Source organism: Tissierella pigra (genome assembly GCF_009695605.1).
Taxonomy (GTDB): Bacteria; Bacillota; Clostridia; order Tissierellales; family Tissierellaceae; genus Tissierella; species Tissierella pigra.
The window spans coordinates 1-55038 of record NZ_VUNQ01000021.1; the positions used below are offsets into that span (position 1 = coordinate 1).

82 protein-coding genes (1 of these 82 only partly in view) are annotated in these 55038 nt (G+C 32.8%); 38 read left to right on the forward strand and 44 right to left on the reverse strand.

Going from position 1 to position 55038, the window contains the following annotated elements; translation table 11 throughout:
* Positions 1-177 precede the first annotated feature (177 nt).
* Together istB and istA are read right to left on the reverse strand one after the other, a co-directional pair.
* A complete protein-coding gene (gene istB / locus FYJ83_RS10520; protein ID WP_154440362.1) occupies positions 178-939 on the reverse strand; it encodes an IS21-like element helper ATPase IstB in 762 nt (253 codons plus the stop codon).
* A complete protein-coding gene (gene istA, locus FYJ83_RS10525) occupies positions 936-2516 on the reverse strand; it encodes an IS21 family transposase (protein ID WP_154440364.1) in 1581 nt (526 codons plus the stop codon). Before istA ends, istB begins: the two co-directional genes overlap by 4 nt.
* Before the next feature lie 112 nt (positions 2517-2628).
* On the opposite strand from istA, the gene FYJ83_RS10530 reads away from it, so the two are divergent.
* The 38 genes from FYJ83_RS10530 (at position 2629) to FYJ83_RS10715 (ending at position 22357) form a co-directional block, all read left to right on the forward strand.
* Positions 2629-2841, forward strand: a complete 213-nt coding sequence (locus FYJ83_RS10530) for a hypothetical protein (RefSeq protein WP_154440366.1) — start codon at positions 2629-2631, stop codon at positions 2839-2841.
* A gap of 11 nt (positions 2842-2852) precedes the next feature.
* Complete coding sequence (locus FYJ83_RS10535; protein WP_154440367.1) at positions 2853-2996, forward strand: hypothetical protein; 144 nt, start codon at positions 2853-2855, stop codon at positions 2994-2996.
* Between the two features lie 303 nt (positions 2997-3299).
* The gene (locus FYJ83_RS10540; RefSeq protein WP_154440369.1) at positions 3300-3455 is read left to right on the forward strand and encodes a hypothetical protein; all 156 of its coding nucleotides are present in this window, start codon (positions 3300-3302) and stop codon (positions 3453-3455) included.
* 1 nt (position 3456) lies between these two features.
* The gene (locus FYJ83_RS10545; protein WP_154440371.1) at positions 3457-3651 is read left to right on the forward strand and encodes a hypothetical protein; all 195 of its coding nucleotides are present in this window, start codon (positions 3457-3459) and stop codon (positions 3649-3651) included.
* Positions 3648-4253, forward strand: a complete 606-nt coding sequence (locus FYJ83_RS20455) for a 3D domain-containing protein (protein WP_154440373.1) — start codon at positions 3648-3650, stop codon at positions 4251-4253. Before FYJ83_RS10545 ends, FYJ83_RS20455 begins: the two co-directional genes overlap by 4 nt.
* The gene (locus FYJ83_RS10555) at positions 4253-5188 is read left to right on the forward strand and encodes a Lin1244/Lin1753 domain-containing protein (RefSeq protein WP_154440375.1); all 936 of its coding nucleotides are present in this window, start codon (positions 4253-4255) and stop codon (positions 5186-5188) included. The genes FYJ83_RS20455 and FYJ83_RS10555 overlap by 1 nt, the downstream gene beginning before the upstream one ends.
* Positions 5157-5915: an ATP-binding protein gene (locus FYJ83_RS10560; protein ID WP_195837981.1), complete on the forward strand. Its 759-nt coding sequence runs from the start codon at positions 5157-5159 to the stop codon at positions 5913-5915. Before FYJ83_RS10555 ends, FYJ83_RS10560 begins: the two co-directional genes overlap by 32 nt.
* Positions 5916-5926: 11 nt before the next feature.
* Positions 5927-6190: a sporulation transcriptional regulator SpoIIID gene (locus FYJ83_RS10565; protein ID WP_326828336.1), complete on the forward strand. Its 264-nt coding sequence runs from the start codon at positions 5927-5929 to the stop codon at positions 6188-6190.
* A gap of 10 nt (positions 6191-6200) precedes the next feature.
* The gene (locus tag FYJ83_RS10570) at positions 6201-6560 is read left to right on the forward strand and encodes a beta barrel domain-containing protein (RefSeq protein WP_154440378.1); all 360 of its coding nucleotides are present in this window, start codon (positions 6201-6203) and stop codon (positions 6558-6560) included.
* A complete protein-coding gene (locus FYJ83_RS10575) occupies positions 6560-7069 on the forward strand; it encodes a hypothetical protein (protein WP_154440380.1) in 510 nt (169 codons plus the stop codon). The genes FYJ83_RS10570 and FYJ83_RS10575 overlap by 1 nt, the downstream gene beginning before the upstream one ends.
* On the forward strand, positions 7062-7685 hold the full coding sequence (locus FYJ83_RS10580) for a hypothetical protein (RefSeq protein WP_195837982.1): 624 nt from the start codon (positions 7062-7064) through the stop codon (positions 7683-7685). Before FYJ83_RS10575 ends, FYJ83_RS10580 begins: the two co-directional genes overlap by 8 nt.
* Before the next feature lie 12 nt (positions 7686-7697).
* Complete coding sequence (locus FYJ83_RS10585) at positions 7698-7979, forward strand: hypothetical protein (protein ID WP_154440384.1); 282 nt, start codon at positions 7698-7700, stop codon at positions 7977-7979.
* A complete protein-coding gene (locus tag FYJ83_RS10590; protein ID WP_154440385.1) occupies positions 7972-8403 on the forward strand; it encodes a single-stranded DNA-binding protein in 432 nt (143 codons plus the stop codon). The genes FYJ83_RS10585 and FYJ83_RS10590 overlap by 8 nt, the downstream gene beginning before the upstream one ends.
* 16 nt (positions 8404-8419) lie before the next feature.
* The gene (locus FYJ83_RS10595; RefSeq protein WP_154440387.1) at positions 8420-8860 is read left to right on the forward strand and encodes a hypothetical protein; all 441 of its coding nucleotides are present in this window, start codon (positions 8420-8422) and stop codon (positions 8858-8860) included.
* The gene (locus FYJ83_RS10600; protein ID WP_154440389.1) at positions 8857-9033 is read left to right on the forward strand and encodes a hypothetical protein; all 177 of its coding nucleotides are present in this window, start codon (positions 8857-8859) and stop codon (positions 9031-9033) included. The genes FYJ83_RS10595 and FYJ83_RS10600 overlap by 4 nt, the downstream gene beginning before the upstream one ends.
* A complete protein-coding gene (locus FYJ83_RS10605; protein ID WP_154440391.1) occupies positions 9030-9245 on the forward strand; it encodes a hypothetical protein in 216 nt (71 codons plus the stop codon). The genes FYJ83_RS10600 and FYJ83_RS10605 overlap by 4 nt, the downstream gene beginning before the upstream one ends.
* Positions 9246-9263: 18 nt before the next feature.
* On the forward strand, positions 9264-10493 hold the full coding sequence (locus FYJ83_RS10610; RefSeq protein ID WP_154440393.1) for a sigma-70 family RNA polymerase sigma factor: 1230 nt from the start codon (positions 9264-9266) through the stop codon (positions 10491-10493).
* A gap of 77 nt (positions 10494-10570) precedes the next feature.
* On the forward strand, positions 10571-10828 hold the full coding sequence (locus FYJ83_RS10615) for a hypothetical protein (RefSeq protein ID WP_154440395.1): 258 nt from the start codon (positions 10571-10573) through the stop codon (positions 10826-10828).
* A 1-nt stretch (position 10829) separates the two neighbouring features.
* Positions 10830-11153, forward strand: a complete 324-nt coding sequence (locus tag FYJ83_RS10620) for a nucleoside triphosphate pyrophosphohydrolase family protein (RefSeq protein ID WP_154440397.1) — start codon at positions 10830-10832, stop codon at positions 11151-11153.
* A 26-nt stretch (positions 11154-11179) separates the two neighbouring features.
* Positions 11180-11728: a hypothetical protein gene (locus FYJ83_RS10625; protein ID WP_154440399.1), complete on the forward strand. Its 549-nt coding sequence runs from the start codon at positions 11180-11182 to the stop codon at positions 11726-11728.
* Positions 11729-12103 carry a hypothetical protein gene (locus tag FYJ83_RS10630; RefSeq protein WP_154440401.1) on the forward strand — a complete coding sequence of 125 codons (375 nt, stop codon included), beginning with the start codon at positions 11729-11731 and terminating at the stop codon, positions 12101-12103. It begins immediately after the preceding gene.
* Between the two features lie 12 nt (positions 12104-12115).
* A complete protein-coding gene (locus FYJ83_RS10635) occupies positions 12116-12796 on the forward strand; it encodes a hypothetical protein (RefSeq protein ID WP_229768566.1) in 681 nt (226 codons plus the stop codon).
* Positions 12796-13251: a YopX family protein gene (locus FYJ83_RS10640; protein WP_154440403.1), complete on the forward strand. Its 456-nt coding sequence runs from the start codon at positions 12796-12798 to the stop codon at positions 13249-13251. The genes FYJ83_RS10635 and FYJ83_RS10640 overlap by 1 nt, the downstream gene beginning before the upstream one ends.
* Positions 13248-13448 carry a hypothetical protein gene (locus FYJ83_RS10645; protein ID WP_154440405.1) on the forward strand — a complete coding sequence of 67 codons (201 nt, stop codon included), beginning with the start codon at positions 13248-13250 and terminating at the stop codon, positions 13446-13448. Before FYJ83_RS10640 ends, FYJ83_RS10645 begins: the two co-directional genes overlap by 4 nt.
* Before the next feature lie 20 nt (positions 13449-13468).
* Positions 13469-14851 (forward strand): helicase-related protein, encoded by a 1383-nt coding sequence (locus tag FYJ83_RS10650; protein WP_154440407.1) that lies wholly within the window; start codon positions 13469-13471, stop codon positions 14849-14851.
* On the forward strand, positions 14852-15745 hold the full coding sequence (locus tag FYJ83_RS10655) for a DNA-methyltransferase (protein ID WP_154440409.1): 894 nt from the start codon (positions 14852-14854) through the stop codon (positions 15743-15745). It abuts the gene before it with no gap.
* A 120-nt stretch (positions 15746-15865) separates the two neighbouring features.
* Entirely contained in the window at positions 15866-16714 is an 849-nt protein-coding gene (locus tag FYJ83_RS10660; RefSeq protein ID WP_154440411.1) for a phosphoadenosine phosphosulfate reductase family protein, read from the forward strand.
* A 5-nt stretch (positions 16715-16719) separates the two neighbouring features.
* Complete coding sequence (locus tag FYJ83_RS10665) at positions 16720-18252, forward strand: DNA cytosine methyltransferase (RefSeq protein ID WP_154440413.1); 1533 nt, start codon at positions 16720-16722, stop codon at positions 18250-18252.
* 250 nt (positions 18253-18502) lie between these two features.
* Complete coding sequence (locus FYJ83_RS10670) at positions 18503-19093, forward strand: hypothetical protein (RefSeq protein WP_154440415.1); 591 nt, start codon at positions 18503-18505, stop codon at positions 19091-19093.
* A gap of 2 nt (positions 19094-19095) precedes the next feature.
* On the forward strand, positions 19096-19299 hold the full coding sequence (locus FYJ83_RS10675; RefSeq protein WP_154440416.1) for a hypothetical protein: 204 nt from the start codon (positions 19096-19098) through the stop codon (positions 19297-19299).
* Positions 19300-19322: 23 nt separating this feature from the next.
* Positions 19323-19514: a hypothetical protein gene (locus FYJ83_RS10680; protein ID WP_154440418.1), complete on the forward strand. Its 192-nt coding sequence runs from the start codon at positions 19323-19325 to the stop codon at positions 19512-19514.
* Between the two features lie 42 nt (positions 19515-19556).
* On the forward strand, positions 19557-19850 hold the full coding sequence (locus FYJ83_RS10685; protein WP_154440420.1) for a hypothetical protein: 294 nt from the start codon (positions 19557-19559) through the stop codon (positions 19848-19850).
* A 3-nt stretch (positions 19851-19853) separates the two neighbouring features.
* Entirely contained in the window at positions 19854-20294 is a 441-nt protein-coding gene (locus FYJ83_RS10690; RefSeq protein WP_154440422.1) for a DUF551 domain-containing protein, read from the forward strand.
* Positions 20294-20677 carry a hypothetical protein gene (locus FYJ83_RS10695; RefSeq protein WP_154440424.1) on the forward strand — a complete coding sequence of 128 codons (384 nt, stop codon included), beginning with the start codon at positions 20294-20296 and terminating at the stop codon, positions 20675-20677. The genes FYJ83_RS10690 and FYJ83_RS10695 overlap by 1 nt, the downstream gene beginning before the upstream one ends.
* 119 nt (positions 20678-20796) lie before the next feature.
* Complete coding sequence (locus FYJ83_RS10700) at positions 20797-20979, forward strand: hypothetical protein (protein ID WP_154440426.1); 183 nt, start codon at positions 20797-20799, stop codon at positions 20977-20979.
* 56 nt (positions 20980-21035) lie between these two features.
* Entirely contained in the window at positions 21036-21242 is a 207-nt protein-coding gene (locus FYJ83_RS10705; protein WP_154440428.1) for a hypothetical protein, read from the forward strand.
* A gap of 113 nt (positions 21243-21355) precedes the next feature.
* Positions 21356-21988: a hypothetical protein gene (locus tag FYJ83_RS10710; protein ID WP_154440430.1), complete on the forward strand. Its 633-nt coding sequence runs from the start codon at positions 21356-21358 to the stop codon at positions 21986-21988.
* Positions 21989-22153: 165 nt separating this feature from the next.
* Positions 22154-22357, forward strand: a complete 204-nt coding sequence (locus FYJ83_RS10715; protein ID WP_154440432.1) for a hypothetical protein — start codon at positions 22154-22156, stop codon at positions 22355-22357.
* Between the two features lie 279 nt (positions 22358-22636).
* On the opposite strand, the gene FYJ83_RS10720 is transcribed toward FYJ83_RS10715, so the two are convergent.
* From FYJ83_RS10720 to FYJ83_RS10915, 42 genes are all read right to left on the reverse strand, one after another.
* Positions 22637-22903, reverse strand: a complete 267-nt coding sequence (locus tag FYJ83_RS10720; RefSeq protein WP_154440434.1) for a phage holin family protein — start codon at positions 22901-22903, stop codon at positions 22637-22639.
* Between the two features lie 17 nt (positions 22904-22920).
* A complete protein-coding gene (locus FYJ83_RS10725) occupies positions 22921-23610 on the reverse strand; it encodes a peptidoglycan recognition protein family protein (protein ID WP_195837983.1) in 690 nt (229 codons plus the stop codon).
* Positions 23594-24139, reverse strand: a complete 546-nt coding sequence (locus tag FYJ83_RS10730) for a hypothetical protein (RefSeq protein WP_154440438.1) — start codon at positions 24137-24139, stop codon at positions 23594-23596. Before FYJ83_RS10730 ends, FYJ83_RS10725 begins: the two co-directional genes overlap by 17 nt.
* 41 nt (positions 24140-24180) lie before the next feature.
* Positions 24181-24324, reverse strand: coding sequence for a hypothetical protein (locus FYJ83_RS19680; RefSeq protein WP_195837986.1), 144 nt, complete (start codon positions 24322-24324; stop codon positions 24181-24183).
* A 41-nt stretch (positions 24325-24365) separates the two neighbouring features.
* Positions 24366-24737, reverse strand: a complete 372-nt coding sequence (locus FYJ83_RS10735; protein WP_154440440.1) for a bZIP transcription factor — start codon at positions 24735-24737, stop codon at positions 24366-24368.
* Positions 24738-24874: 137 nt separating this feature from the next.
* Positions 24875-25888, reverse strand: a complete 1014-nt coding sequence (locus tag FYJ83_RS10740) for a hypothetical protein (RefSeq protein ID WP_154440442.1) — start codon at positions 25886-25888, stop codon at positions 24875-24877.
* 52 nt (positions 25889-25940) lie between these two features.
* The gene (locus FYJ83_RS10745) at positions 25941-28205 is read right to left on the reverse strand and encodes a hypothetical protein (RefSeq protein WP_154440444.1); all 2265 of its coding nucleotides are present in this window, start codon (positions 28203-28205) and stop codon (positions 25941-25943) included.
* A 14-nt stretch (positions 28206-28219) separates the two neighbouring features.
* A complete protein-coding gene (locus FYJ83_RS10750; RefSeq protein WP_154440446.1) occupies positions 28220-29149 on the reverse strand; it encodes a hypothetical protein in 930 nt (309 codons plus the stop codon).
* A gap of 6 nt (positions 29150-29155) precedes the next feature.
* Positions 29156-30352 carry a DUF5048 domain-containing protein gene (locus FYJ83_RS10755; protein WP_154440448.1) on the reverse strand — a complete coding sequence of 399 codons (1197 nt, stop codon included), beginning with the start codon at positions 30350-30352 and terminating at the stop codon, positions 29156-29158.
* Complete coding sequence (locus tag FYJ83_RS10760) at positions 30342-31259, reverse strand: hypothetical protein (protein ID WP_154440450.1); 918 nt, start codon at positions 31257-31259, stop codon at positions 30342-30344. Before FYJ83_RS10760 ends, FYJ83_RS10755 begins: the two co-directional genes overlap by 11 nt.
* Entirely contained in the window at positions 31246-32295 is a 1050-nt protein-coding gene (locus tag FYJ83_RS10765) for a hypothetical protein (RefSeq protein WP_154440451.1), read from the reverse strand. Before FYJ83_RS10765 ends, FYJ83_RS10760 begins: the two co-directional genes overlap by 14 nt.
* A gap of 13 nt (positions 32296-32308) precedes the next feature.
* Positions 32309-32572 carry a hypothetical protein gene (locus FYJ83_RS10770; RefSeq protein WP_154440452.1) on the reverse strand — a complete coding sequence of 88 codons (264 nt, stop codon included), beginning with the start codon at positions 32570-32572 and terminating at the stop codon, positions 32309-32311.
* Between the two features lie 52 nt (positions 32573-32624).
* Positions 32625-38333: a phage tail tape measure protein gene (locus FYJ83_RS10775; RefSeq protein WP_154440454.1), complete on the reverse strand. Its 5709-nt coding sequence runs from the start codon at positions 38331-38333 to the stop codon at positions 32625-32627.
* Positions 38334-38357: 24 nt separating this feature from the next.
* On the reverse strand, positions 38358-38756 hold the full coding sequence (locus tag FYJ83_RS10780; RefSeq protein ID WP_154440455.1) for a hypothetical protein: 399 nt from the start codon (positions 38754-38756) through the stop codon (positions 38358-38360).
* A 2-nt stretch (positions 38757-38758) separates the two neighbouring features.
* A complete protein-coding gene (locus tag FYJ83_RS10785) occupies positions 38759-39082 on the reverse strand; it encodes a hypothetical protein (protein ID WP_154440456.1) in 324 nt (107 codons plus the stop codon).
* A gap of 25 nt (positions 39083-39107) precedes the next feature.
* Positions 39108-39884, reverse strand: coding sequence for a hypothetical protein (locus FYJ83_RS10790; RefSeq protein WP_154440458.1), 777 nt, complete (start codon positions 39882-39884; stop codon positions 39108-39110).
* Between the two features lie 14 nt (positions 39885-39898).
* Positions 39899-40318: a hypothetical protein gene (locus tag FYJ83_RS10795; RefSeq protein ID WP_154440460.1), complete on the reverse strand. Its 420-nt coding sequence runs from the start codon at positions 40316-40318 to the stop codon at positions 39899-39901.
* A gap of 50 nt (positions 40319-40368) precedes the next feature.
* Positions 40369-40557 carry a hypothetical protein gene (locus FYJ83_RS10800; protein WP_154440462.1) on the reverse strand — a complete coding sequence of 63 codons (189 nt, stop codon included), beginning with the start codon at positions 40555-40557 and terminating at the stop codon, positions 40369-40371.
* A gap of 12 nt (positions 40558-40569) precedes the next feature.
* Complete coding sequence (locus FYJ83_RS10805) at positions 40570-41049, reverse strand: hypothetical protein (RefSeq protein ID WP_154440464.1); 480 nt, start codon at positions 41047-41049, stop codon at positions 40570-40572.
* Positions 41050-41377: 328 nt separating this feature from the next.
* Entirely contained in the window at positions 41378-41743 is a 366-nt protein-coding gene (locus tag FYJ83_RS10810) for a hypothetical protein (protein ID WP_154440466.1), read from the reverse strand.
* A 1-nt stretch (position 41744) separates the two neighbouring features.
* A complete protein-coding gene (locus tag FYJ83_RS19685) occupies positions 41745-42230 on the reverse strand; it encodes a hypothetical protein (protein ID WP_195837984.1) in 486 nt (161 codons plus the stop codon).
* 24 nt (positions 42231-42254) lie between these two features.
* Positions 42255-42833, reverse strand: a complete 579-nt coding sequence (locus FYJ83_RS10820; protein WP_154440467.1) for a head-tail adaptor protein — start codon at positions 42831-42833, stop codon at positions 42255-42257.
* Positions 42830-43270 (reverse strand): hypothetical protein, encoded by a 441-nt coding sequence (locus FYJ83_RS10825; RefSeq protein WP_154440468.1) that lies wholly within the window; start codon positions 43268-43270, stop codon positions 42830-42832. The genes FYJ83_RS10820 and FYJ83_RS10825 overlap by 4 nt, the downstream gene beginning before the upstream one ends.
* Positions 43271-43288: 18 nt before the next feature.
* Positions 43289-44374: a phage major capsid protein gene (locus FYJ83_RS10830; protein ID WP_154440469.1), complete on the reverse strand. Its 1086-nt coding sequence runs from the start codon at positions 44372-44374 to the stop codon at positions 43289-43291.
* 22 nt (positions 44375-44396) lie between these two features.
* The gene (locus FYJ83_RS10835) at positions 44397-44795 is read right to left on the reverse strand and encodes a hypothetical protein (RefSeq protein WP_154440470.1); all 399 of its coding nucleotides are present in this window, start codon (positions 44793-44795) and stop codon (positions 44397-44399) included.
* A 62-nt stretch (positions 44796-44857) separates the two neighbouring features.
* Positions 44858-45034, reverse strand: coding sequence for a hypothetical protein (locus FYJ83_RS10840; protein ID WP_154440471.1), 177 nt, complete (start codon positions 45032-45034; stop codon positions 44858-44860).
* A gap of 63 nt (positions 45035-45097) precedes the next feature.
* On the reverse strand, positions 45098-46456 hold the full coding sequence (locus FYJ83_RS10845) for a hypothetical protein (protein ID WP_154440472.1): 1359 nt from the start codon (positions 46454-46456) through the stop codon (positions 45098-45100).
* Positions 46449-46616, reverse strand: coding sequence for a hypothetical protein (locus FYJ83_RS10850; RefSeq protein WP_154440473.1), 168 nt, complete (start codon positions 46614-46616; stop codon positions 46449-46451). Before FYJ83_RS10850 ends, FYJ83_RS10845 begins: the two co-directional genes overlap by 8 nt.
* Positions 46588-47967 carry a hypothetical protein gene (locus FYJ83_RS10855; RefSeq protein WP_154440474.1) on the reverse strand — a complete coding sequence of 460 codons (1380 nt, stop codon included), beginning with the start codon at positions 47965-47967 and terminating at the stop codon, positions 46588-46590. The genes FYJ83_RS10850 and FYJ83_RS10855 overlap by 29 nt, the downstream gene beginning before the upstream one ends.
* Positions 47968-47980: 13 nt before the next feature.
* Complete coding sequence (locus FYJ83_RS10860) at positions 47981-48385, reverse strand: hypothetical protein (protein WP_154440475.1); 405 nt, start codon at positions 48383-48385, stop codon at positions 47981-47983.
* A gap of 15 nt (positions 48386-48400) precedes the next feature.
* Positions 48401-48673, reverse strand: coding sequence for a hypothetical protein (locus tag FYJ83_RS10865; RefSeq protein WP_154440477.1), 273 nt, complete (start codon positions 48671-48673; stop codon positions 48401-48403).
* The gene (locus FYJ83_RS10870) at positions 48657-48902 is read right to left on the reverse strand and encodes a hypothetical protein (RefSeq protein ID WP_154440479.1); all 246 of its coding nucleotides are present in this window, start codon (positions 48900-48902) and stop codon (positions 48657-48659) included. The genes FYJ83_RS10865 and FYJ83_RS10870 overlap by 17 nt, the downstream gene beginning before the upstream one ends.
* 371 nt (positions 48903-49273) lie before the next feature.
* The gene (locus tag FYJ83_RS10875; RefSeq protein WP_154440481.1) at positions 49274-52012 is read right to left on the reverse strand and encodes an LAGLIDADG family homing endonuclease; all 2739 of its coding nucleotides are present in this window, start codon (positions 52010-52012) and stop codon (positions 49274-49276) included.
* Between the two features lie 29 nt (positions 52013-52041).
* Positions 52042-52170: a hypothetical protein gene (locus FYJ83_RS20290; RefSeq protein WP_268233520.1), complete on the reverse strand. Its 129-nt coding sequence runs from the start codon at positions 52168-52170 to the stop codon at positions 52042-52044.
* A 1-nt stretch (position 52171) separates the two neighbouring features.
* Positions 52172-52573, reverse strand: coding sequence for a hypothetical protein (locus tag FYJ83_RS10880; protein ID WP_154440483.1), 402 nt, complete (start codon positions 52571-52573; stop codon positions 52172-52174).
* Between the two features lie 175 nt (positions 52574-52748).
* Positions 52749-52949, reverse strand: coding sequence for a hypothetical protein (locus tag FYJ83_RS10885; RefSeq protein WP_154440485.1), 201 nt, complete (start codon positions 52947-52949; stop codon positions 52749-52751).
* Between the two features lie 11 nt (positions 52950-52960).
* Positions 52961-53449, reverse strand: a complete 489-nt coding sequence (locus FYJ83_RS10890) for a dual specificity protein phosphatase family protein (RefSeq protein WP_154440487.1) — start codon at positions 53447-53449, stop codon at positions 52961-52963.
* Positions 53450-53767, reverse strand: coding sequence for a hypothetical protein (locus FYJ83_RS10895; RefSeq protein WP_154440489.1), 318 nt, complete (start codon positions 53765-53767; stop codon positions 53450-53452). It lies immediately after the preceding gene.
* On the reverse strand, positions 53754-54038 hold the full coding sequence (locus FYJ83_RS10900) for a hypothetical protein (protein ID WP_154440490.1): 285 nt from the start codon (positions 54036-54038) through the stop codon (positions 53754-53756). The genes FYJ83_RS10895 and FYJ83_RS10900 overlap by 14 nt, the downstream gene beginning before the upstream one ends.
* A 21-nt stretch (positions 54039-54059) precedes the next feature.
* A complete protein-coding gene (locus tag FYJ83_RS10905) occupies positions 54060-54212 on the reverse strand; it encodes a hypothetical protein (protein ID WP_154440492.1) in 153 nt (50 codons plus the stop codon).
* A gap of 15 nt (positions 54213-54227) precedes the next feature.
* A complete protein-coding gene (locus FYJ83_RS10910; protein ID WP_154440494.1) occupies positions 54228-54875 on the reverse strand; it encodes an ERCC4 domain-containing protein in 648 nt (215 codons plus the stop codon).
* Between the two features lie 9 nt (positions 54876-54884).
* Positions 54885-55038, reverse strand: the 3' portion of a protein-coding gene (locus FYJ83_RS10915) for a hypothetical protein (protein ID WP_154440495.1). The gene runs 362 nt beyond the window's last position; 154 of the gene's 516 nt are visible here — the last part of the coding sequence; its start codon lies off the right edge, out of view — the gene reads right to left on this strand; its stop codon occupies positions 54885-54887.

Sequence of the window (55038 nt, forward strand, 5' to 3'; positions counted from 1 at the left end):
ATATTTCTTAAAATTTCTTTTGGTAATGTTGACATAAAAAATTCTCCTTTCTGGTTTAAATCATATTTTGATTCTTGCCAGAAAAGAGAATTTTATTTCGCAAAAGCACAGATTATTTTACACTACCGAAATTTCCCCCATATTTTACTCCAAAATTCCTCTAGTTGGATAAAAAAATTATTGCTCTTCTAACCAAAGCTGTGTTTCTTTAAATCTATAAGAATTTCCATTCATATTAACTATATATGATTTATGTGTAAGCCTATCTATCATAGCAGCTGTCATTACTGGGTCTTTAAATATTTCATCCCATCTTTCAAATGATAAATTAGTTGTAATTATTGTTGACTTCCTTCCTGCTCTTAATGAGAGATAAGTAAATAATAATTCTGAAGCCTCTTTATCAAAGGAGATATATCCTAATTCATCTGCTATTATTAAATCATACTTTTCAAAACGTTTTTCAAAGGCCCTAAGTGTTTTCTCTGATCTGCTTTCTTTTAATTCATTTACAAGTAAAGGGATTGTTGTAAATAATACCTTGTAACCCTTTGTACAGGCTTTAATACCTATTCCTATAGCCATATGTGTTTTTCCTGTTCCAGGATTACCAGCTAATATTATATTTTGCCCTGTTTTTATAAAGTCTAAGGATGAAAATACCTTTACTTTATCCCTTGCGTCTTGTGGTAAGTCCTCTAGACTTAAATCTTCTAGATATTTTTTATATGGAAATCTTGCTTGTCTAATTCTACTTTTTATCCCATTAGTTTTTCTTAAGTCGTACTCATTTTCAAGTATTGATAAAAGAAAATCTTCATATGTTAAATTTCTTATATTTGCTTCATTAATTTCTTCTTCTACACTTCTATTTATATATGGAAGCTTTAGCTCCTTTGCTAGATTTTTAATATTTTCTTTAGCCATATTCTTTTTCATATTATCAAAGCTCCTTTATCAAATTCTATACTTGAATTGTTTAATAGTTTTCCATAATCACTTAGAATTAGCTTTGATTGCTTTTCTATTTCTGTATTTTTATATTTATTTTCCTCCATGGCTTCATTTTTTCTATAACATAAAAGTTTTATTTTTTCTGTATCTATATTTAAAGGACTTATTTTTTCTAATTCTTTTATAATCTTTTCTATTTTCTCTAAATCTTCTTTTGAAATTAATTCAATTAGGTCTATGAAATCTCTTGGATTTTGTGTATAATATTTATTATAGATGTTTTGAAGCTTGGAATTCATTTGACGCATGGCTGTGCTGTTATGAATTGCCCCAGGCTTCTTTTTTAATGTATTTAAATAATGTTTTATTTCTATATCCCATGTACTTAATCCAAAACTTCTTTTATGTTCTGCTACCTTATTATTTTCATGGTAGATTATTATCTTGTTTGGATATACCTTTGTCATTACAAACTTTCCCACTAGATAGTCTGGTACTGAGTATTTATTTTCATCTATTGTTATTACTGAGTATTTATTTACTCTTAATTCTATTAATCTTGAAATATCATAAGTAGGCATAAGTTTTATTAAGTAGGGGACTTCCTCTATTAATATATCTTTTGCTGTTTTGTTTTCATTATATTTTTGTTCTTTTGAATTTAATTTAATTAATTCTTCTTCCAGATATTTATTGGCCTCCTCTAATGTTTCAAATTTATCTTTTTTACTAAATGCTTTTCTTCTTACATACTCTACTGATCTTTCAACATGTCCCTTTTCATTTCCACGTCTAGCATTACAAAATCTATAGTTAAAGCCATAGTACATAGATAATTTTAAAAGTTCTTCTGTTGGTTCTTTTTCAGTTTTTGTTACAAATCTTTTAACTGCCACTTTCATATTGTCATAAACTATTTCCTTGTGAACACCTCCTATATGGTTAAAAAACCTAACATGAGAGTCTAGAAAACTTTCCATTTTTTGATTTTGATAAAGGTATGCAAACCTGTAATTACCTTTAGCTGTTACCATTACAGCCATTTGTATGTTTTTATCTTCACCATCTATTTCTAATTTAACATGACCCCAGTCAAATTCAACCACATGACCTAATTCATATTCTTGTCTGATGTATGCTTCCTTTTTTTCATTTAACTTATTTCTGATATAGTTACAAACCGTTGAATAACTAATATTATGTCCTTCATCAATTAAACAACTATGTATATCTATATTTTTCTTTTGTTGTTTACCCTTACCCGTACTTCTTTTTTCCCGGTTTTCCTCTAGATAGAAATCTATCTTATCCATTATTACTTCAGTTAACTTTATCTTAGTTCTGTTGCTTGAATCATATTTTGGTGACTCTACTATTTCCTCAGTTAGCATTAATTTATCACCTTCCCCACTCAATAATTTAGATCTACTTTCTTCATATTCCCTAATATATTTTCTAATTGTCTTTCTATCAAATCCTGTATTTCTATGAATTTCCCATTGAGAATTTCCTTTTAAAAATCCGTCTATTATTATTCCTTGTTTATCCATTAAACTTATCATCCCCTAACCCCCTATGAATTGTCATAGGGATATTATATATTTCCTCTAGAGGAATTTTCAATTATTATTTGGGGTACTTTTAGGATATCATAAACATGAAAAAGATGAAAAAATGAATGTTGAAATAAAAATTAGTAAATTTAGTAGATGGGATTGGACTATTACTTCTCAATCTATTAACAATATCAGCTCACTAAGACGACTTGATGAATTTTCTATATTCTTAATGAACCTAGCTCAATCTGGAACAAAAATAATAATTGATACTGATTATGAAAATGATGAAGTGGAAATTGAAGCAGAGCCAGAAGCTAGTTTTAGTTAGGAGGAATACCATTGAAAATATGTGAAAATTGCAAATGGATATATAAAGAGCATTGTAGTAACGGAAGAAGTGATAAATGTTGTGAATCAGTTTCAGAAAATGATACTTGTCTAGAGTGGGAAGGTGAAAAAAATGACCATGAAAGAAGTAACTAGATATCAATGTCGATTCTGTAAAAAAGACTTCAAGACACCAGATAGACACCATTGCAAATTCAATCCAGAGTTAAAGAATTGTTTCACTTGTAAGTATCTAAAGGGCTGGCAAGAATGCGAAGAATATGGAACTGAATGGGGAATGTATCGTGAACCAAATATCCCAGATTGTACCGTAATATCGCTTGATATACAGGATTGGAATATCGAATCAATAAAAAATGCTAATTACAATATGCAATGTAGTAGCTATGAAGAAGGGAAATTTGATTTCACTAAGTACCATGGGGAGGGCGATTAATTATGTTTGGTAGATATGTAACTATAAATTGTCTATATGTGAAAGATTCCATAGTCGTATGGGTTCCTTGTGAGCCAGATACACCTATTCAAAAGTTAAAAAATTGGGCTAGAGAAATGATTAAAAGGGAAATGGAGAGACAGTTAAAGGGGGAGTGATGTGAATTATTATAATAACCAACAGAGGGAAATAATGAGAGAATTTTTCGGAATCGGCATTAAGAGAACCCCAATCTGCAATAAGTGCCAACATCAGAAACTAGGACTTACAACCATATGTGAAAAGTATAAAAGAATTCCTTCCAGTATCCAAGAAGGTGGATATTGTAGCAAGTTTTTAGAGGTAAGGGAGTGATTAAAATAGACAAAGATACTAAGGTTTGGATTCTATTTATCATAATATCAACCATATCCATAGTAGCATTATTGACACTAAGCCAAGAATTTAAACAAGAAATATCTCAATTAGAGATAGAAATAACGGAACTTGAAAATCAAATAGCGTACTTAAATAAATTGAAGAATTATTATGTGGAACTGGTAAGGTTGCAAGAAGAGCTAGAGGAAAACCTTGTTCTCCAAATAGAGTTATTGGAAAATGATTTAATCAAGTTAGAAGGGGAAAACGAGCAACTAAGGACCATAAGGGCCAAATTAACTGCCTATTCTCCACTAGACAATGTAGATGGCCAACAAGCTGAAGGTAATCCAAATAGAACTTCTATAGGTAAACAAGTAAGTCGAGGAATAGTGGCAGCAGACCCAAGAAAGCTTCCTTATGGTACTAGATTAGAAATACCTGATTGGGGAGTTGTAGAGGTTGGGGACACTGGTGGAGCATTAAGAAATGACAATAAAAATATCAGAATAGATTTATTTCATGAAACTTATAACCAGGCTATGAAGTTTGGAGTTAAGGACCTAGAAGTAAAGATTTTAGAATGGGGTGGTGATTAATGGCAAGACCTAAAAAAGAAACAGTAGATTACTTTCCTCACTTTGTTAGTAGCGGTAAAACATTATTTATCTTAGAGCAATCGTATGGAAATGACGGATATGCCTTTTGGTTTAAATTATTAGAACTACTAGGGAATACTGACGGCCATTATTATGACTGTAGCAACGTACCTGCATGGAAGTTTCTACTAGCTAAAACTCGAGTGGAAGAAGAAAAAGCTATAGAAATATTAAATATGTTAGCAGAACTTGAAGCAATAGATAGAGATTTGTGGGAAGAAAAGATAATTTGGAGTGATAATTTTGTAAATAATTTATCTCCAGTTTACAGCAATAGAAAATCTGATTTGCCTGAAAAGCCAGTTATTGCTAGTAGTAATGACAGTACAGACGAGTTTCTACCAGTAGAAACCGAGGACAGCTCAATAACTACAGAGATAACACCACAAAGTAAAGTAAAGGAAAGTAAAGTAAAGGAAAGTAAAGTAAAAGAACATGATGTTGATTTGCAAATTAAAAATTTGCGTCTTAGGTATTCAGAATCTCAAATAAAAATAATAGATGAATATTTTGACATCCTTAGGTGGACTAGAAAAAATGGTAAGATCGCTGACAGTGTAATCGTAAAAATCTATACAGAATGGGAGAAGTTTAAGCCAGATACAGTTATATATGGGTTAAATGTCTATATCAATAATCCCAAATATCACGATAAAAGAGAGAATTACTGTTATGGAATCATGAGAAATGCCAAGGATGAAGAAGTTTATAAAGGGGTGAAAGGAAGTGGAGCAAATAAAGGAAATTCTAAAGGAACATCCAAGGACAGTGGAGGAGCTTCAGAAGAAAGTCTTAGACTTGAAAAACTTGCAAAAGAATCTGGACTTATCGGAGAAGATGGAAGTGTCGAGCCAATCGGAGAAATCGACTTCTAGTTGTCCTTACAATAAATGTGATGGATCTGGAATGTTTTTAATCGATGATGATAATGCAAAAATTTGTCAATGTCAACATGACAAAATCATTGATAGAAAGTTAGAATTTGCAAATATTCCTAAAGAGTTTCAAGCCCTAACAATTAAGAGTTTTGAGATAGACATATACACTAGACCAGATAGCAAAACAATAGCAACAATAGCTAAGAAAGTAGCAGCTAATTTTGTAAAGAACTTTGAAGAATTTCAAGATGAAGGCAAAGGTTTGTATATGTATAGCACAGAAGCTGGAAGTGGCAAAACTCGAATGGCAATAAGTATTGGCAATGCACTTATTAAAGTAAAGCGAGTGCAAGTAAAATATACCAAAACAGTAGATTTGCTAAATGAAATTACAGATACATTTAACAGCAATAGTGAAATGTCTCAAAAGGAATTAATAGATTCAATTAGAAAAGTCGAGGTACTAATTTTAGATGATGTGGGGGTAGAGAACCCTACTCCTTGGGTAAAATCAACGTTTTACTCAATATTGGATTCTAGAATGGACAATAAAAAAGTAACTATATTTACTTCGAATTTATCATTAGATGAATTGAAACATGACAGAAGATTAAAGAGCCGAATTGAGAGAATGGCTACTCCGGTGAAGTTTCCAGAAGAAAGCATAAGAAATAATTTGGCTAGACAGGAGAATGAAAGATTGCAAAGGTTGCTTTTAGAATAGGGGGTGAATCTGTGGGAAGGAATAAAGAATATATGGAGCAGAGAGCAATTGAATCAGCAAATTATCTTGTAAAAAACAATGCAACAATAAGGGAGACGGCTAAACATATGGGAGTATCTAAATCAACGGTTCATAAAGATTTAATAATTAGACTTAAATATATAAACCACTCCTTGTATGAGAAGGTTAGAGAAGTTTTAGATGCCAACTGGGAAGAAAGGTATATTAGAGGTGGGTTAGCTACAAAGGAAAGATATGAAAGCTTGAAAGAATAGGAGGGGTTAGATGAGATTTCCAGTAAAGGAAGGACAGCAAATATTTATTGTAACGCATGATAAGTTTGTGAATAGAGAAGCAAGGACATTTAAAGGAGAAATAACAAAAGTAAATACGATAAGTTTTTATGTTAAGACTTGCAGCAGAGAAAGAGAATTACGTTTTGATAAGAAAACAGGTATAAGTGATGGGATTACTTGCTATTATAAGGCTTATCCTGATAGAGAAACATATGAAAGCCTAGTAAAAAGAATAGAAAGAGAAAGGCAATTACAGTGTGAAATAGGTGCAATGATTAGTGGTTTAGATTTAGATGATTTACTAAAAATAAAAGGATATGTTAATGAAATAATAAAGGGGGTTGAATAATGAATTACATTATAGCAGAGCAGTTCTTAGAGCTACCTAGGAAAATACAAAAAATATTTATTGATTGGTGGGAAATAGAAGAAGGTGACACGATTTATTCTGTAGATGAAGATAAGGATTTTACAGTAGCAAGAGTAGATGAAGAGTTTAGGGGAGAAGGGGATTATTGGTATTACGATTATGATGCAGATGATTTAATGTTATTCAGCAAATCACCAGATGAAGGCGAGTATACAGAGATTCCTCTATTTAAGCTAGACCAACTAATAGGATTTATTAAAACCAAATATAAACACATTGGAGTAAATAATTTTATTCCATTTGAAAAGATTACTAAGACCATTAGGACAGCATCTGATAAAGGAATTTATGAATGGAATGTAAAGATATTTAAAAACATGATGCAATCTGAACCTGATATAGAAGTTTTAAATGAGGATCTATTACAAGCATTTTGGGAAGTGGCAGTAATAGTAGCAGAGGAAATTGGAGAAATGAATGATGACTAATATAACTAAACAAAATAGACATGAAATCTACATGAGAGCATATCTAAAATCATTAACAAAAATACTTCAGGAAGAAAATAGAGTATTGGAACATATTAAAAAAACTGTATTTTATGGAGTGAAATCTATTATTACAAGACCGAGGTCAGATTATATAACTCGAGAAGAAGTAGAGCAAAGGTTTCAGACTATAAACATTATACAGGATTGCATAGGGCTTTTAACATCAAGAGAATTCATGAATATATTTCCTATAGCTAAAGAGTATGACGGCGATAAATGGCAAGTGAAAGATTATTTCTATACCATGAATTACATTAATACGCTAGACCTTGATGCACCAATAGGAACAGGAGAAAAGGCATTAAACTTCTTATGGGAATATTATAATCGAGATATTTTAAGGTTTGTAGTTGAAGGTATGTGTTGTATGAGTGATTTAAGAAAGTTACAAGGGCAACCTTCATTGATGGAAGAATGGGCAACAAAAAATGCAATCAAGACATATACAATGCACACAGATAGTAGAGGGAATCAATTTCTACTAGATAAAAAGATAGGAACTACAGCTAAAGTGTCAAAGCCAAGACCTAAACATTTAAAAGTAATTAAATAGGAGGGATGAATAATGTGTGATTGCATAGAAAAAACAGAACAGAGCTTCAAAGAACATCTAAAGAAGAATGACTCTAAATTTAAAGATATTGAAGATTTAGATGTAGGGTTCGAAAATAAAGCTTGGTTAATTGATAGTGGAAAAATGGCATTAACACTCCCAATAAATATAAATTGGGTTCACGTTACTAAAACAGGAAGAATGATGGCAAAGACAAAGCAACAGAGTTTTACAATGGAATATTGCCCATTTTGTGGAGAAAAACAATCAAAGGAGAGTGTTGTAAATGAATAATGTAGTGCTAATTGGAAGATTAACAAGAGATCCAGAACTAAGATATATACCAGGTAACGGAACAGCAGTTACAAAATTTGGACTTGCAGTAGATAGGGGATTATCAAAGGCTAAGAAAGAAGAAATGGAGTCAAAAGGTCAACCAACAGCTGACTTTATAAATATCACTGTATGGGGAAAACCTGCTGAAAGTGCAGCTAATTTCCTAGTAAAAGGTAGATTAGTAGGTATCCAAGGAAGAATCCAAACTGGCTCCTATGAAAAAGAAGGTCAAAGAGTATATACAACAGAAGTTGTAGCTACTAACGTTGAGTTCTTAGAGTGGGGAGATAAGAATCAGACCTCAAGTTTCAATGATTCTTCTTCAGGTTTTAGTGGTATAGAAGGTTTCCATCCAACTGATGATGAGGATATTCCATTCTAGAAGGGAGTGAACTTATGTGGTATTCAAGTACACCTTATGGACTAAAGAGGAAGAGCAGTTTGTTATAGATAACCATGAAAAAATTTCAAATAGAGAAATAGGAGAAAAGATAGATAAAACCCTAAATCAAGTTAATTCCAAAATACAACACCTAAGGAAAATGGGGTTGATTGGGAAGAGCAAAATGACAAGAGTGATACCAAAAGCAGAGAAAATGGATATGGAAATTGAAGATGGAGGTTTGAATTTATCTCTTGTGAAGCTAGAAATAGGGAAAGAATATGAAGTATTCATGCCAAAGCAAGAGAGTCAGAAATTAGATGATTATTTTAAAGGAGTTTTTATCCAAGATACCACAAGGCATATTACGTTGAAAAATAAACTAGGATACTGTCAAAGTTTTCTAAAAGCAGATATATTGATTGGAATTATTAAAGTTAAGGAAGTGATTAAATGAAAAATCCGTGCTATAAATGCTCAAATAGAGAAATCGGTTGTCATAGCAATTGCAATTGGTATCTTGCATTTAAAGAAAAATCACTAGAATTAAGTAATAATAAAAAAAGTGATAATGAGTATGGAGATTATTTATATCACGCAGTAAAGCGAATGAAGGGGGTTAGAGTGTGATTCAAGATGAGAAAAAGAAAGAAGCTTCAGGAAGAATATCTCTAGCATTAGAAATGATATTCACGGCATTAGGAACTTTAGAAGTTGGACTTGCAATAACTAAAGATAACAAAATAATAATAATTGATTCTCAAACAGGATTATCTAGTACATTTACACCCAAGCAATTCGAAGAAACATATGAGAAATGGGCAAAAGAAAACAATATATAACCAGCAAGGAGGAAAAGCATGGAAGGAGTGGATAGAGAAACTTTCATATTACAAAATATGGGGTTAGTAAGAATGGTAGTAAACAAACATGCTTATAGAATAGTAGATAATCCATTCATGGAAAAAGAGGATTTGGAAAATATTGGAGTCATAGGTTTGATAAAAGCATATGAAAGATTTGACCCAAACTTTGGAACACAGTTTTCAACTTATGCAGTACCTATGATAGAAGGAGAAATTCAAAGATTTATTAGAGATAACTCAGATACAGTTAGATTTACAAGGCAATCCAAAAGTGATTATTATGAAATATTAGGAGCAGATCTTCTGAATGAAAATCCAGAGGTAATAGCAGATATATTGGAAATACCAATAGAAAGAGTAAGAAACGCATTAGATTACTATAGGTGTAAATATATAGATTCACTAGACAGAGAAATATATGATGATGAAGGAAAATCAATTAGCATGACAGATAAAATCGGCACTGAGGTAGATTTTGACTCGAACCTAGAAATTGAGTTGTTCCTAAATAAATTAGATGAACGCACTAGAAAAATAGTGGAGCTTAGATTGCAGGAAAAAACTCAAATGGAAATAGCAGAAATATTAGGTATTAGCCAAGTTCAAGTAAGTAGGATTTTAATGAAATTACAGAAAACATATAAAGGGGGAAATGAAGTGACTAAGAAGAACAATACTATCATTGTCAAAGATACTATAGCAGAATCAATAAAGTTGGTAAAAGAAACAGATCTTACTCCGACTCAAATACAGAAACAAACAGGAGTATCTTATCCAACTGCAAGAAAACTTATAAAAGAGCATAGGGATTGCATTGAGAAAAAAACACCAGATTTTACATTAGCAAAGAAATTAGCAGAGGAAACAGAATTAAATCCAAGTCAAATAAGTAAAAAAACTGGGGTGGCTTATACAACAGCTAGAAAGTATGTAGGCGAATACAGAATAGTCAAAGAGAAAGAAATACCAGTAGAAAAAGTATTTTTAGTAGAGAATGTAATTCCAAACCCAGCGACAGAACATAGACTTGATATTCCAGAAGAAGTTGCACAAAAAGAAATAATAGAAGAACCTGAAATAAATCCAGCAAATGGATTCATGACTATGACACTTAAATTAACAGTAGAAGATGCCAGCAATCAATTAAAGGACATTATAAATGCAATGGAGGTATTAGGATTCGAAGAACTAAATGTTACAATTCAGAGTCAACAGGTAGCTTAATAGATAGAAATTTGATGTACACAGTAGAGAAATGTAGAACTATTGTAATTTCCAAGGAAATTGAAGGAGGGGGAAAGTTGGAAAAGCAATTGCTAAATAGAAAGATTTATAAGTCAATAAAAAAATATGATAGACAAGAAATGGAAGACTTCCTTAGGACAATCTATGAAGAAGGATTCAAGGATGGATTTCAAGAAGGAACAAAGACAGGTCAACAAGTAGATGTTCAGATAGAATTAGTACAGTTTCTAGAACATCTAGATATAAAAGGAATTGGAGAAAAGACCAAAGAGAAGATATTGCAATCATATAAGAAAAGGAAAGGGGAGAGATGATATGGATTTTAATGAATATCAAAACTTAGCACAAAGGACAAGTAACACAAAATGTAAATCAGATAAAATTGAAAACGGTTTAATGGGCTTAAATGGAGAAGCAGGGGAATGTATAGATGTTTTAAAGAAGTTTTATTTTCAAGGACATGAATTGGATAAAGAAAAGCTGATAGATGAATTAGGAGATGTACTTTGGTATATAGCTGAAACTTGTGTTGGGTTAGAACTTACTATAGAAGAAGTAGCAATACACAATATAGAAAAATTAAAAGAAAGATACCCAGAAGGTTTTGAAAAAGAAAAATCAATTCATAGGCCAGAGTAGTGAAGTTAATACAAAGGGGTGAATAAATGACAGTAGAATACATTGGTTATATTCAAACAGAGAACTTAATAAGAGCATGGCCGACAATTCAAGGAATAAAAGAAAGTTTAACATTAGAACTTAAAGCATTAGAAGTAAAAAATACAGATGAAACAGATGATTATATTTTTACCCAAGCTATAGGTAACAAAGTTGTAAGTGATATTCCTCCATCAGGAAAAATCAGTGACACAACTGGAGATATAGCTGCAAGTTACCTGCAAGTTATAGATCGTGACTATTACAGTACATTGGAATCAATTAAGAAGGAAAAATTCTCTATAGAGTTAGTAGATGACAAGTTAAATATAGGCTTTAGAAGATTAAGTCAATTACAGCAACAAATACTAAAACTGTTTTACTTAGAAAATAAAACTTGGGCAGAAGTGTTAGAAGAACTAAAAGCAGAAAAACATTTTCTCACTAAAGATCAAGCTCAAAAATATAGAAGAAGGTCAATAGAAAAGATGCAAAGCATATCTAAAATCACGGTTGAGACTTACGTTTCCGTAATGAAATTGGTGGAGGTGGAATAGGTGTCTACCAAGGTAACAGGAATAGAAAGGGAGCCTTTTGAATATTTTGATATTGCATTTTTAGGCTACAATGCCAAACTAACGAACTATGGATTTAGACAGTTTTTAGAAAATAATAGAGAACAAGTTAGAGCTGTATATTTTGAAAGTTTAATAATTATCTTAAAAGATGGTACAAGACTAAAGGCTATTCCAATAGTAGATGATAGGCATTTAGGAGGTTATAGGTTCGATCAACTAATCCTATTTGATGATAATAGATGGCTTATAGAGTGGGAGAGGTCAGAAGATATAAGAATAATCAAAGCGCTAACAATGCAATTGTCAAATGTTCCAGAGGAATTTCAAATATTGAAATATGAAGATATTAGATAGGGGGTCAAGATAGTGAAAAGAGAGGAATTATTAAAGATAGCAAAGCCGATTTTATTCAATACTGAAATGGTACAGGCGATACTGGAAGGTAGAAAAACTGTGACAAGAAGAGTTGTAAAACTGGATTTAGGATTAGCTGATACAGATAAGCATGATAGTAGTTGGTTAAAGATACCTGACGAATACGGAGATTATCATGATGCTAAAGATTTATGTAGATACAAAGTAGGAGATATTCTCTATATTAGAGAAACGTGGAGCTTTATTTCTTGTGATGAATGTATAGAAAATGAAATTCACAGAGATTTTACTCCTGGTTGCAATATATCTGACGAAAGAAAAGACTCTTATAAAGGCAAATATGGTTGCTTTGTCTATAGAACAAATTATGGCACTACAGAAGATGATACGTTTCCGCCATCGATGTTTAAATGGAAACCTTCAATCCATATGCCCAAATCAGCAGCAAGGATATTTTTAAAAGTTACTGATGTAAGAGTTGAGAGATTAAGGGATATAACCTTAACAGATCTAATTAAAGAAGGTATATGGAAATATAGAGAGAAAATACCTTCTAGAAAATTCCCTAACTTGTGGAATTCTACAATTAAGAAACAAGACCTTGATAAATATGGATGGGAAGCTAATCCATATGTATGGGTTATCGAATTTAAAAGGGTGGAGGTGGAGTAATGCAAGAGATTGAAGTTAGGGCATGGAATAAAGAAAATAAAATCATGGTTTATGACAATGAAGATAACAGTGCAACTTATTGGGATGGAGTATTCTCTAGTGTGGTTGGATTCATAAACTTTAGACTTTGGTATGAATCAGTTTATGAATTTATGCTATACATCGGGATAAAAGATATCCATAAAAAGAAAGTATTCCAAGGTGATATCGTAAAAGTAAAAAGATTTATATTCAAAGATTGTCGCAGAGAAGAAGTAGAGGGAATGGAAGAATATATCGGCGAAGTAGTATGGCATCAATTCGGATGGCATATAGCAGAGAAAATAAAGGACGGCATAAGGTATCATTCACTTTGGTTATGGAATATCAAAGATGATGAAACCGACCCAGATACTCACTTCATGGAGATTTTAAGCAATATATGGGAAAATCCTGAAATGAAGGTGATTGAATGAAAGCAGAATTTGATAATGCGACAATAAAAGTTTGGTTTAATAGCCAGTCAACTTCAAGAAATTTTCATAATGTGAAGGAAATCCATCAAGAAGGAAATTCAGCACTAATCAGAACATCATCAGGCGACCAACACCTAATAAACTTTGCAAATGTGAATATGATTGAAGAAATTGACACGAGTAAAAGACAATATTAATTACTACTAAGGAGGGTGACATGGATTATATAGAATTTTTGAATGAAAAAAGAATTACCGCTAAAAGCAGTGGGTTTGAAGTAAATAGAGATAGATTGAATCCTCTACTATTCGATTATCAGAAAGATATAGTTAAGTGGGCATTGAAGAAAGGGAAGGCTGCAATATGGAGTGGAACAGGCACAGGGAAAACCAATATGGAACTAGAATTTGCCAAACAAGTACACATAGAAACAGGTGGAAACACATTAATAGTAGCACCATTGGCAGTAGCCCACCAAACTGTAGTAGAGGGTAGAAAATTTAATTATCAAGTAAATATATGCAGAAAGCAAGAAGATGTTAAAACAGGCATAAACATAACCAACTATGAGATGATAGAACATTTTGACCCAAGTAAATTCCAAGCAATAATACTAGATGAATCTTCAATACTAAAATCCTTTACAGGGAAATATAGAACATTATTGATAGAAATGTTCAAAGATACACCTTATAAATTATCAGCAAGTGCAACACCAAGCCCTAATGATTATATGGAAATAGGCAATCATGCAGAGTTCACAGGAATAATGACAAGGACAGAAATGCTGTCAACCTTCTTTGTGCATGATGCAGGAGATACAGGCAAATGGAGATTAAAAGGTCATGCACAAGATAAATTTTGGGAATGGATAGCAACATGGGCAGTAGTGTTACAAAAGCCATCAGACTTAGGATATTCAGATGAAGGATTCATATTACCAGAACTAAGAATACATGAAATTATAGTGGAAAGTCCTAAAGACCCGTTTGTATTAATTCCTAAAATAGCACAAACATTACAAGAAAGAAGGCAAGCAAGAAGGGATAGTCTAGAAACAAGAGTAGCAAAAGTAGCCGAGATAGTAAACTCAACAGATGAACAATTTGTAGTATGGTGTGATTTAAATGATGAAAGTAAGGCATTGAAAAATGCAATAGACAAGTCAGTAGAAGTGAGAGGTTCAGATAAACCAGAACATAAAATAGATACAGCAATGGATTTTGTAGATGGGAAAGTTGAAAACTTAGTTTCCAAGCCCTCGATATTTGGTTTTGGGATGAATTGGCAACATTGCAACAAGATGGTATTCACAGGGTTATCCGACAGTTATGAGCAATACTATCAAGCTATAAGAAGAATATACAGATACGGCCAAAAAAGAGAAGTTGACATCTACATTGTAACAAGTGAAGCAGAAGGAGCAGTAAAAGACAATATAGAAAGAAAAGAAAAAGATGCAGAAAATATGATAAATGAAATGGTAAAACATACTCAAAAAATATTAACAGAAGAAATCCACGGAACAACAAAAGAAACAATAGGATATTATCCAACAGAAAAAATGAAATTACCAGAATGGCTAAAGGGGGTAGCATAAATGGAAAATACAAAAGTAATAAATCAAGAAATAGGAGAAAATTGGGCTATGTACCATGGGGATAATGTTCAAGTAATGAAAGGCATCCCAGACAATTCAATAGGTCTAGTAGTTACAAGTCCACCATTTCTAAGCCTATACACATATTCAAATAGTGTATTAGATATGGGAAATTCAAAAACAGATGAACAGTTTTACGAACATTATAAATTCCTTATCAAAGAATTATATAGGACATTAATGCCAGGCAGATTAATTTGTATTCATTGTGTAGATGTACCAATGATGAAGGAAAGAGACGGGGTCATAGGTCTAAAAGATTTCCCAGGAGAGAATATTAGATTATTTCAAGATGAAGGTTTCATATATCATTCAAGAGTTACTATTAGAAAATCACCAGTAGTAGAAATGGTTAGAACCAATGCACTAGGACTATTGCATAAGCAATTAAGAAAAGATAGTGCAATGAGCAGAATGGGACTTCCTGATTACATTATAGTAATGAGAAAACCAGGAGAGAATCCAGAACCAATAGAACACACACATGAAGATTATTCAGTAGATAAATGGCAGAAGGTAGCAGAACCAGTATGGATGGAGATAAACCAATCCCATACACTCAATGCAGTAGCAGCAAGAGATGAAAAAGACGAAAGACATATAGTACCATTGCAGTTAGATACCATTGAAAACTGTATAGAACTATATAGCAATCCTGGAGATGTAGTATTTGACCCATTTGGTGGAATAGCAAGTACGCTTTATCAAGCAATAAAAATGGGAAGAAAGGGACTAGGTGTTGAGCTAAAAGACAGTTACTACGACCAAGCAGTTAAAAACTGTAAATTAGCAGAATTAGAAAACAACCAAGTATCCCTATTCGACCCACTCTAGAGAATATGTGCAAGGGGAAGTCACTAAAGTTTGGCGACCGAGGCGACTTCTCCACAAGCACACACAGTTTGAGTATAACATGATGGAATACAAAAAGATATATGGAAAGGATGACTCAATATGGCACTAATCGAAAATACAATGTTTGGCATAATAGATAAAGTTGCCATTGCTATAGATAGATTAAAAGCATTTGAACCAGAGGAAGGATATTACCTAGCATTTAGTGGTGGGAAGGATAGTCAAGTAATATATCATTTAGCAAAAGAAGCAGGAGTTAAATTTGATGCACACTATAACGTAACTGGAATAGATCATCCTGAACTAGTTTATTTTATGAGAAAAAATTATCCTGATGTCATTCGAGATATGTATGAAAAATCAATGTTTCGACTTATCGAAGAAAAAGGATTACCTACAAGATTAAAAAGATTTTGTTGTGAGGTCTTAAAAGAACATGGAGGGGAAGGCAGGATTTGTGTAACTGGGGTACGTTGGGCTGAAAGCACTAAAAGAAAATCAAGACGACCTTTTGAAATAGTAACAGCTAAAAAAGAGGATAAGAAGCTCTTTGATGATAATGACGAAGATAGAAGATTGTTTGAAAACTGTATGCAGAAAGGAAAAAGAGTTGTAAATCCAATAGTTGACTGGTCGGATGAAGATGTTTGGGAGTATCTGAAAAGCAGGAATATAGAGTATTGTGAACTTTATGACCAAGGATACAAGAGACTAGGTTGTATCGGTTGCCCTATGAGTTCAAGGAAAATTCAAGAGTTAGAACAGTATCCTAAATTTGCAGAAAACTATAAAAGAGCAATAGCAAGATTTTTACCTAAATACTTGAAACGCAGAGAAGAAAAAGGAGAAGAACCTTTCAGAGACACAGTAGACGGTTGGTACGACTGGTGGATAGAAGATGAAGATGTAGATTATAGTGATAGTTTTTTAGATGACGATTGGAGTTGATAAACTTGAAAGAGTTAATAGTAGATAATTTCGCAGGTGGAGGGGGAGCAAGTACAGGTATAGAGATGGCAATAGGTCGTAGTGTAGATATAGCAATAAATCATGACGAAGTAGCTATTAAGATGCACAAGACCAATCACCCTACCACTAAGCATTATATAGAAGATGTATGGGAAGTAGACCCCCTAGAAGCTACACAAGGACAACCAGTAGGTTTGGCGTGGTTTAGTCCAGATTGCAAACATTTTAGCAAGGCAAAAGGTGGAAAGCCTGTAGATAAGAATGTTAGAGGGCTTGCGTGGGTGGTAGTAAAATGGGCACTAGAAACTAGACCAAGGGCTATAATGCTGGAAAATGTAGAAGAATTCCAGACTTGGGGACCATTAAAGATGAATAATGAAGGTAAACTTTATCCAGACATAAGTAAAAAGGGGGTTACATTCAGAGGTTTTATAGGAATTCTTACTAAAGGAGTAAAGAATGATGATGTACTTAGGGAGTGTTGTGAATTTCTAAAAATTGACCTGAATAGTGAACAGGCAGATGCCTTGAGAAAAGGACTAGGATATAAGTTGGAATATCGGGAACTTAGAGCCTGTGATTATGGAGCACCAACTACTAGAAAAAGATTCTTTATGATTGCTAGATGTGATGGAAAGAAAATAGTATGGCCTGAACCAACTCACGGCGACCCAGAGCAGATTGAAGCTAGAATGGGAATGTTAAAACCTTGGAGAACAGCAGCAGAATGTATAGATTGGAGTATTCAATGTCCCAGTATCTTTACCAGGAAAAAACCATTAGCAGAAAATACTCTTAAAAGAATAGCAAGAGGATTTCAAAAGTTTGTAATCGATAATCCTTCACCATTTATCGTAAGAATAGGCCAGATTGGATTTGCAGGAGATGGACTTCAATATGAATTAGATGGTCCATTAACAACTATTACAACTAAGGCAGAGCATTGTTTAGTTACTCCATATCTAGCAACCTATTATACAGAAACTACAGATAGTGAAGTGAGAGGACAGAAACTAGATGAACCTATAGCTACAATACCTACAGCTAATAGATTTGGACTTGTTACTGCATTTATTGCTAAACATTACGGTGGTGGATATAAGGGAGCAGGTTCTGGATTAGATGAACCACTTCACACAGTAACTACAACAGACCATAACGCACTGGTGAAAGCATTTTTAATAAAATATTATGGAACTGAAATAGGACAATCCTTAAATAGTCCATTACACACAATAACAACTAAGGATAAATTTGGACTTGTAACTATCAAGGGAGAAGATTATCGAATAGTAGATATAGGAATGAGAATGTTACAACCACATGAGTTATTTAAGGCTCAAGGATTTCCAGATGATTACATCATAGACCATGACTACACAGGAAAGAGTTATCCAAAAACACAGCAAGTAGCAAGATGTGGTAATGCAGTACCTCCTCCATTTGCAGAAAACTTGGTTAGAGCTAATTTACCAGAATTATGTATAAATAATGAACCTTTAGAAGAAATAAGTTAAGAAGAAAATTTTATCGATAAACACTGGGAGTAATTAAATAACAAAAAAACCGCAAGATGCGGTTTTATAAAAACATACAAAGTATGTAATTTGCTGGTGGGATTTGAACCCACAACCTTCCCCTTAGCAGGGGGATGCTCTGTCCAGTTGAGCTACAGATGCATATTGAATGCTATGTGTATAATATTATCAGATTAATATAATTTGTCAATAGCTTGTATTTGTATTTATAGAAAGGAGGATAAAATCAATGGACAAACCAACTAATAACAAGCCAATAGACTTTCAAATAATGAGAATAAATAGAAATGCACAGAAAATATGTAAGTGCAAACCACCCCAATATGAAATAGATACAACTAATAAATTAGTTCAATGCACTAAATGTAATGCTTATATTCATCCATTCGATGCCTTAGTAGGGTTATCTGAAAATATAGAATGGTATAACGAGGAAAAAATTAGGCTCAATAAGGAACGGAATAAAGCAATAGAAATGAAGGAGGAATATGTAAAAGAAATAAACCAACTTCATACCAAGAGGTTCAGGATGAATCAATTTAGGACTTTACAGAATGAGTATATAAAGGGATTAATGCCACATTGTCCTCATTGCAGTAAGCCATTTGACCCAACAGAAATAGATAGATATACAAATAAAGATTACTGTGATTATAAAAAGAAAAAATCAAGGGAAGAAAAGATTTCATATATTCATGGTTATAAGAATCCATCTTTAGAGGAGTTCGACAAGATATGGGGAGAGTTGGAAACTTACACAGATGAAGAGTTGGACAAGGAAATAGAGAAAATAAAGAAATGGATAGAAGGTGAAGAGTGATAATGAAAGAGAAAATATTCAATACCTTAGAAGGATTATCAATTTTACTGGATATAATAGCAGGTTTTATTTTCAATATCACGCTTCCTTTACTTGCAATAGCTACTATGGGATTATTGACCGTTATAAGTTTCAAGTTTAATACAATGTTGGGAGTAGTTGTGTTGATTATATCCCTGTCATATCTGAGAGTGTTTACAAGATAAAGTCAAGAAAAGGAGCTGAGGTAATGATTAAGGAATTAAACATTGGAATAAGAAAATCAAGCAGTACTGGAATATTTCATGACTCAAGGGAAGATGTTAGAAGGTTAGGAAAAGCGTTAAATATAGCAATAGATAAAATTAATGAACTTGTGGAAATTGTTAATGAGCAAGAAACGGAAATTAGAGAACTAAAGAAAAAGCAGAGCAGTTGCTAGGGAATACCCAATATAAGAAAGATATTTGTTAGGGGGGATTTTATGAGTGCTATATGTATGGAATTTACAAAGACTTATTCAGGTATAAACTTAGATTTTCAAAGGAAAGATGCTAAAGGTTATGACTATACCATGCTCTTAATATATCTAAATGAATTAAAGAAGGGTTATAAGGTTAAAAGAATTAATAAAACTACTAAAAAGGGAACCTCGGTTGTGTATAGTTTAATAAAAAGTAAAGAAGAATTAGCAGAATATGAAAATCTTATAAAATGCAAAGTTCAGGAATTTAATAAGAAGTGGAATTGTGATTTAGAGGTAATGAAGGAGGAATGATTAATGGATTATCAAGATGGAATAAATCAACTATTAGATTTACGGGAGAGATGCAAAGGGCAGATAAAGATAGAACATGCTCCTAATGACCCTTGGGCAGAAGATGTAAAGGCTTTAGATATAGCAATACAAGCATTAGAAAAGCAATTAAACGATAAATGGATTCCAGTAAGCGAAAGATTGCCAGAAGTTAGGCAATATGAAGATGGGGAGCCTATTGAATTTATTGCAATGATTAAGGATGCAGTAGTACCCACTGCTCTTAGTATTGATGACAATGGGAGTTGGTTTGATATGCAAAGATCTATATCAGATGATTATAATGTCATAGCTTGGAAACCACTGCCAGAGCCATATCTTGAATGGGAGAAGGAAGAAGAATTCCAGATGGTACCTGAAGAAGATAAATATCCATATGATCCATACTATGGGGGGAATGATTAATGCCAATCGATAAATTAGATGTAGAAAATATATACATGATTGACCCAAATACAGGGGAAAGAACAGAGTTAAAAGGTGTAGCTGATATAACTGTTGCCACAGAAGATATAAGTGCTTATGAGCCAATAGTACCTTATGCAGGAGATACAAGTTTTGCAATGGATGTGACAGTATCAGATGAATTTAAAGAAAAGTTCTTCCCTAAAAAGCTAACTGTAAAAGGTAGCATAGAGGAAATAGTAAGAGAAGTATTTTTAAATATGCCACTAGGCCATGAAGTGGTAGACTTAGAATTTAAACAAAATAGGATCCATAATAAGAAAAGAATTAATAAAAAATGGGGAAAGAGACACGGATATACTTGTACAGTAATTTATATATAATTGTATCAATAATTTGAAGATGGGAGAAATATTGGACTATTTAGGGGTAGACTACAAACCAATTGGTACTGTGGTAGAAGATATGAACGGTCAATTAAGAATAATATAGGAGGATTGAAATGGGAATTGATATGACTGGTTATAAAATGATTTATAAAGATACAGTTTATAATTGCTTGAGTATAGCGATATTTTGGAAAGAAAATAAAATAACCGAACTAGATGCATTTTACCTAAACGAAGAAAATAGAGTTGCTACATTAAGAGATGATGTTAATGAGTTTCAGTTTATACACAAATAATGTGGAAATTAATATGAATATAATGTTTATTATGTGTCGTAGATAGGAGGATTAAAATGGCTAAATTTGAATGGATAGAATTTGAGGTCACCGAAGACATTTATTGGGATGATTGGGGTAGATTCGTCAAGGTTTTTTCTAAAGGTCAAATCTGCAAAGGGAAACTCTATGATGATGGGGTAATAGTTGCTGAAAGTCCATATTATGAAGGCATATCTGATTCGGTGGATTTAAGTAGAATTAAAATATTGCATGATAATTAGCTGAACATAACAAGTATTAGGTTCACCTAGAATTAATGGGTGGGCCTTTTTCTTATTATATATTATGGACAAGTATGGTATAATGGCATTGAAACAAAAGGAGTGAAAAATAAATGTATATTGAATTGAATGAAGATTTTTTATTAAATGAAGATAAAATTTTGCTTAATAATTATAGAAAATTTAGAGATTACAATGTAATACGGTTAGATTTAGCTGAGGCATATTTTCTAATAAACTCTGTTGTAGAGTTTAATAATAAGATTCCAAATTTAGAAGAAGATTCAAATAAGCAACATTTTATAAAAGAAGCTAAGCTATCAAAGTCACATCTTCATTATGCGATTATACTATATACTAAATGGTTTACCGCAACGAAAAATAAACCCACACTAAAGCCTGCCAAATTTTTCAGAGGAATCAATGAACAGTATTTAGAAACACATAATTATATTATTGAATTAAGGAATACATATATCGTACACAATGAAAAGGAATTGCTGGGACTATATAGTGTGAATATTCATATTGACAGTTCAAATGAAATAACATTAAGCTGTGGAGGTTTAGAACAGCTTACTATTATGGATCCAATTTTAAAAGAATTTAAGGAATGTATCAAAATTGTCCATAACTATATTGTAGCGAATGAGATTCCTAAATATGAAAATCATTTAAAAAAAGAACTTATAGAAAAAAAGATAATTGAAAAATTAGTTAATGACAACATGAGCAATTTATTATAAATAAAATATTTTTAAACAATAAAGTATAATAAATATTGCATAATAGAAGGGAGTGTCCCTTCTTTTTCTATGCCCATAAGAATATTGTCGAAACTTGCGATAAATAAATAGAGGATTTTGAGGATTTGTGTAGAAGTATATAAAGTAAGAAAGGAGAGATAATCTATGGGAACAGCTAGAAATTATAATGAACTTCAAAAATTACTTGCAGAACAATTCGCTAAAAAAATTGAGAAGAAATTCAAAGACGGAGAGGTAAAGAGATATTGTTCGGTTTGTGAATGCGAACAAGTATTAAAACTAGATGGTACCAAGCCAAAATGTACAGTATGTGATAAGGAATTTGAATTGGATATCGAGTACAAATAATTTATGATTAAATTTGAACTAGGTTAAAGAAGGATTTCCAAAACATTTGTAGAATATATCTCTTAGAGGTGATTCCATGAAAGAAAAAATAAATTGGAGAAATGTATCAATAATTTTATTAGTGGGTGTGATAGGATTAGCCCTAGGAGTAGTTATGACATTTAGGTCAGCAATAAAGTATTTATTGTAATAAAAAATAAGGTCAACATAATAGCCAGTTTTATACTGGTTTTTTTCTTTACCTATAATTGTTGCTATGAATAAATAAAAGGCTAGGGATTACTCCCTAGCCTTAATTCCTTCAATAGCATTAGTGGTTCCTGAGTAGAGACCTACAGCAGATAATCCAATAAAAAGTCCTGCAATAATCCCATCTTTGACATTGAATCCAGTAAATATAATACCTAGCAAGATGCCTAAGACAAGACTAGCTATAGGTATGAATTTAGGATTGAATAGATCGGATTTTTTAATAACTTCTAAAACACCTATTAAAATAGGAATTAGTATTAAAGTTAAATATTCATTATTTATTATATCTATCATTTTAAAATCCACCTTTCTTATTTAGAAATTCTGTCAATTATTGACCAGAATAACCAACCTGGTATATTCTCGCTAAGTTTCGTTTTCCAATCTTCAGGACTATTTACAATTGGATTACCATCATTATCTTTTTTCTTATTAAGTGAATCCAAAGCTTTTTCACCTTGAACCTTTTGCCAATTCTCTAATTTAGCCATATTATTCACCTTCCCTAAATTTTTAGCTTCATGAATTAATTTAGATTTGTCAAGTGATGTACCAGGACAGGTTTTAGTAACTCCTGGACCTTCTCTATGAAATTTAATAGATTGTTCTCCATATTTATCTATGAAGTATTTTATAAGCAATAATATTTCTTCTTTCTGTTTACCATCTAATTTGTCATTGCCTGTATCAAAATTGCCTATCATTTCTACAGCTAAGGCTCCAGTATTCCAATTTTTAATAGAAGCAGGGGCAATATTGAAAGGTCTACCAGTTACCCATTTACCATCAGGGAATAGGGTTAGGTGTTGTCCAATATCCTGCCAACCATTACTATTTACGTGATAATTGTACATTCCTTGTTGCATAGTTATGTGATTATTACCTCTAAAATCCTTATGTTCAGGCTTCCAAGTATGATGTATATGGAGTTGTTTAAATTTATATCTATCTAATTCTTTTTTTAGTTGATTAAAATCTAATATTCTAAATTCTTTCTTCATAATCATTCACCTCTTTTTTAGAAGTTTTTTCCTCATAAGGCTCCATAAGTTCTTTATTTTTCTTTTTACTAAATAAAAGAAGCCAGTCTAAATCAGCACCAGCTTCAATTAAATTCTCTATATTAGATTGAAATTCTCTCATAAACATTACAGAATAAACAAAGGATGCGATAAATATTCCCATTTGCTCTAGGTAGACAACTCTATAAGAAAGACCAGTAAGAACAGCTACAGTTAAGTATGACACGATTTTCACTTCGGTGCCTTTCCATAGAGTTTTACTAAATATTTTCTTTAATTTAACAGCATTTTTATATCCATCATATTGCTTACATAGTGAATACATCTTAGTTAAAACATCACAACTAGCTGCAGCTAATACAGCAACAAAGGACATACGATAAAAGGGGACAGGGAATAGGATATAACCTATAGTTCCTAAGACAGCACCCAACATAGGCTTTTTACCTGTAAAGGCTTTGCCAAGATATTCGAACACATCTTTTAAAATATTTAAATTTTCATCCATCTGACACCTCCGACAAAAGAAGAGTATGAAAGACCCCTCTTTTAATTCGTATCATTTACCACCTCTATAACTACTTCTCTTAAATTAAATAATGCTGGCACGTCTTCTAACTCGTAGTTGCTATTAGGGTTCAAAACTAAACTTACCCATACCTTGACTAATCCACTGTTTCTAGTTAATATCACTATCATTCACCACCTTTCAAACATAAAAATAACACCTGTAATTATGGTGTTTGCATTGTTGCAATCATAGCTGTTAATTCTGCTATGGATTGAACTAAAGTTTCATTTGTAGCATTTACATTTTGTAAAGTAGATTCTAAGCTATTTACTTGACTTGATAGTTGTTGATTTTCTTCTTCTAATTGTTCCACTTTGTCCTGTAAGATAGTATCTGTACTAGGCTCATAGGTTTCCCCAGACCAAGCCCTTAAATCAGTATCCCACTTCCTCCACAATACACTCTCATTGTAATCTGGAAGATATACCAAATTAGAAGGTTTTTCATCCTCTCTGAATTTTTTAGTTAAACTTTCGAAGCCATAACAGACATCGTTTTCATTAATTTTTGCGTAATAATGTAATACTTTACTCATTCTCATCTCTCCTTTATATGTTTTAATAAAATCAGAAAATATAGTTACTGAGCTATACAAATAGAAAGGATTGATATTATGAAATTAAATTATTGACCCTTTCCAATATTAATGTTTTTATTCTTAATGTGGAAGTATTAAGAATATGCTATCATAGCTATAACTCTATTCATACCTACTGTAGTCCAACCTTCTCTAGTGAACGTTATAATTATATTATTACCTGAGTGTTCAATTTTAGTTACGTACTCTTTAAGACTAGGGGAGTAATTCTTATTTTCAGAATATAATTGTTTGCCAGTAAAAGGTATAGGGAGTTCTAAACCATAACGAGGGTCACTGCCTTGTGAAGCATTAAATGTCAAAAATATCTTGTTCGCTATATTAGCACTTGCTGGTATTATACGTTGTTTTGTAGTTACACCGGCAGCCCAAAAAAAGCTATCGATAACATCATAAGCCACCAATTGGATGCTTTCACCTTTATATGTCCCAACAATTCCTCCAATATTAACACCATCCCTTACATTTCTCGACGTTAAATTAGTAAATTGTGCCTTAACACTACCACCACTATAATACCCGGGAGATATATTGTACTGACCCCCTTGAGTAGTTATTGTCTGAGCTGGTGCTCCACGATTGGGCATTGTTCCAGTTACTATCCCTTCTTCTGTACCTATTGTCTTTCCAGTTAGTACGTCACTTGCTAGGGCTGTTCCATACTCACCCCCTTCACCCTGTAAGATAAAAGACGTACCATTATATCTAACGGTATAAATACTATTAGCTTTTAGATTGCCACTAGACAATGCATTACCATTGCTTTTTAATACAGTCTTAGCACCTAGTCCATTAACATTTATAGTTACTGCGCCAGAGTTTTGAGTTGTATTTTTAAAAGCTACTGTCATACCTTCTTTATATGAGGTAGGTGCAGGGCTAAGAGTTATCACCTTAGCATTAGTCCCACTAGCAGTACCATATCCTGCATGGAGTATATAATCTTTTTCATGAGTATCAATATTATCTTCAATTGTCTTTATATCGTTGGGAGTATATTTATTACTCCCATCAGAATTAGCAATATACCCAGCTCCCATTCCTTCCCATTCTTTTTTAGATTCATTATAATCTTTTAAAAGAGCCATTTTATCATCCTTTCCATATAAAATTTTGCAATAAAAAAATACCTAAAAGGTATTAAGAATTTGTATCAAGCCATAATAAATTTGTATTTGTAGGTGGAGTAGAACCTTTATGATAAGATTTTATATCATTTTCAAACTGTGATAATTTAGTAGGCTTACTACTTAGGTCGTTATAGTTTCCACTCTTAGCAATAGAATGTAATCCTACTATCATATCTACAGGGTGTGTGGCAGGGTGAGTATATTTATTAGCACCATATTCTATATTAGCAAGTTTAGTTTTTTCAGTTGTAGTGTAATCTTCTGTGGATAGTTGTTTTCCAGAAACTTTATCTACTTTGGTGTTTAGTTGGGTATCAACATATTCCTTACTTGTCTTAGTATCTATATCTGCTTGTATATCCTCGTGAGCGGGAGTCCAGTCTGTAGCTTTGTTGCCTTTTTCAATCTTGATATTTTTTACTTCTAACCAATTACCAGATACATTATCTGAGGAAGAAATCATCACATAAGAGTATGGCGAGTCGGTTGACTTGGTAAATATAGCAGTTACCCTTTTAAAACTAGTTTCAGATAAAGTAGTAGTGGAAAGTAAGTGCGTAATTGATTGATTGTTTCCAACTGTATTCATTATATAAACATAATTTAGTGCTGGAATCTTACCTCTAGCTTCGAAAGATAATGTATAAACTTCACCTCTGACAAGTTGCATTTTTCTATACTGGGTTGATTGCATTATTCCTGCTGTACCATTAGATGTATATTCCCATCGAATAATCTTTGTAGGGTAACTGTCTTGTGATAGTATTTTACCTGTATTATATGCTACGAAGCCATCAGTGGCGGTTCCTATGGCTAAATTCCTACCACCAATCTCGATATTATCCATATCTTCCTTAGTAGCATATTCACTAGCACTCTTACCACCAAGTTTATCCGAGTCCTCAGCTTTATCAACTATACCATTATTGTTCTTATCATAATCTGATTTCATCATATTTCCATAACCAGCATTACCTAGTTCAGCTGATGTTACATAGTTTTTATCGTTTTCTAACTCTGATACTTTCTTAATTTTAAACTTATCTATAGCTTGTTTAACCCTTAATGGAGTCACATACTTAGCATTAGAAGTGCCAGTTTCAGCTTCAGCTTGGGTAGCTATCCCGTAATTTTGTACATTGCCTAGATCTACATCAGCTTTTTTCACATCATGAGGATTAGATTTATTTCCAATATGGCTTGTTAACGTAGCTAAATTATCAGTTATTTGTTTTTGTAATTTACCCAATGCAGATAATACAGTATCAGTGGCAGTGATTACAGCATTAGTAGCAGTAGATAATCCTGTTAAGACAGTAGACCTAACTGTATCAGCAAAATTAGATATAGTAGAGGATAGTTGAGTTCCAGTATGATTTGCTCTATTTTTTAAATTGGAATCCGTGTCATTTCTAGTTGCACCAGTAGCAATATCTTTAAGCTTATTCTTTTCAGCCAATGTATAGTTTTCATCACTTAATCCTTGACCTTCAGCTTTATCTACTTTATTGGTAACTGTATTCCAAGCATCAAGCAACCCTTGAGTTATTTTATCTAAAACAGTTTTATTATTATGAATATGTTTTTTGCTATTAGCATCGTTCCAATTGGATTTTTCTATATCTGAAGAAAACCTTTTGGATTCATTTTCAATTATTTCATTAGCGTTATGAGTATGCTCAAAGTCAGTTATTTGTTCCTTAGAGTGAACATGAGATTTTGGAGCTTTAGCATTTAAGAAAGAATCAACCTCAATTTTTTTATAATATACTCCATCATGTTCATGTTCCTTATCCGCGAAGCTATCAGGCGTTCTACCTTGAAATAAATCAGAGTCCAAACCACTACCTTTACCATCAACAGTTTTAATTTGTTCTAATGTCTGCTGTGGCGTCAAGTTCTTTTGTGCATTTAGTTCAACAGTATCTAGCTTTGTTTTATCCTCTTTTGCTAATAATCCGTCTACTTTACTTGTAGCCAAAGGTAAGGCATTTATTGATGTTGGAAACCATGTATCAGTTTCTAAGTCATATTGATAAGTTATATTTGTATCCTCTACAGTAGATTTCCAACCATCTTTAGCGTTTGGGTATCTGATTCTTAAATCATCAAATGTAGGCACGGTAGGTTTCCAAACAATTCCTTGATATATTTCATTCATAACATTTTCTAACTTTTCTTTAGTGCTTTGTAACTCCTGTTTAGTTGCTTTATCATCTAATTCTTGCTTTATGTCTTCATGTAAAACTACTCTATTAATTTTATTTATAGCCATTATTCAGCACCCCCTTATATAGAAGTATCTAGCCAGAGTTTTCGTTCTTTAGGATCTGGAGGAAGATTACCTCTAAACGGTATATACATTAATTGTTCTTTCAAATTTATATCTAACATTCCCTTAGTAACTGTTAGGGAATCACGACCGCCCTCTCCATGAGAGTGGGCATGTTTAAAATACAACTTTCCTACATTTTTATACCATCTTGCAACAATTTCTGTACCATCTTGGATTAATGATTGTGAATTTGCTGTAAGCCTAATAGTGTCGTAAAATCCATTATTGTGTATCACGAAATCAGTATAAGGAGTTTGCAGAACCCCATTAATTACTAAATCAATATTTTCTGTTGCTATATTCAAATTAGCTTCAGGAGGAATATTTTTATTACTACCTTGAAATATGTTAAAATCAAGTTGTCCTTGTGTAGCAGTCCATATAGTATAGTATCTAGCACTATTGCTATCAAATTCTTGGATTATTTCTCTAACCTCATCCGTTTTGGTATTAACAAAGGCAATAAAATAATCCCTTTTATCACTCATTGTATTTATTCCTTCTGATACAGTATTATTAATCAATCTGACTCTGCCATCTACAAACTCAACAATATATGCTTGTTTTCCATCTACAAATAATTGCATTTCCTGCTGTTTATCTAAAACAAAACCCTCAACTTCATCTTTAATAAATTTCTGCATACCAACTAAAGCATTTTGAAACTTATTCCACCTAGAAGCAGTTACAATTTTATTTTTAAATAATGGTTCCAGTTGGTCTAATTTCACTTGATCTATAGGTAAACCATCATTTTTCTTCATCTTTAGTTCTCGGTATTCTGCAAGATATTGCAAATCAGACCATCTTAAATCTTGTAATTCATCAAATTCATCAATTAAATATCCAAGTTCTTGGATAAATGTAGACTGGTCGTTTCTCAAATTTCATCACTCCTTTCGAACTGTAGGATATACCCTATGGGCTGTCAAATTCATTATCCCATCAACTTCTAAGGGGATATGAATACTATCTATTAGATATTTATCATTCAAATTAATCTCAGGTCTATTAAACTCTATTAGCTTATTTACATCTAAGAAATAAAGAGGTAGCATTGATATACTAACTTGTTCACAAAGATTATTATGTTTATAAAATTCATACCTTGCACGTTGTTCAGCTTGGTCAACTGTAAATATATTGTCATCAACGATTGTTTTAGGAACTTCACCTAATTTATTGATATTGAAGGGACTATCAGAATTATTATTGATTAATTCATGATGTATCTGAATACCGTTATCTAGTTGCTTACCCCAAATAATAATTTTATTTTTAACATTTTGAAAATCATAATTAAGATTATAGTCATTGACTAAATCATGTTCTTCTAGAAAGTTAAATGCAATAATGTCATTTTCATAGTTGGGCAGGGGATTGAGGACATATTTATTTTTAATCTTTTGATATATAAACCTTCCAGTTTCATCAAAGAATATCTCCCAATCCATAAATAAATCTCTTATTTCCTCTAAGATAGAATAGACAGTGTCAGTCGGTGTTTTCTCAATATCATAGGGTAGGGGAGAGGTATTCTGTTCTATATAGGTTTGAGTTTTACTTATCTTTCCTAGTCTCCATATAGCAGTTTCTAAAACTCCTGGGATACCTACATTAGCAGGTATTTTAGTTATAGCACCTAATTCACCACCTAGAGTTCCGTCTATGGTACACATTAAATCCAAACCTTCAATGTGTAGAGTTTTAGTAGATGAATTAAATTTTACAGAAGGATTGTTAATAGCATAAATACCTTTATTAAACCATACGATATTATCAGTTTTAAGACTTCTAACACCTAGTTCAACTCTAAACCATTTATCTATCCAAACCTTACTAGTTTCGGACACTAAAAAACTACTATCCGTAACCACCATCTCAATAGAGCAGGTTCTGCGAACAGTAGAATTAGCATCAATATTTATAGAGCCACCTATAGTATTTCCTTGTATTTCTCCAATTTTTCTAAATCTCCTAACTAGATTGTCTCCTTCTTTTACAAAGAAATTTTGTAAGAGTGAGATTCTAATAAATTTTTCTTGAACAGGCTGAAGGTGGACCTCAATCATTTCATTAGTTATCAATAGCAACACCACCAATTAATCCAGCAGTAGCCAAGCTATTCATATCAATACCACCAACTTCAATAAATTCTATATCAGTAGTATAAAGCAGTCTCTTTAATTCATTGATAGGGGAGAGGGTAGGAGCATTTACAATTGAAATCAGCATTGATTCGCCACTACCATCCTTATAAAATTTAGGCTTATTATCCGTTAAAAAGGCCATCATAGCACGCCTAATTTTTTTTTCCTCTTTAGGATGTATAGAACCACCTTGTATGGTTTTATCTGATACAATAGTACAACGGACTGTACCACGTCTATATTTAACATGACCATTTTTAGAGATAGTAGGGAATTGGCTTCCTAATGTTTCAGTTATGCCAGTAGGGATTACAGTTTCATAGTCGCCAACTTCCAAATCATACCTAAGCTCATATTGGGTATCTTTTCCAACAATCCATACCGAGCCAAATTCTGATTCTACTTCATCAATAGTTACTTCGCCTAAAATTGGATTTTCTACGGAACCACCCATAGGCTGAATACCATAGACATAATCTTCATAACTCTCTATAAATCTATCCTTGAACTCATAGAACTGGACAGCAGGGTCAAAGTCAATTGCTTTAAGATTTTCAAATGTGAATTCATCTTTTTTACGTCTACGGATAAGAAGTTGATTAATAGGAATGCCATTCAATTGAACATTCCCAGCTTCAAGATTATCACATTTCCAAAGGAATACAGTATCATAATCCCATTCTTTTTTATCAGGAGTGCATACAACATCTACACTCTCAATCATATGAACCTCATCAAATATTGAATTTTGGAATCTAGCTTTATCATATCTTGAAGTTTCATTCAGAGATTTGAAATATTCATTTTCTATATTAGCAAAAGGTGAGTAATCAAGAAATATCATTTAAATCACCTACCGTTTCATAAGTAAAGTCATATAAGCCATTGATGTGTTTAATACAAATAAATATAAGGTTGTTTGTGGTGCTTATCTCATTTTCACCTATTAGTATTTGCATAATATATTCTTCATCTAGCATTTTATATAGCTTAATTTTATTATTCTTATATTCCAGTTCAATTTTACTGTAATCTCTAGCAATTAACTGAAAGAATACAGAGTTATCAACTATATCCTTTAACCACATTTGAATAGTCCAGTTCCCAGTAAGCTTAAAACCTTCATCAAACCAAACACCGTTATCTCTTAAATCGACCATGCCATCATCTGTGTAAATGACAGGTTCAACATCAGGTATACCAATAATTCTTATTACGTTACAGGTAACTAAAATACTAGCTTCATCAGAAAGATTTTCAAGCTCAATAGCAGAGCTAAATCTGGGAGCCACATATCTAGGAGTGAATTCAATTAAACCAGTTGAATGGGTCATTTCATTTATAGTTGAAACTTGTAACTCAATATAATATTTCTGTCTACTTTCTAAATCACTAAATTCATATTGAATAGTATCACTATATATTTCAGGAGATTCACTAATTAAAACTTGATTATCATTGTAAAGTTTAAACCTATACGATTGTAACAATTCACCTTCAGACTGTTCATAAGTACCTTTAAACATTGCAGTTTGACTTCCCACTTCTCCATTGACAATAGTGGGGATAGATAGGATAGGGGAGCTAAAGCAATAAAAAAAGATAGGATTAGATTCGCCTATCAATATATTTGCATTATTATATACTTTTACAATAGCGACATATTGCTTTCCATTTTCCAAAGTATTAGCTGGTACAGTATGTTGATATCTAAATTCTTGAATTCTTTGTTTATACATAATTTGACTAGTATCTGAACTTAATTTAATCTCTAATTCATTGTAAAATATTTGTTGAGATATTCCTTCCACATTAAATCTAAAAGTATAATCATCAGTAGAAGGGAAAGGGAACACCTTCCTCAAATCTGGTATTGCCATCTAATCACCACCTTTAAGGCTTCTTGCAATCAATAAATTTATTGCTAAAATTTCCTTGTATTACTCTTATATATACTAAATCATTAGGCTCCAATGTTAATCCTTCTCTAGCTTTAATTTGCAATTCGGAACCGTTATATAAGACTGTATAAGTATTAGTAGATTCATTAAGTGATAAAACTTTAGCGGTAACAGTGTAGTCAAACTTTAACCTTTTCCCAAATTCTTGTAATTTCGTATCTATAGAATCTAGCAAAGCTTTTTGATATTTATTCATAGAATCACTCCTTAAAAAAGCAGGATAGGGAAGAGGACGAACCCTACAAACCCTATTTGTTTTGAATCGTTGTTCTTGGTAAGTTTAGTATTGCATCTTCGATTTCTCTAGCATCATGAACGTCTGGAAAGACTAATTTATCTATATGATTATGAACTATTTTAGCAGGTTGAGTTGTAGACTGATTTTGCACCACTGTAGGGCGGTTAATGGATTTTCTATCTAGGCTAGGAACATTTATACTAGGAACTAAACTTTGAGTGGTTTGTATGCTTTTTAGTGTATCTGAAACATTAGCAACCAATGAGCTAGTCGTCACATCCATTAATGTTTGCATGTTAGGTAAGAAATTTTTATATATATTTTCCTCTGGTATAAATAACTCACCTTTCAATGCTTTAACCATTTGTTCATTAGGTTTTGTGTTGAAAAATTTATTTACCAGATGTGGCAAATCTCTATTACCATCTCCTACAATTCCACCTTCGTGTTTCTTGTTGACGTTTCCAATAATCCCACCAATAGTACCGCCTATAATCGAACCAGGACCACCACCAATAATGCCTCCAATAATTGAGCCGATGCCACCGCCAATAGCACTACTTCCCATACCACTACTAGACGACCCTTGATTGCCACTACCATCAGGCGGACTGTAAAATCCCTGCTCACCAGCACCGTACTTTGGCGTAGGTAATGGAGTAGATAATTTGTCTACTAAGGCATCATACTCCCTAGCAATATCATCAAAGAATCCTGTTAATGTACCATATATCTCAACCCAATGTTGACCAAAAGTTTCATGTAAGGTTGTCATGGCTTCATCAGTCAGCTTATCAATATCCATGTAGTATCTATCTAGGTTTTCTTTCTCTGTAGCAAAAGCCTCATTAGTAAGCCTTTCTTTTTCAGCATATTTATCCTGTAGATCCTTTATCTCATCTTGATATTCTTTGATACGTCTTTGTTTTGCTTCAATTTGCCTTTTTAAGTCATTTTGATATTCCCATTCGTCATAGTCTTCTTTAGCTTTCTGCAAATCCTTTAAAGTTTGTTTTTGCAAATCCTTAAGTTCTTTACTATGTTGTTTCTCTAAATCCTCAATTCGTTCATTAGAATCTTTTACCTTCTCTTCAGTATCTTTAATTTGTTTTTCAACATTATCTATAGCGTCTTGGTCTACAACAAAATCAAAATCCCAAGTTCCATCTGCTAATTCCTTATATTGCCGTATGGTTTTTTGATTACGGATATTATCAAGTTTATTCCTTAGTTCCAGAAGTTCATTTTCATATTCTTGCCTTTTAATCTTTTCCTTTTCAATATCTTCCTGGCGTTTTAGATAAGCTTCACGTTCACGTTCCAATCCAAGTAATTCAGTCTGTTCCTCCGTTAAATCAGAGAGCTCTTTATTTTGTAGGGCATAATATCTATCTTCAAGTCGAGAGATTTCTTCTAATCTTTTAGACCTTTCAATATTCTCTTGTCTTAGCCGTTCATTTTCTTGAATCCTATCTATTTCATCCTGAATTCTATCTATTTGAGATTGCTTACTTGCGATTTCTGATTCCATTTGTTGTCTGATAAGCTTAAGTTGCTCATTAGCTAAACGTTGACGATACTCCAAGTCCATGTAAGCATTACGTTTTTCGGCTTCAATAATTTCACGCAATTTATTTCTTGTCATTTCTTCTTGTTTTATTACTATATTGGATAGTTCTCTTTCTAAATCCTTAGTAGTACTTACTAAATTTTTAGCTTCTGAATTTGATTCTAACCAAGCTTTTTTAATTCTTTGCATTTGCTGGAAAACTTTATCCATATTTTCCTGTTGGGATTTAGTGGCTTTATTGTATTGATTAATATAAGCTACAGTTTGTTCTGCATTAGAATCAAACCATAAATCAATATTATAATTTTTATTAGCATTACGGAGATCATTAGCTTTTTTATGCAATTCATCTTGTTCTTTTTGATATGATTTAATGATTTTCCGATTGTTTTCTATAATTCTTCCAGTTATTCTATGTTGTTCATTTAAGCCTTTAAGGCCTTCAATGCTATTAGCTAAGTTAAGCTGCTTATTTAATAAATCAGATGTTTTTTCTAGATTATCATTTTTAGTTTTTATAGCTCTGATTTCTGCATCAATAGAATCTAAAAATTTACGTTCATCTTTTTTATCTTTAGATTTAGAAGTGGAAACTCCATAGTTTTTATCGTTTAGCATATCTTCTAACATATTCGAACGCTTTTCAGCTTCTTCAAGGAATTTTATAGCATTTTCATAATTAGCTAAATCAGACTCTAAACTTTTCATTTCATCATCAAAGTATTGATTATAATTTTTACCAAAATCTTTATCACTTATTATTCCTAATGGATCTATAACTTTAGTCACATCAGAAATAGCATTAGCTTTTTTTATAGCTTCTTCATGAGCAATCCTTTGTAATGCAACTCTAGCAGTAGCAAGATTTTTAAGTTGTTCAATTTCAAGACCATAGTTCTTGATTCTAGATTCAACTTGAGTCTTAACAGCATTAGCTAAATCCATTTCAGACTTTATGCCATCAGTGGCAGTTTGAATTTTAGCTTGCCTTAAATTTTCTAGAGCAGAAACTTCGACTGTATAACCTTTGGTAGTTTGCTTAACAGCCTCAGTATTAAGATTGTATTTTTCGATTAGATCTAATATGGTATCTATAGATAATGACTGCCCACGTTTGACATCATATATAGCTTGATTTAATGTTTTTAAATCATCAAAGCCTTTTTTAGCAGCAGTACCCATGTTACTTAATGCTGTTTTGAGGTCAAATGTAGCTTTTGTAGTATCCCTAATAGCCTTACTATCTCCAAAGGCATTCTCCATAGCTAAGACAAAATTATCTAATTCAGGCTTTCCTTGTGCAAAGTTTCTAACCAATCTCATGATAGCATTACTAGTTTCATCGATACCTTTAGTATCATTATTAGCTATAGCTTTTTGATACTTTTCAGACCATTCCTCAAAGTCAGAGGAAGTAAATTCTTTTATAGCTTTTTCTAATTCATCCCTGAGTTCAAATATATTTCTAGGAGCTTGAGATAATCCTTTAGCTAATTCCGTAGCATAAGCTCTAGCACTATCGGATATAGTTACACCACTTTGGCTTAATTGGTTAGCAATCTTAACAGCATCTTCTTTTAAAAGTTGTTGTGTTTCTTTAGTATCCTCTGCTATAGAATTTCTTACATCACCTAATGCTTTGTCAAGATTAGATTTTTCTCTACTTAAATTACTAATATAATCTCTTAGTATTTTAGCTCCATGTTCAGTAGAACCATCAATCTTTGCTGTACCAGATAGAGATGTAGTAATTTCTTTATTTACAAGAGCATTAGTATATTTATTAATTTGCTCTTGTATTTTTAATAAATCGGTTTCTAGTTGTTCTTTTTCTGCTAGGTGTTTTTTAAGACTTTCAACATCTTGATTATTTCTACCTTTAACGGCCGTTTCAAGGTTTTCTTCTTCTATAGCTTTTAATTCTTCTAAGGCTTTAATTCTATTTTGAATAGCATTAGTAGAGTCTGCATAAGCTTGACCTTCTGTATCAATTCCAGTAATGGAAACTCCATATAATTCAACTAATTCTTTTTGTATTTCTTTTAGTCTTGTCTTTTCATCGGCAGTAGCAGTAAGGTTTTTCTCTTTATCCTTTAGAGTTTCATATTCTCTAGAAAGTTCAATCAATCCTTGCCTTTGTTCCTCATAGGACTTAATATTATCCTTTGCTACTTCAATTGCTTTTGCCTGCTCTTCTCTTTGTTTTTTAATAGCATTAGTTATAGCTATAATAGCACCTACAGCAACAGAAAGAGTAAGCAATCCAGCATTAGCTTGAATAAAGGCACCAACCCCAGTTGCACCAGATTTAAGTGCAGATGTAAGATTTAGAACAGAACCTTTTAAGTCTGTTATAGATAATGATACCTTGGGAAGTTCAACCCCAAATGTTTTCATTCCTAATTGTAAGGTCTTTACGACTAAGAATGTACTTGTAAAAGCAGATATTGTATCTTGAGCACCCTTAGGTAACTTAGTAAACATAGTTAATGCACTAGTTCCACCATCGGCTAATATCTTTAAAGAACCACCGACACCAGCATCACCCATAGCAACAGCTAAAGCTTCCATAGATGCTTTTAGAGATTCTTGTTTCTTTTCTAGAGTTTCCATTGCATCAGCATTTTCACGCATAGAGTAACCTTCTGCATCCATCATATTATTAAGTACACCTTGAACATTAGCTAATCTTTCAATCATACCTATAAAATAGTTTCTTCTGTAAACACCAGCTGCAGCTTGAGAAATGTCTCTTTGTTGAAGGTCATTCCATTCTTCTTGCATACCTAATGCATTGGATAATTCTTCACTAAATAAATTAGCATCATCAGCAGATTTTACAAATCCATCTTGAATATCAGCAGATAGAGTATTCCAGTTAGAAGCTATATCTTTAAATATATCTAGAACATTTCTAAATTGAGTCTTAGCTGAATCAGCAAACATACTAATTCCTAAATCTTCAAGTGTTTTAATTGATCCTGGTCTTTGAATGTATGACAAGATAGAGTTAAGAGCATTACCAACTTCTTGTCCAGTACGGCCTGAAGCTTCACGCATAACAGTTAATATTCCTAAAGTTTCTTCAAGGGATAAATTCATTATTCTAGCAGCACCAGATGAACGTAATAATCCATCAACTAAATCTTGAGAAGTAACAGAATGTCTATCAGCAGTGATATTAATCTTATCCATTACTAGAGCCATATCCTCAGCTTGTAGGTTCCATTGAGCCATAATACCAATCATAGCTTCAGTAGCTTGAGTTGCATCTAATTCAGCAGTATTTAGAGCGAGTAGGGAAGTCTTAGTAAGTTCTAGAGAATCAGCTACATTATAACCGGATTGAGCCCATCGTAAGGCTACACTTTGAACATTTGTAAAAGTTTGGCCGTAATCTACACCTAGTTTAAACAAGTTGTCTCTATATTCATCAAATACGAATGATGAATCGGTCATAACTCTAGCAATCTCAACCATTCCCATTTCAACTTCTTTGATAGTTTGGGTAGCTTCTTTTGCAGCATTAGTCATGCCATAAAACACTCCACCAGTAGCGAACCAAGATACACGTCTTTGCATCTCATCGCCAAACCAGTCGGGGTTTTCTCTAGTCTTGTCAGATATTCCAGCTCTAGTTTGAGCTCTTAATATATCTAGTTGTTCCTTTAATTGTTGAGTTTGTTTAACTTCCTCAGCCGATAGTTTCCCTTCGGATTGTAGTCTAGCTTGAACTAATGCCAATTGCTCTCTTATTGTACCAGCTTGCTTGGAATATTCATCACTTAATCCTTTAGCTGTAGCTCTTTGTTGTATAGATGCAGCTTGAGCTTGCATTTGAGCCAAGGAACTTTCTTTCATACTTTTAGCCATATCTCTAACGGTAGTAGAAGTTGCTTTAGCTTCATCTTTTATAGTTTTAAATGGTTTGCCCCATTGGTCTAGTATCTGCTTATTTCCTATGTTGCCTAATTGAGAAGAGAATATATTATTAATATCCTTAACAGAACTCAGGGCATTGTCCTTCATAATAGCCAATTCTTTATTTAAGTCAGATACAACTTTTTCAAACTTTAAAGTTGAAGATATGGCAGGGGAGTAATCAAGCCCCAAAGACTGCATTATTTTTACGATACTATCATCATTCATATAATCACCACACTTTCTAGTGCGTTACATTCCACTAAACATATTTGCTATAGCAGCGAACTGATTAACTGTTGGAGGTTCTCCATTGTTTTGTGGGGTAGGGGATAGAGTGGAGGTACCTAACATATTAGGTAGTCCCATCTTTATTGAAATGTTTTCTTCGGCTCCATCCAGAATGGCCATAATTTGAGGGATGGTTCTACGAGCAATTTCCTCATAAGCCATCCCTGTATGATATAACACTCTCGAATAAATCTTCCCCCAATCAGGGGGCTTGTTATCGTCTTTGATAAGGATAGAAATTAAACTTTCTTTAGAATCAGCTTCGTCAACTTCAAGCTTTCTATTTGTGCATTCAGCCTTTAAATCACTATCAGTCCAGTTTTTATATTTATTTTCCTTATCATCACTGGAAGGAGCCAAACTTATCCCGATAGATCACACAACTTTCTAAAGAATTTCCTTAAATCAACAACATTCCAACCATAATCCATTACTTTTTCAAGAGATACAGGATTACTTTCTTCATCAAAGCAATATCCAGTTAACCATCTATTAACTTTTTCTTTAGCTTTTTCATTAGCAATATTAAATAATTGAGTATCTATACTTAGGTTATCTTTCATAAATTCTTCAATATCTTTTAACTCAATAGGCTTTACTATATAAGATTTTTCTTTAACAATAAAAGAATCCCCGTCCCCTAACATAACGGAAAGGGGAGTAGGGGATTTGTTTGCCTTACTCATAAGATTACCTCCTTATATTCGATTTTTATTTCAATGGAGTAGCCATATAATCAACAGCTCTGTTATTTCCTCTAGGTTTTAGAATAGTGAAGGTTATAGTAATAGGTTGTGGTTCTCCACCTTGAGCAGGAGGGTTGATTGAACCCATTACTTTTGCTTTATCTAATATCAATGCAGTGTTATATAAGGTTTCATCTTCACCAGTAGCCTCACCAGAGATAATTACTTGATACGATTCTCTCTTTGGGGTTTTAGGAAGTCCAAATTTAGTTACATTAGTAGCTTGAAAATCATAAGTAACAAATAAAGCTTTACCAGCATCTTCTTCATTAAATTCTAATTTTCCCCCAGTAAGCTTATATTTCCCAGTCGTTACATCAGCTTCAGCTTTTTCCCAAGGCTTGCCATGAATATCTACTAAAATGAGAGAATCTGCCAATGGTGTATTTGCTAACGTGACTTCAAATGGAGCTTCATCAGGTACAAGTATTTCTTCATCAATTATTGGGAATGGAGCACTTGCCACTTCTTCAATTTCGTCTCCCATAAAATAAGCATATAACTCAGGTGGCATAAACCCTAATTGGATAGCTACAGTACCTTCGATAGAGGTGTCAGGTTGTGCGGCGTTCCATAAGCTATTACCATCACCGATAGGAGTACCATTGATTGTGATGTTAGGTGTAATAGATTGAACAACACCATTTCTAAAATATGAGGTTAATGCACTTCTAACAGGTCTGCCATCTACATACTTGTTAAGCATAAATTTACCAGCTTTACTAAAATAAATTGGTTGCATAAAAACACATCCTTTCAAATTGTTCTATAAAATTTAAATCTACTCCCACAACAAAAAAAACCTTGCATGGTGGGGAGTTCACCAAGTTGGCCATTAAAATAGGTATATCTTTTATTTATTTTCTTCTTATGGAGTAACTTCTTTACGTGTTCTTGAATTTCCCAAGCCTTAAAATCATGAATTGCAGGTACATGAATATCTATTTGAACAACAGATTGCAAGAAACTTTCATTTTTTGTAGGTCTATCTGGTACAAAGTAAATACAAAGTCTTTTTTCATTAGTTGCTAAATCATTCCATTGGCTACGTTTTATAATTCTTTTAGCAATTTCGATATTAGGCTTACCTGTTAAATCTAAGAGTTCCAATATTTTAGCATTTTGAATTATGAGTCTTTGTATTGCATTTAAGTCAGCAGAGGGAGTAAAAGCCATAAAACCACCACCTTTAGGGCATAAAAATAACCCCATATGGGGTTTCTAGTTTATAAAATTTTTATTTCATTGAAATCAAAAACAAAGCACGATTCTACTTTTAAAGGGCAATTATCAAGTTTTATAATCATTCCAACACTTCCAAATACAGTTCTAGTTATATCATCGATAACTCCTGTTTCGTTGTAGTGAGGATGATTACTATCTATGATTTTTACTTTTTTACCGATTAAGTCCATCTTAAAAAAACCTCAATTCTTATCAGTTATAATAAATTTACTAAAAGGAAAATTCCTTATAGTTTCTTTGATTTTTTCTTTCATCCTTCCGTTTTCCATCCACCTAGCAGCAGTTTTAATCGCATGAGATGGGGGAGTAGGAGAGAATATGCCAGCTCCTTCAAGGTCAAATCCACCTTTGCCATGACCAGTGATAGGATTACCAAATATATCTACTTGACCAGACGTATTAGGTCTAGTTCTGATTTTATTATCACGTCTAGCAGGGTTCCAAGCAGGGCTATTTTTATATGATTCTAAGGCAGGATTTGAAGTATCCATTAAGCTACCAGTTCCAAACTCATCCATAACAGCCCATGCACCACCAGCTATAGATGCAGCAATTACATTAGCTACGTCTTTAATTTCTTCATCATGTAAACTTTCCTTACCTTCAGGAGTTTGCATACCTTGTTTAGCTTCATTTAGTAGTTCTTGTTGTAGGTCTTTCATAGCATCAATTAAACTTTGCCTAAAGGCAGTAATACAACCTTGACTATCAAATCTTATCCCATGAAATCACCTTCTTTAGAGAGTTCTTTAAGATACTCATTTAATTTCTTGTGGCTCCTAATAGATGGTGATATTTGGACATTTCCATTACATACACATAACACCGTCCTATATGTGTACATTTGATAGCTAAGGTGAAAATTATCTTCTCTATTAGCATTGGGGTGATGAAAACTAAATATCCCACCATACTCATTTCTAAGAATAAACCCATTATCTTTGATAGTGTTTATGATAGTATTTTCATTCCACTTTTGAAGGGGGTATCTCATTTCATCATCAGTCCTTGCATAATCTTATTGCCTTTAGCCATATATCCTTTCTGTTTCTTATCCCAATTTTTCTGATACTTCTTTACATTGAAGGGTGGGGCAGAGGTACGACTTTTCATTGCCATACATAAAATTCCACAAAGATAATATATACCAGCATTAGCAAGTTGATTAAACTTTTCTTCGGTATCAATTTTCTTGCCAAGAGAAGTCATCTTATCCATACTAGGAGCAAGTAGTTGCTTCATTCCATCAATGTTTAAATCAGCATCAATAACACTGTTTGGGAGTAAAGTTTCATCTACTGTAAGCATCTTTCTAACTTTATCGTGATAACCTTCACCTAAATATTCTTCATACATATTACTTATCTCCTTTCTCTTCTTGATTAGATAGCACCTTATCCAATAATTTATTTCCTATTTGTCTAAACTTCTGATAATCTGGATTTTCAGGGTCACTATTCCAACCGAGATATTCTTTGGGAGATTTATTTAATGCACTTTTAGCCATATCAAAAGAATTTTGAGCTTTTAATTCTTTAATAAATTTAGGTATTTCTTTATCAGACAACAAAACCTCTCTTAATACTCTATGGTCCATATTAAATAAGAAATTATAAACCAATAAGGCATATCTTAATTCTTCATAATCAGGTTTTTTATTATCCTTAACATCTTCAATTATTTCATATAGAGTTCTCATTACTGATTCCAGTTCATTACGGAAATAACCTTCTTGGTATCCATCGGCAAATCTTAGATATATGCGTTTTTTATCTTCAGCAATTTGAGTTCCAATTTGACCAGCACGAGTATTTTCATAATCTTCCTTAACTTTATATTTCATAAAATTACCTCCATAATTTTATTTTTAATCAGGTCTATTATCCATACCTAATTGAACTCTTGCTACTCCCTCAAGACCAATATCATCTATAGATACTACTTCATAATTCTTTCCACCATGAACGAATCTATCAAGCAATGCAACTCCTAGAGTTTTAGGAACTTGGAATATATATACTGCATTATCTTCTAGTCCAGTTTCGACTTCTCTCATTCTAGAAGTAATGATTTCGCCATAACAAGCTACATCTGAATTGATCGTTTGCCACTCCTGGATAGGATTGAAATTCTCATCCACATCTTCAACATATCTTTTATGCTGAATAGTAGCATTACACTTAGCAGAGAAGAAAGCACATTCCATAGATGCATGGTCATAGTTAGTAGATTGAATCAAATACTTATTATCCCTAATAGTAATGGTTTCTCCACTTTTAAGGTTGGAATCGGCAAGAATTAATCCTTCCCAATATCCCTCACGAATACCTAAATCTCTACTTGCCTTTGTGGAACGTTTTATTGATACTTTAGAATGCAAGGGAATAGGGCGATTAATAATGCAATCTTGACCCTTAGATTTTAGGAATTTTTCAGCATAACTCATATTAGCCACTTCCTTATAGGATAAGTAACTGTAAAGTGGGGGAGTGAAGAGGGGAGATCATTAGGAAATTCTAACTCAAATAACTTTCCTATATAAGAATCTCTTTCCTCTTTAAATTCAGCTTTTTTATTATCCCAGTTAATATATAGTTCATGACTTGCATGAGGGCCACCTTCTTTTTTAGGTAATCTAGCAGACATAGAAGGAGAGAGTAGTATACAACATTCTAGAACAACAGCAGTTTCAAGGTATGCCCTAGAATCGCCACCTATGGCGATATTTTCATAGCCAGGTATCATTGATATAATATTAGCTTCAGCTATAGTAATTATATCTGGTTTGTTTATATCTTCATTAGGAAGATAAGGTTCAGATACGCCCATTCTAGAACGTATCCTATCTTCGTAACCTTCATTTATTAAAATCCTATTTGGCATAGGGGAGACACCCCCTTATTATTCAATAGTTAATATTCTAGCACCATCAGCAAAGATTTTACGGAATCCACTGTTTTCAGATACAGTCAATAACTCGGTTTGATTCTTAATAAATTTATCAGCTTCACTTATAGAAGAACCAACTTCGAATAATTCCTCGATAGTGTTATTTCTATTAAGACCATAAATAGCTTCTTTACCGTTTATTTTTTCAATATTAGGGCTATATAGTAATGTAGTATTAGCTATTAGGCCTTGTGGTAAAGTAGTTTTAACATTTAATCCATTAGCTAATAATTCATCCATCTTTGATGCTACTTCAAATTTAGGATATAACACTTCTAGGATTTGAATTAATCCATCTTCATTTGCAACGATAGTATCACAATTATATGGATAGAACTTCAGTAAGAATTTTATCCATGCAGTTCTAGTGATAGTAGTTGCAGCAGCATCGAAATCTTTTACTTTGTGAGAAGGAGCAGCATTGCCGTTTCCGTCACCATCTTTTATAACTTCTATGATCTCGGCTATTTTGTTATTGGCAGCATCAACGCCAATTCTATCGATATGTCGTTTAAACATTTCAATATCCATTCTTCTTAATGCTTCATATGAAGCTTCTACAGCACGACCGTATTTGTAGAAAGATATAGCAGTTCCACCAATTCTAAGCTTAGCAACTGGCAAATCAGCAGCTTCTGTAACTCTTCTCATTTCAGTAGCTTTCTTATTCTTAGGGTCACTAAAATCTAAATAAGAAGCTTTATAAACGTTAGAGTCTATAGGAGTTCTTTGAGCCACTAAGTAGTTATATAGAGGGAACTCTTGCATAGATTGTACTAATGTCCTTGCTACAAACTCTGGAAATAATACTTTGTTTTCATTTGTTCTGTAGAAAGATTCAACTTTAGAAGCAAAGAGATTTTTCTCAGGAATAGATTGTGTTAATATTCCAGCTTCTTTCATAAGTCTTTCAAAAGCATCAAGCTTTCCACCTTCTTGTGTTGGATCTAAACTTTCTAAATAAGATGAAAAAGTCATCTCTTTAGAGTGAGCTTGATTATATAATTCACTTGTTAAATTGTTTAATGTAATTTTCATATTATAGTCATCTCCTTTCAAATTAACCTAAAAATACAGTTGCTACTTTTGCTATAGTATCTACTTCTACAACAATTGGATTTCTTAACTTTGCAGTAGTACCACTGTCTTTTATCTTTCCAGTACCATCAACAGCTGCTATCTTACCTACGGTTGGAGCAATTGCACCTATAGGTACATCAGTCCTAAATCCATCAACTTGAACAGTTACATGGCCGTCATCTTCATATACATCTATAAATCCAAATACAGTGTCGCCATCAGTACCTAAATCAACTGTTTGAGCTCCACTAACAACTACAGGAACACCGACAACTACATCTCTGTTAGCAGCAGATACTAAAGCCTTAATTCCTGCACCAGCTTTAAAAGTTACTCCTCTAAAGCCTATACCTTCAAAACTAATTCCACCTCTTGCCATTATTCAACACATCCTTTCCTAAATTTGGGCATAAAAATAACCACTATATTCCAGTGGTTTGCCTATTGATTATTTAAATCTTTTTCTAATGCTTCAATTGTTTCAGATAATTTTTTCTTTACCTCTCCACATTCATCCATTCTTTTTCTTAAATGAGAGAGTACTTCTTCATTTTCTAAATATCTATTTTTTTCATAGTCTAGTCTGTTTTTTATAATTTCCTTAGTGATATCGTGCATGAAAACACCTCCTAATGGTTATTTGCTTTCTTAAACCATTTTCGTGACGTCACGAAGATGGTATTACTTACCTACTTTGAAAGCATCATCTGGGATTGACATACTTTGTTTTTGTCCAGCTCCTGGGTCAGTTTGTCTGCCAGCTGGAATACCAGCATTAGCTTGAAGTTCCCATGTTTTCATTATATCTTTGATATTGTTAGTTCCCATAACCTCAAAACTCTTTTTCCAAGTTTCAGTTGGGAAGTCATTCCCCATAGCACGAACACCCATAGCTATAGCTTCATCTGATAGGGACTTATGATATTCTTGACCTTCTTTAGCTAGTTTCATTAAATCATTACCAGATACACCTTCACCTAATTCCTCTTTTATTTCATATAGAGGAATACCTAAGTATTCAGTAGTGCTTAAAATACCTTCAGCTGGCTTTAGTGGTTCAACACTAGCTTTAATGGTTTCTACCATTCCATCCCACTTTTCAGCTAATTGGATTAGTATTCCTTGGAAATCATAATTACCATCACTATCAGTAACTTCAATTTCAAAAGACTCAAGCATTTTATTTAAATTCTCATTCATTAATTCTTCACTTCCTTTCGGTTTTTCATCTTCGATTCCACCTAAACCAAATATTTTATTATGGTCTGATTTTTTAACCATAGTGACGATATTCCCATTACAGTATTGTCCTAGCAATGGAGTATTTTCAGGTAATTCTTCTTTAGTGTCAATAATACTAAACTTACCAGAAGGAGTTTCTATAATATCACCGTGTTTAGATTGAGTTACTACAGCACCAGGATAAGCGCCATCCCAAACGATAGATTCTTCAAATAATGCATTGTTATTGTATGGAATTATGATAGAAGGGGGCATAGCTGTTAATGTACATACCTTTTGAGTTCCATCACCCATTTCATAAGTAGAACCTTTCCAATGTCTACATTTACCACCATAGTAGTTTTCTCCACATATAGAACACTTCATAATGTCAGTACTAAATCCTATTGAAGTATCAGAAAGGATTCCAGTTTCAATTCTCTTTATAAGAGCATTAGCTGAAACTCCATCTATAATTTCATCATCTCTAAAAATGAACTTATCTAAATGAAGTTCCATAGTTTCATTCTCATTATCACTAGGTATAATTCTACCATCAAATACTTTTCCATAAGGTATTCCTTGAATTCCGCCCCAATTATTCCAATTATGATTAAGCATAAAGGATACACCATGCTTAGCATCAGCAACCATTACTTGTAATAGTTCAAGACTTAGCTTAGTATTTCTATTGGGTATCATCATATCCCCAGCAGATTTTCCAGAGAATACAAATACCTCATCTTTAGATAAAGTTCTTTTAGCTAATTTATTAATTTTAGCTAGTTGTTCATCTGTTGGGATTCCAAAATTACTCATTTAAATCACCTTCTTTCTTACCAAAATACTTTTCCTCTTCTTGTTTACAGAATTCTACACATAAACAACCTACACAATCTAAGCAACCGTGTAATTCCTTAGGGGATTCAGCGAAAGGGATTGTATTATTATCACTTTGATTCTTTGGTTTTGTCTTCAAATTTAACACCTCCTGAACTAAAACTTATTCTTATGTTTTCGCTAGGAGTATCACTAGTAGCTTTTTCATTACCCATAACTTCTTGAGAAGCTTTATCTGCATCAATCCATCCCATTAATTGGGCTATTACATAAAACTCTTGCTTCATTAATGCTACTGTTTGTTTATCTTCTTCACTTTGCCAATTAACTACCCCGTGTTTAAACTTGGCAATAGCTTGCTCACCATTGACCCTCAACCATAGTCTAGCAATTTCTTCTATGAGTCGCTTAGAGCCTCTTTGACATGATTTTATTCCTTGGGTCATGATGAGGAATTCTACTGTAGACCAAGTTTCAGTTTTCCCAGCAGACCTATTAGCAAAGGTACCTAATTGTTTAAGACCATTTAGGACTTGAACATCTACAAGCTCGTTTATAGCTCTAACATCAAGACTTCTTCCAGAGTTAGCACCTTGATTCATATTAATAGTTACATCATCAAAATGAACATAGTCAGAATCGGGAGCAATGTTTTGCATCATATTGACTATATTATTGTATTGAGAATCTAACCATTCTTGAAGTCTTTTAGGGTCATTTTTAATATGAGCAGGACAATAGGTCATAAGTCTTTCTAAAACAATAGTTATATCATTTCGAGGGTAGCCTTGATGATGTAGTACTGCTTGTAAGTCCTGTAGTATTTGCATTTGAAAATCTATAGCTTGAAGAACAGGGGACATAGTAAGTGTTCCTCGTGGGTCGCCAATGTCAGGGTCAGCAGGAACCCAAAAGAAGTTAGCATTGTCTTTATCAAGATAAACTTTCTTATTCATACTGTATTGAAATGGTACCCATGTTTTTTTACCTTTAATTGTCTTTAGTTCCCATTCAATAGTTTGAGGTTTGACAGGGTAGACATCATAAATATCTTTTCTATCAGCTGTAACTTCAACCTCAACACCCATAGCACCTAATAAGAATGAACTATAGTGCAATTGGTCTATTAATCCATCAAGTCCACTATTTGATATTTCATTTATTCTAGATGCAAAATCTCTCCATCTATCTTCTAAATCAGTTCTTCTAGTTTTGCCATCAATAGCATAGAAGTGCATTTCATTACCTTGATTAGCTAATCTCACAAAGTTCCATACTGCCATAGATACATCAGGATTAACTCTTTTTAAATATTCTATAGCTGCAGCTTCCTCTGGAATACTTCTTAAAGTTTTAAGCACATCACCAGTTCGTGATTTAAAAGGGGAGAGGGTAGAGGCGTAACCATTATTTATTTGAGTTTGCCTACCAGTAGGAATATGTCTAGGTTCAGCTCTTGCTCTTGCAAATTGTCTATTAGAAAGTCCCATATTACATCACCTCTTAATATTCCAATACGGAAAGTTTAGTTTCTTTTTCACATATAGCATAGACCTCACCATGCCAATTATCTAAATTAATACTGCCGCCATTACCAAATGCAAGGGAGGTATCAGGAGCCAATACAAAGTGAAAGTCATCTTTAGATACTTCACTATCTAGTTTGATATAGCAAGGTTCTAAGCCTATGTTTTGTATTATGAGTTTATTTCTATCTTCATTTTCATGTAGCATAAGACTAGCTAAATTATTAATCTTTTTAATAGGTTCTTCATTAGCTATATAATTTTCTTCTTTAGTAAGTTTATTATCTATGGATTTAAGTGGTTCTAAGAGTTCAGCACTAGATTTTATTATCCAATTTGCTATCCTATCGATACCTTGTATAAGATTATTCCAAAACTTCATATACATCACCTACCTTTAAAATTCCAATTTTTCAATCTCATCTAATATTTGGGCCTTAGCTAGATTGACTATTCGCATGTTGTTTTCAACTAATTCTTTTATTAATTGAATATCTGATTTATTAACTTCAAATTCTCCATCATTAACTAAATTTACAGCCCAAGCCATCATTTTAGCTGGTCTGACAGTACTAGACATAGCCAATATATCAGCTAATATGTCATTTAATTTTTCAGGCAAAGGTTCACCTTTAAGACTTATTAGGTTTTTATCAAGATTTAGCTTCATTCTGTGTCACCTTCAATCCAAATTCCTCAGATAATCCATCAATAACATGTTCTGCAATTTCTTTTGTCATTTCTTCAATACTCATATTGGGATTAGACTCAAATTTATTAGCTATCGACTCAGCCATCTTATCCGAAGAACTTTCCATGGTGTTTTGAAGTTGCTGTGCAAATAATAGCACTGCTGTAGAAAATTTTGTTTCAAATTGTTTTTCCTGTTTTTTATCCATTTAATTACCTCCTAATTTAATTATTTACATTGGCTTTTAGGCTTTCCACACCTACAACACCTATAGCCCAATCCTTCAAAGTATTTGATTTTATGTCTAAACCACCAAAAGCATTTATTCTTTTTCATAAATACACCTCCAATGTTTAATGAAATCCCTTATTGGTAACCATAGAAAAAAGAAAAATATTAATATAAATGCTAGAGATTCTATGAGAAATTGTTTCATAAAACCACCTCCAAATAGTTATATGTAGTCACTGCACCAAGGAAGGACGGTCGGAGGTAGACCAAACCCTATAATATCCTTGGTTATTGACAGTGTGGTATATAAAAAACAACCTCAATAGAGATTGCTTGATATAACATTTATTAATTTGATTTACTTATTCCACCAACTCTACCAACCCAAGGTAATAATAGAGCAGGGGATTGGAAATCACTAAAACAGAAGTACAATGCAGATACTATATCGTCATGGCCTGAATCTGTAGCATTATGATATTGAGTAGAACGACCTTCTCTATCTACTGAAACATAATCTTGTAATTGTTTTTCAACCTCGGTACTCCAAGGGATTTGACACCATTGTTGCTCGACTACAACTGCAAAGTCCTCAACTAGTTTAGCTTTGTTGTTACCTTGCTCATTAATAGGTACATTAGGTATTCCTCTTTTAGTAAGCTGTGAACCTATGGTTTCACCAAGTCCAGTTTGACCAAAGTTTACAGTAGCCCCATTGTAGAGCCTTGAATACATAGCTAATCTATCCCATTGAGCATCCCAGCCAAGTCTACTCATAAGGTCTATTTTAACTACTTTACCTTTGCTATCCCTAATAACGCAAGGCTTACCATCACCTTTAGATGCAGGGTCATAGCCTATAGTATATGTTTCGAATGGGTCAACTTTTTCCCATTCAGACCAAAATTCAGCCATAGCTTCATCTGAACGACAATCGAGTGGAGGCCTAATGAGAACTCTATCATAATGAGGGAATACAGAGTTAATCTCCATAATAAATTCAGCTAGATAATCTTGCCTATATCTATCATTAGTCATTCCCATCTTAATCTCATCTTCAAAGGTGATAGGATTACCCATTGAATCCTCTCCGACTATGGTATATCTCTTTTTACCCATATGAGGGTTATCCCAAGTTGAGAAATGAAATGTCTCATAAGAGGGGGAATAGAGGGAAGAATCTTTATCTCCCATTAAGGCTAACTTATAAAAATAAGTTCTACCTCTTGGAGTACTGTTAATTAGGGCAATTCCACCTTTACCACCTGGACCTCTACCAGGTGAGTCAAGCCTTTGTCGAAGGTTTGCCCAAACTGTATCAAGCTCTTTAACTCTAGCAGCTTCCGTTATAGTTACAATATCAAGACCAACACCAACAAGAGTTTCAGGGTCATCTGCCGAGTGAATTTCTATAATTCCACCATTAATAGTTTCTATAGTAAGATTAGATAGTGAAATATCATAAACTAGTTCCTTAGGTAGTAACTTCTTTAAATCACGCCAGTTTTGTCTTGCAAGTCGCATATTAGGTGCAACAATCCACCAGAGGACAGGAGGATTAACATCTATGGATCTTTCTTCATTTTCCATTTCTATAAATCTCATTACACCTTCGCCGATAGAACCTAAGTCCTTTCCAAAACGGTTCCCACAATTATGCGATACTATATTAGATACCAAAAAAGTATCATCATTGGTAGATAAATTATAAACCTTACCTTTGTATTCTCTTGTTTCTACTGATTCTAAAGGTATATATATGGCATCATCTTTAATAAAAGAAAACTCTCTTATATGTTTTGTTTTATCGGAATATCCTAATTCATTAATTAATTGGCTAGAACTACATACAACCATATAGAATGGATTACTATTATTTATTTCCCTACCACGAATCATACTTTTTTCTTTACGAGTATTTTCATGAATGTATGCAGAATACCCCAATCTAGCAAGTAGAAGTTGTAATTGATATGCAAGTTTTCTACTGGCAGTTTTTCCATAGATTCTTAGCTGTTTCTCATCAAAATGACCATCACCGTCAAAATATCCTCTAAGGAAATTAATAATAATATTTCTGTCTTTATGGAGTAAAATATCTTGAGGTATCTGCTTATTACTTGCACCAGTATCAAATTCTTTAGCAAATAATTCAGCTAATGCAGTTGAACAGACAGCCAGTTGAGTAGAGTTATCTAATTCTTTATCATTGGCATGCACAGAATACCCTAATTCCTCATAAATTGTTTTTACTCTCTCGATGAACCCTTTTTCGTGAGTTCCCAAACTATAATCAACAGTACAATTACTTGTACTCCCATCAGCCATATATAAGCCTAGTAACCAAGCAGTTTTCTCATTTATAGGAAAATGAGGCTTATAATGTTTCTTTCTTGTTTCAAGTTTACGCATTTTCCATTTATCGATATTTGTAGTTCCTTCTAATCTAGGTATTTTCAAACACCACTTAACGTATTGAGTTTGCTCATTTAAATATTTTTCAACATCACAAGCCTTTACCCAAATAGATTCTTCTACATTCCAGATAGTTTTTTTAGGTCGCTTACCTTTTTTAAAAGCCTTATAATTATCATTTCTAATAACTTTAGTAAGTAAAATAGGGTGTTCATCTGTAACCTCAAATGGCAAAATAAAACGAGCATTTATTTTATATAAAAGCCCGTCATAATCATTCACTATTTTTCTATATACCTTGTTTAATTTTCTATTGTTGCCAAATACATAGTCATCAACATTCACATCTTCTATAGACTTATTTGCCCCTAAAATAAATTCACCAGGAGGTAAACAAACTAAAATCTTAAATCTGGCTTCACTATCATGAATCTTCTGTTGTGCAGCATGGGGAGAGTAGGGGATAGTGACTTTCTTAAATCCATTGGCTTTAGCCATTCTACATGAGCCACAAGTCTTTTGATTATTGTACCTATTTTGAGAAGGCACCCAAATTCTTTCGAACGGTTTCCCACATTCAGCACATATTCCAATTCTTTCAGCAGAAGAATGTTGTATATATTTTTCATTTATACGGTCAATTCGACCAATTGAGCCACCTTTTCTAGGCATAATATCACCTTCCAAAGTAGGCTCAAGGCTCAAATATTTACTTCTATTTCTTTTTTACATTGTTTGCACCATATAAATATCTTTTTAGCTTTACTTTCTTTTTCTATCCTGCATAGTTTTTTACCACAGTGAGGGCAGAGGTACCATTCCTTAGTCATATTAAGACCTCAAATCTCTTACTGGAAGTCCTGCATCTTTTAGAGAGTGCCATATATCAAGAAACATCCTTTTATAGAAACCATTGGCATATCTGCGGGAACCATCTCCCCAGTCACTGTATCGTTCCATAAACCTTATATCTATCGGCTCACTATTATCAGATAAAGCGAGATTTATGCAGTGAATAGTTGTTTTTCCAGTAGCTCTATTTCTAGCATGGCATCTTTTGCCATTAAATCGAGTTATACAAGACTTAACGACACTTTCTTTAAAAGAGAATAATAAGCAAGGGCATATATCAGGAAAAGGGGTTCTGTTAATTAGCCACTCTTTCTGCCATGGATAAAGTTTTATATTTAAAGCTTTTTCAATCAAATGTATAGTTTCTTCTGTTATTTTCATACAATCACCTACTTTCAGGCATAAAAAAACCACCCTAAAGAGTGGTAAATAGTTTATATTTGGCAGGCACGGCAGGAATCGAACCCCTTAATGTTGGATTTGGAGACCAACTGCAACCCAATTGCATTATTTCGTGGTATATGTAACCCGTTAATTTCAACGGGTTTAAATTTTATTAATCTTCTAAAACTTCAACTGTTATTTTGATTTTCTTATTATGAAATTCTTTTAATAAATCTTCTATAATGCCTACATAAGACTCATCATCATAAAAATTTGCACCTTTTGTTTTATACAAAAATCCCCCAGAGATAGGCACTCCCATATCCTCGTTTACATCATATTCAAACCAGCCTATAATTTCTTTTTTATCCATATTATCCACCCCTAAAATGGAGTATTATAACAATTCCAATTTTCCTTAACAAACCCTCTCATACCAGTACCAGGATTATACTCTGGATATAACTTCAAGAATTCAGCTTCAGCATCTTCCAAAGTATCAACATCAATATACTTATGCTTTACAAGATATAGTAGGGCAATAGAAGGAGAGCGACTGAAACCCTCATTGCAGTGTACTAAAACTTTGAAGCCTTGATTTAGTTTCTCATGAATAAAATCTAAAGCCTTATCAATCATTCCTTTATCAAAGAATATAGACTTTGGAGCATCTACGATATTCATATAAAGTCTGTTTTTTCGTTCAGCCCATAAGTATTCTGGGTGGTCTTTAGGAGCACCTCTGCCAGTATATCCTAATAGTTGTCGGTGAAATGGTTCTTTACATGCATGAACTATAGCTAATTCTCTAAGTTCAACTTCACCAACATCATTTTCATTACCAACAAATAAATTTTTAATAATTTCTTTCATTTACATTACCCCCATTTTTATTTGTAATTTTAATTTTAAAGTAATCATTAAAGACTTCAAATTAAAAAGCAATCCTAAATCTTTAAGGTATCTATAAGACAATTTAAAATTTATTTTACGAATTATTAGCCATTCTAAAAAATCAAGAATATCAAATTTAGTAGTATCTTGTAAGTAGTTTAATAATGATGATACATCTATATCAGATAAATCCTTAAACTTTACTCTAAACCAAAACCATTCAAAGACTTCAATAGTTTCGAATCCTGCTAAATGTAAGTTATCTATTTTGTTATTTAAATCATCAACCCAATTCATTGGCAACACCTCGTAATTTCACATCATAAATATAGCCTTTGTCATGGTTTTCTATGTAGAATATAAAAAACTCCCTATAGGAGTTGAGTTCAATAATCTCCATACTGTTCCAGTCAAATTCTTTACAGAATTTTAGAGATATAATTCTCTTAGATATTTTATTGGGTATTGGTGGTAAGGGTGGTTTAGGTGGAGTTACACTTTGATTTTCGTATCCGTTTGATTTTTTCCTCATTGACCCAACAATTAAGCCGAATATGAATTTATCCATTAAACCACCCTCCTATTAGACTTATAATCTGTTGCTGTTCTTTTTCTTATAATGATAAAATCCCCATTGGAAATAAGGTATTCCATCTTCTGTTCCAAATTCACATCCAAATACTAGGCATGAAATTACAAAAGCAATGATTGCTACTGTAATATATTTTAAAAATCGATTCATTTAATCAACTCCAAATTATCTTAAATATTCCCTTACAAAATAATACAACTGATGATAAATAAACAATCCAGCATATTTTTTATCAATAGAATGTATGTCAATATCATGTCTATGACCAAAAGTGAAAAGAGAAGCAATAAATGATTTCTCGTTGTATTGAGTATCGTATTTGTGTTCAATTATATCTTCAAAACTACCAATACCAGCAATAGCATCTTTTAATATATTAAAGTCATTTGTTTTGATACCTGTATCATGAGGAAGTTCATCTATAACTTTTTTAATTTTTTTAAAAGCCAATAAAGCTTCTTTATTTTCTTTTTTCTCAATCATCATAATAAATCTACTATCTTTAGCCCGTATAAACTCGTTTTCAATCCTAGTACGGTCAGTAGTGAAGTTCCCTGATACCTCTTCAAGATGAGCTTTTCTTTCAATTACACAATCAAAATAGGTATCTCTCATAATGCCTAGTTCAGGATTAGCAGGAAGAAAACATGAATAATCCCCATAATCAAGTTTTCTACTGACATGGGGAATCTTTTTATCATCAAAATATTTAATTATATGGTCATTTGCATTTTCTCTAGTATCAACTACTATAGTAATGCTTTTCAATAGTTCATTTAACTCTTTTTCGGTGTATCTGTATTGTCTTATCATGTTATCACCCTAATCATCATTATCTATAGCTACTCCAATGGAGGCAGTACCACCATCGGGAGTCCTAAACTGTGCCATGATCTTAGTTTTCTTTCTACCACCATATTCATCTTGAATAGATGGTTTCATTAGACTTTTCAGTGTGTTTGACATTTTTTCCATG

Bases quoted from the DNA above. Each gene is read 5' to 3' on its own strand.
- FYJ83_RS10770 (WP_154440452.1), bottom strand. From the start codon at position 32,572: ATGAATAAATATCAAAAAGCTTTGCTAGATTCTATAGATACGAAATTA.
- FYJ83_RS10735 (WP_154440440.1), bottom strand. From the start codon at position 24,737: ATGAGTAAAGTATTACATTATTACGCAAAAATTAATGAAAACGATGTC.
- FYJ83_RS10695 (WP_154440424.1), top strand. From the start codon at position 20,294: ATGCCAATCGATAAATTAGATGTAGAAAATATATACATGATTGACCCA.
- FYJ83_RS10845 (WP_154440472.1), bottom strand. From the start codon at position 46,456: ATGAGTAATTTTGGAATCCCAACAGATGAACAACTAGCTAAAATTAAT.
- FYJ83_RS10625 (WP_154440399.1), top strand. From the start codon at position 11,180: ATGACAGTAGAATACATTGGTTATATTCAAACAGAGAACTTAATAAGA.
- istA (WP_154440364.1), bottom strand. From the start codon at position 2,516: ATGATAAGTTTAATGGATAAACAAGGAATAATAATAGACGGATTTTTA.
- FYJ83_RS10835 (WP_154440470.1), bottom strand. From the start codon at position 44,795: ATGGCAAGAGGTGGAATTAGTTTTGAAGGTATAGGCTTTAGAGGAGTA.
- istB (WP_154440362.1), bottom strand. From the start codon at position 939: ATGAAAAAGAATATGGCTAAAGAAAATATTAAAAATCTAGCAAAGGAG.
- FYJ83_RS10675 (WP_154440416.1), top strand. From the start codon at position 19,096: ATGAAAGAGAAAATATTCAATACCTTAGAAGGATTATCAATTTTACTG.
- FYJ83_RS10880 (WP_154440483.1), bottom strand. From the start codon at position 52,573: ATGAAAATAACAGAAGAAACTATACATTTGATTGAAAAAGCTTTAAAT.
- FYJ83_RS10570 (WP_154440378.1), top strand. From the start codon at position 6,201: ATGAGATTTCCAGTAAAGGAAGGACAGCAAATATTTATTGTAACGCAT.
- FYJ83_RS10905 (WP_154440492.1), bottom strand. From the start codon at position 54,212: ATGAATCGATTTTTAAAATATATTACAGTAGCAATCATTGCTTTTGTA.
- FYJ83_RS10800 (WP_154440462.1), bottom strand. From the start codon at position 40,557: ATGGACTTAATCGGTAAAAAAGTAAAAATCATAGATAGTAATCATCCT.
- FYJ83_RS10745 (WP_154440444.1), bottom strand. From the start codon at position 28,205: ATGGCTATAAATAAAATTAATAGAGTAGTTTTACATGAAGACATAAAG.
- FYJ83_RS10865 (WP_154440477.1), bottom strand. From the start codon at position 48,673: ATGAAGCTAAATCTTGATAAAAACCTAATAAGTCTTAAAGGTGAACCT.
- FYJ83_RS10900 (WP_154440490.1), bottom strand. From the start codon at position 54,038: ATGGATAAATTCATATTCGGCTTAATTGTTGGGTCAATGAGGAAAAAA.
- FYJ83_RS10820 (WP_154440467.1), bottom strand. From the start codon at position 42,833: ATGAGTTATGCTGAAAAATTCCTAAAATCTAAGGGTCAAGATTGCATT.
- FYJ83_RS10690 (WP_154440422.1), top strand. From the start codon at position 19,854: ATGGATTATCAAGATGGAATAAATCAACTATTAGATTTACGGGAGAGA.
- FYJ83_RS10620 (WP_154440397.1), top strand. From the start codon at position 10,830: ATGGATTTTAATGAATATCAAAACTTAGCACAAAGGACAAGTAACACA.
- FYJ83_RS10610 (WP_154440393.1), top strand. From the start codon at position 9,264: ATGGAAGGAGTGGATAGAGAAACTTTCATATTACAAAATATGGGGTTA.
- FYJ83_RS10645 (WP_154440405.1), top strand. From the start codon at position 13,248: ATGAAAGCAGAATTTGATAATGCGACAATAAAAGTTTGGTTTAATAGC.
- FYJ83_RS10660 (WP_154440411.1), top strand. From the start codon at position 15,866: ATGGCACTAATCGAAAATACAATGTTTGGCATAATAGATAAAGTTGCC.
- FYJ83_RS10805 (WP_154440464.1), bottom strand. From the start codon at position 41,049: ATGAAAGACCTACAACAAGAACTACTAAATGAAGCTAAACAAGGTATG.
- FYJ83_RS10725 (WP_195837983.1), bottom strand. From the start codon at position 23,610: ATGAAGAAAGAATTTAGAATATTAGATTTTAATCAACTAAAAAAAGAA.
- FYJ83_RS10855 (WP_154440474.1), bottom strand. From the start codon at position 47,967: ATGGGACTTTCTAATAGACAATTTGCAAGAGCAAGAGCTGAACCTAGA.
- FYJ83_RS10870 (WP_154440479.1), bottom strand. From the start codon at position 48,902: ATGGATAAAAAACAGGAAAAACAATTTGAAACAAAATTTTCTACAGCA.
- FYJ83_RS10715 (WP_154440432.1), top strand. From the start codon at position 22,154: ATGGGAACAGCTAGAAATTATAATGAACTTCAAAAATTACTTGCAGAA.
- FYJ83_RS10640 (WP_154440403.1), top strand. From the start codon at position 12,796: ATGCAAGAGATTGAAGTTAGGGCATGGAATAAAGAAAATAAAATCATG.
- FYJ83_RS10720 (WP_154440434.1), bottom strand. From the start codon at position 22,903: ATGATAGATATAATAAATAATGAATATTTAACTTTAATACTAATTCCT.
- FYJ83_RS10710 (WP_154440430.1), top strand. From the start codon at position 21,356: ATGTATATTGAATTGAATGAAGATTTTTTATTAAATGAAGATAAAATT.
- FYJ83_RS20290 (WP_268233520.1), bottom strand. From the start codon at position 52,170: ATGACTAAGGAATGGTACCTCTGCCCTCACTGTGGTAAAAAACTATGC.
- FYJ83_RS10670 (WP_154440415.1), top strand. From the start codon at position 18,503: ATGGACAAACCAACTAATAACAAGCCAATAGACTTTCAAATAATGAGA.
- FYJ83_RS10680 (WP_154440418.1), top strand. From the start codon at position 19,323: ATGATTAAGGAATTAAACATTGGAATAAGAAAATCAAGCAGTACTGGA.
- FYJ83_RS10760 (WP_154440450.1), bottom strand. From the start codon at position 31,259: ATGATATTTCTTGATTACTCACCTTTTGCTAATATAGAAAATGAATAT.
- FYJ83_RS10580 (WP_195837982.1), top strand. From the start codon at position 7,062: ATGACTAATATAACTAAACAAAATAGACATGAAATCTACATGAGAGCA.
- FYJ83_RS10895 (WP_154440489.1), bottom strand. From the start codon at position 53,767: ATGAATTGGGTTGATGATTTAAATAACAAAATAGATAACTTACATTTA.
- FYJ83_RS10810 (WP_154440466.1), bottom strand. From the start codon at position 41,743: ATGTATGAAGAATATTTAGGTGAAGGTTATCACGATAAAGTTAGAAAG.
- FYJ83_RS10600 (WP_154440389.1), top strand. From the start codon at position 8,857: ATGAAAAATCCGTGCTATAAATGCTCAAATAGAGAAATCGGTTGTCAT.
- FYJ83_RS10650 (WP_154440407.1), top strand. From the start codon at position 13,469: ATGGATTATATAGAATTTTTGAATGAAAAAAGAATTACCGCTAAAAGC.
- FYJ83_RS10840 (WP_154440471.1), bottom strand. From the start codon at position 45,034: ATGCACGATATCACTAAGGAAATTATAAAAAACAGACTAGACTATGAA.
- FYJ83_RS10795 (WP_154440460.1), bottom strand. From the start codon at position 40,318: ATGGCTTTTACTCCCTCTGCTGACTTAAATGCAATACAAAGACTCATA.
- FYJ83_RS10555 (WP_154440375.1), top strand. From the start codon at position 4,253: ATGGCAAGACCTAAAAAAGAAACAGTAGATTACTTTCCTCACTTTGTT.
- FYJ83_RS10765 (WP_154440451.1), bottom strand. From the start codon at position 32,295: ATGGCAATACCAGATTTGAGGAAGGTGTTCCCTTTCCCTTCTACTGAT.
- FYJ83_RS10530 (WP_154440366.1), top strand. From the start codon at position 2,629: ATGAATGTTGAAATAAAAATTAGTAAATTTAGTAGATGGGATTGGACT.
- FYJ83_RS10830 (WP_154440469.1), bottom strand. From the start codon at position 44,374: ATGAAAATTACATTAAACAATTTAACAAGTGAATTATATAATCAAGCT.
- FYJ83_RS10575 (WP_154440380.1), top strand. From the start codon at position 6,560: ATGAATTACATTATAGCAGAGCAGTTCTTAGAGCTACCTAGGAAAATA.
- FYJ83_RS10875 (WP_154440481.1), bottom strand. From the start codon at position 52,012: ATGCCTAGAAAAGGTGGCTCAATTGGTCGAATTGACCGTATAAATGAA.
- FYJ83_RS10885 (WP_154440485.1), bottom strand. From the start codon at position 52,949: ATGGATAAAAAAGAAATTATAGGCTGGTTTGAATATGATGTAAACGAG.
- FYJ83_RS10655 (WP_154440409.1), top strand. From the start codon at position 14,852: ATGGAAAATACAAAAGTAATAAATCAAGAAATAGGAGAAAATTGGGCT.
- FYJ83_RS10790 (WP_154440458.1), bottom strand. From the start codon at position 39,884: ATGCAACCAATTTATTTTAGTAAAGCTGGTAAATTTATGCTTAACAAG.
- FYJ83_RS10890 (WP_154440487.1), bottom strand. From the start codon at position 53,449: ATGAAAGAAATTATTAAAAATTTATTTGTTGGTAATGAAAATGATGTT.
- FYJ83_RS10585 (WP_154440384.1), top strand. From the start codon at position 7,698: ATGTGTGATTGCATAGAAAAAACAGAACAGAGCTTCAAAGAACATCTA.
- FYJ83_RS19685 (WP_195837984.1), bottom strand. From the start codon at position 42,230: ATGAAATATAAAGTTAAGGAAGATTATGAAAATACTCGTGCTGGTCAA.
- FYJ83_RS10705 (WP_154440428.1), top strand. From the start codon at position 21,036: ATGGCTAAATTTGAATGGATAGAATTTGAGGTCACCGAAGACATTTAT.
- FYJ83_RS10730 (WP_154440438.1), bottom strand. From the start codon at position 24,139: ATGGATGAAAATTTAAATATTTTAAAAGATGTGTTCGAATATCTTGGC.
- FYJ83_RS10700 (WP_154440426.1), top strand. From the start codon at position 20,797: ATGGGAATTGATATGACTGGTTATAAAATGATTTATAAAGATACAGTT.
- FYJ83_RS10775 (WP_154440454.1), bottom strand. From the start codon at position 38,333: ATGAATGATGATAGTATCGTAAAAATAATGCAGTCTTTGGGGCTTGAT.
- FYJ83_RS10910 (WP_154440494.1), bottom strand. From the start codon at position 54,875: ATGATAAGACAATACAGATACACCGAAAAAGAGTTAAATGAACTATTG.
- FYJ83_RS10825 (WP_154440468.1), bottom strand. From the start codon at position 43,270: ATGCCAAATAGGATTTTAATAAATGAAGGTTACGAAGATAGGATACGT.
- FYJ83_RS10685 (WP_154440420.1), top strand. From the start codon at position 19,557: ATGAGTGCTATATGTATGGAATTTACAAAGACTTATTCAGGTATAAAC.
- FYJ83_RS10590 (WP_154440385.1), top strand. From the start codon at position 7,972: ATGAATAATGTAGTGCTAATTGGAAGATTAACAAGAGATCCAGAACTA.
- FYJ83_RS10785 (WP_154440456.1), bottom strand. From the start codon at position 39,082: ATGAGTAAGGCAAACAAATCCCCTACTCCCCTTTCCGTTATGTTAGGG.
- FYJ83_RS10740 (WP_154440442.1), bottom strand. From the start codon at position 25,888: ATGGCTCTTTTAAAAGATTATAATGAATCTAAAAAAGAATGGGAAGGA.
- FYJ83_RS10860 (WP_154440475.1), bottom strand. From the start codon at position 48,385: ATGAAGTTTTGGAATAATCTTATACAAGGTATCGATAGGATAGCAAAT.
- FYJ83_RS10540 (WP_154440369.1), top strand. From the start codon at position 3,300: ATGTTTGGTAGATATGTAACTATAAATTGTCTATATGTGAAAGATTCC.